The organism is Desertihabitans brevis (genome assembly GCF_003327535.1).
Taxonomy (GTDB): domain Bacteria; phylum Actinomycetota; class Actinomycetes; order Propionibacteriales; family Propionibacteriaceae; genus Desertihabitans; species Desertihabitans brevis.
Genome location: NZ_QOUI01000015.1, coordinates 1 through 57671, shown reverse-complemented (window position 1 = coordinate 57671; position 57671 = coordinate 1). Strand labels below are relative to the sequence as shown.

48 protein-coding genes, 1 tRNA gene and 2 pseudogenes (1 of these 51 running past the window's edge) are annotated in these 57671 nt (G+C 73.1%); 31 read left to right on the top strand and 20 right to left on the bottom strand.

Annotated elements, in window-relative coordinates:
* The 9 genes from DT076_RS18455 to DT076_RS18415 form a co-directional block, all read left to right on the top strand.
* Positions 1 to 961 carry the 3' portion of an ArsA family ATPase gene (locus DT076_RS18455; protein WP_114128172.1) on the top strand. 239 nt of this gene lie to the left of the window's left edge, so 961 of the gene's 1200 nt are visible here — the last part of the coding sequence; its start codon lies beyond the left edge, outside the window; the stop codon is at positions 959 to 961.
* Between the two features lie 136 nt (positions 962 to 1097).
* Positions 1098 to 3533: a transglycosylase domain-containing protein gene (locus tag DT076_RS18450; protein WP_114128171.1), complete on the top strand. Its 2436-nt coding sequence runs from the start codon at positions 1098 to 1100 to the stop codon at positions 3531 to 3533.
* Complete coding sequence (locus tag DT076_RS18445; RefSeq protein WP_114128170.1) at positions 3530 to 4453, top strand: metallophosphoesterase; 924 nt, start codon at positions 3530 to 3532, stop codon at positions 4451 to 4453. The genes DT076_RS18450 and DT076_RS18445 overlap by 4 nt, the downstream gene beginning before the upstream one ends.
* A gap of 99 nt (positions 4454 to 4552) precedes the next feature.
* Positions 4553 to 4629 (top strand) — tRNA-Pro (locus DT076_RS18440).
* Between the two features lie 524 nt (positions 4630 to 5153).
* Positions 5154 to 6479: an NAD(P)/FAD-dependent oxidoreductase gene (locus DT076_RS18435; RefSeq protein ID WP_158548201.1), complete on the top strand. Its 1326-nt coding sequence runs from the start codon at positions 5154 to 5156 to the stop codon at positions 6477 to 6479.
* A gap of 1 nt (position 6480) precedes the next feature.
* Positions 6481 to 7440 carry an RNA polymerase sigma factor SigJ gene (sigJ, locus tag DT076_RS18430; protein ID WP_233494070.1) on the top strand — a complete coding sequence of 320 codons (960 nt, stop codon included), beginning with the start codon at positions 6481 to 6483 and terminating at the stop codon, positions 7438 to 7440.
* On the top strand, positions 7437 to 8171 hold the full coding sequence (locus tag DT076_RS18425) for an SDR family oxidoreductase (RefSeq protein WP_114128168.1): 735 nt from the start codon (positions 7437 to 7439) through the stop codon (positions 8169 to 8171). The genes sigJ and DT076_RS18425 overlap by 4 nt, the downstream gene beginning before the upstream one ends.
* Before the next feature lie 129 nt (positions 8172 to 8300).
* Complete coding sequence (locus DT076_RS18420; RefSeq protein ID WP_114128167.1) at positions 8301 to 9134, top strand: CoA transferase subunit A; 834 nt, start codon at positions 8301 to 8303, stop codon at positions 9132 to 9134.
* Positions 9131 to 9763, top strand: a complete 633-nt coding sequence (locus DT076_RS18415; protein ID WP_114128166.1) for a CoA transferase subunit B — start codon at positions 9131 to 9133, stop codon at positions 9761 to 9763. The genes DT076_RS18420 and DT076_RS18415 overlap by 4 nt, the downstream gene beginning before the upstream one ends.
* A gap of 110 nt (positions 9764 to 9873) precedes the next feature.
* Here the strand turns inward: DT076_RS18415 and DT076_RS18410 are convergent, their stop codons facing one another.
* The 3 genes from DT076_RS18410 to DT076_RS18400 form a co-directional block, all read right to left on the bottom strand.
* Positions 9874 to 10650, bottom strand: a complete 777-nt coding sequence (locus tag DT076_RS18410; protein WP_114128165.1) for an endonuclease/exonuclease/phosphatase family protein — start codon at positions 10648 to 10650, stop codon at positions 9874 to 9876.
* Positions 10651 to 10735: 85 nt separating this feature from the next.
* On the bottom strand, positions 10736 to 11152 hold the full coding sequence (locus DT076_RS18405; RefSeq protein WP_114128164.1) for a hypothetical protein: 417 nt from the start codon (positions 11150 to 11152) through the stop codon (positions 10736 to 10738).
* Positions 11153 to 11161: 9 nt separating this feature from the next.
* On the bottom strand, positions 11162 to 12433 hold the full coding sequence (locus tag DT076_RS18400; protein WP_114128186.1) for an aspartate kinase: 1272 nt from the start codon (positions 12431 to 12433) through the stop codon (positions 11162 to 11164).
* A 111-nt stretch (positions 12434 to 12544) separates the two neighbouring features.
* Between DT076_RS18400 and DT076_RS18395 the strand changes: the two genes are divergently transcribed.
* From DT076_RS18395 to DT076_RS18385, 3 genes are read left to right on the top strand one after another with little or no spacing between them, the layout of a single operon-like run.
* On the top strand, positions 12545 to 13000 hold the full coding sequence (locus tag DT076_RS18395; protein ID WP_158548200.1) for a DUF1707 SHOCT-like domain-containing protein: 456 nt from the start codon (positions 12545 to 12547) through the stop codon (positions 12998 to 13000).
* 45 nt (positions 13001 to 13045) lie between these two features.
* The gene (locus DT076_RS18390) at positions 13046 to 14068 is read left to right on the top strand and encodes a helix-turn-helix transcriptional regulator (RefSeq protein WP_114128162.1); all 1023 of its coding nucleotides are present in this window, start codon (positions 13046 to 13048) and stop codon (positions 14066 to 14068) included.
* A gap of 9 nt (positions 14069 to 14077) precedes the next feature.
* The gene (locus DT076_RS18385; RefSeq protein ID WP_114128161.1) at positions 14078 to 15070 is read left to right on the top strand and encodes a Gfo/Idh/MocA family protein; all 993 of its coding nucleotides are present in this window, start codon (positions 14078 to 14080) and stop codon (positions 15068 to 15070) included.
* On the opposite strand, the gene DT076_RS18380 is transcribed toward DT076_RS18385, so the two are convergent.
* The 5 genes from DT076_RS18380 to DT076_RS18360 all read right to left on the bottom strand — a co-directional run bounded on the left by DT076_RS18380 (position 15006) and on the right by DT076_RS18360 (position 19951).
* Positions 15006 to 15788 carry an alpha/beta fold hydrolase gene (locus DT076_RS18380; RefSeq protein WP_114128160.1) on the bottom strand — a complete coding sequence of 261 codons (783 nt, stop codon included), beginning with the start codon at positions 15786 to 15788 and terminating at the stop codon, positions 15006 to 15008. The genes DT076_RS18385 and DT076_RS18380 overlap by 65 nt on opposite strands.
* Positions 15785 to 16678: a nitrilase-related carbon-nitrogen hydrolase gene (locus tag DT076_RS18375; RefSeq protein WP_114128159.1), complete on the bottom strand. Its 894-nt coding sequence runs from the start codon at positions 16676 to 16678 to the stop codon at positions 15785 to 15787. The genes DT076_RS18380 and DT076_RS18375 overlap by 4 nt, the downstream gene beginning before the upstream one ends.
* 5 nt (positions 16679 to 16683) lie before the next feature.
* Entirely contained in the window at positions 16684 to 17853 is a 1170-nt protein-coding gene (locus DT076_RS18370) for a cupin domain-containing protein (RefSeq protein WP_114128158.1), read from the bottom strand.
* A 24-nt stretch (positions 17854 to 17877) separates the two neighbouring features.
* On the bottom strand, positions 17878 to 18858 hold the full coding sequence (locus DT076_RS18365; RefSeq protein WP_114128157.1) for a nuclear transport factor 2 family protein: 981 nt from the start codon (positions 18856 to 18858) through the stop codon (positions 17878 to 17880).
* Between the two features lie 91 nt (positions 18859 to 18949).
* Positions 18950 to 19951 carry a LacI family DNA-binding transcriptional regulator gene (locus DT076_RS18360; RefSeq protein ID WP_114128156.1) on the bottom strand — a complete coding sequence of 334 codons (1002 nt, stop codon included), beginning with the start codon at positions 19949 to 19951 and terminating at the stop codon, positions 18950 to 18952.
* A gap of 113 nt (positions 19952 to 20064) precedes the next feature.
* On the opposite strand from DT076_RS18360, the gene hisD (DT076_RS18355) reads away from it, so the two are divergent.
* The 3 genes from hisD (DT076_RS18355) to DT076_RS18345 are packed head-to-tail and all read left to right on the top strand — an operon-like array spanning position 20065 to position 22900.
* On the top strand, positions 20065 to 21396 hold the full coding sequence (gene hisD, locus DT076_RS18355; RefSeq protein ID WP_233494069.1) for a histidinol dehydrogenase: 1332 nt from the start codon (positions 20065 to 20067) through the stop codon (positions 21394 to 21396).
* On the top strand, positions 21393 to 22148 hold the full coding sequence (locus DT076_RS18350) for an SDR family NAD(P)-dependent oxidoreductase (protein WP_114128155.1): 756 nt from the start codon (positions 21393 to 21395) through the stop codon (positions 22146 to 22148). Before hisD (DT076_RS18355) ends, DT076_RS18350 begins: the two co-directional genes overlap by 4 nt.
* Complete coding sequence (locus tag DT076_RS18345; protein WP_114128154.1) at positions 22148 to 22900, top strand: HpcH/HpaI aldolase family protein; 753 nt, start codon at positions 22148 to 22150, stop codon at positions 22898 to 22900. Before DT076_RS18350 ends, DT076_RS18345 begins: the two co-directional genes overlap by 1 nt.
* Positions 22901 to 22938: 38 nt before the next feature.
* On the opposite strand, the gene DT076_RS18340 is transcribed toward DT076_RS18345, so the two are convergent.
* From DT076_RS18340 to DT076_RS18310, 7 genes are all read right to left on the bottom strand, one after another.
* Entirely contained in the window at positions 22939 to 23847 is a 909-nt protein-coding gene (locus DT076_RS18340; RefSeq protein WP_114128153.1) for a carbohydrate ABC transporter permease, read from the bottom strand.
* Positions 23844 to 24713: a carbohydrate ABC transporter permease gene (locus DT076_RS18335; protein ID WP_114128152.1), complete on the bottom strand. Its 870-nt coding sequence runs from the start codon at positions 24711 to 24713 to the stop codon at positions 23844 to 23846. The genes DT076_RS18340 and DT076_RS18335 overlap by 4 nt, the downstream gene beginning before the upstream one ends.
* A gap of 81 nt (positions 24714 to 24794) precedes the next feature.
* Positions 24795 to 26108 (bottom strand): ABC transporter substrate-binding protein, encoded by a 1314-nt coding sequence (locus DT076_RS18330; RefSeq protein ID WP_158548199.1) that lies wholly within the window; start codon positions 26106 to 26108, stop codon positions 24795 to 24797.
* A gap of 69 nt (positions 26109 to 26177) precedes the next feature.
* A complete protein-coding gene (gene hisD / locus DT076_RS18325) occupies positions 26178 to 27497 on the bottom strand; it encodes a histidinol dehydrogenase (RefSeq protein ID WP_114128150.1) in 1320 nt (439 codons plus the stop codon).
* A 116-nt stretch (positions 27498 to 27613) separates the two neighbouring features.
* Complete coding sequence (locus DT076_RS18320; protein WP_114128149.1) at positions 27614 to 28537, bottom strand: AEC family transporter; 924 nt, start codon at positions 28535 to 28537, stop codon at positions 27614 to 27616.
* 61 nt (positions 28538 to 28598) lie between these two features.
* A complete protein-coding gene (gene ileS, locus DT076_RS18315) occupies positions 28599 to 31781 on the bottom strand; it encodes an isoleucine--tRNA ligase (protein ID WP_114128148.1) in 3183 nt (1060 codons plus the stop codon).
* A 334-nt stretch (positions 31782 to 32115) separates the two neighbouring features.
* The gene (locus DT076_RS18310; RefSeq protein WP_233494068.1) at positions 32116 to 32703 is read right to left on the bottom strand and encodes an LURP-one-related/scramblase family protein; all 588 of its coding nucleotides are present in this window, start codon (positions 32701 to 32703) and stop codon (positions 32116 to 32118) included.
* Between the two features lie 49 nt (positions 32704 to 32752).
* Here DT076_RS18310 and DT076_RS18305 point away from each other — a divergent pair, with 49 nt between their 5' ends.
* The gene (locus tag DT076_RS18305) at positions 32753 to 34018 is read left to right on the top strand and encodes an MFS transporter (RefSeq protein ID WP_199539289.1); all 1266 of its coding nucleotides are present in this window, start codon (positions 32753 to 32755) and stop codon (positions 34016 to 34018) included.
* A 10-nt stretch (positions 34019 to 34028) separates the two neighbouring features.
* Here DT076_RS18305 and DT076_RS18300 read toward each other — a convergent pair whose 3' ends face one another.
* Positions 34029 to 34709 (bottom strand): NADPH-dependent F420 reductase, encoded by a 681-nt coding sequence (locus DT076_RS18300; RefSeq protein WP_114128147.1) that lies wholly within the window; start codon positions 34707 to 34709, stop codon positions 34029 to 34031.
* A 108-nt stretch (positions 34710 to 34817) separates the two neighbouring features.
* Between DT076_RS18300 and DT076_RS18295 the strand changes: the two genes are divergently transcribed.
* From DT076_RS18295 to DT076_RS20165, 14 genes are all read left to right on the top strand, one after another.
* Entirely contained in the window at positions 34818 to 35918 is a 1101-nt protein-coding gene (locus DT076_RS18295) for a Gfo/Idh/MocA family protein (RefSeq protein ID WP_114128146.1), read from the top strand.
* A 124-nt stretch (positions 35919 to 36042) separates the two neighbouring features.
* Positions 36043 to 37068, top strand: a complete 1026-nt coding sequence (locus DT076_RS18290; RefSeq protein ID WP_114128145.1) for a 3-oxoacyl-ACP synthase III — start codon at positions 36043 to 36045, stop codon at positions 37066 to 37068.
* Positions 37065 to 39764 carry an alpha/beta fold hydrolase gene (locus DT076_RS18285; RefSeq protein ID WP_233494067.1) on the top strand — a complete coding sequence of 900 codons (2700 nt, stop codon included), beginning with the start codon at positions 37065 to 37067 and terminating at the stop codon, positions 39762 to 39764. The genes DT076_RS18290 and DT076_RS18285 overlap by 4 nt, the downstream gene beginning before the upstream one ends.
* Positions 39761 to 40744: an NAD-dependent epimerase/dehydratase family protein gene (locus tag DT076_RS18280; protein WP_114128182.1), complete on the top strand. Its 984-nt coding sequence runs from the start codon at positions 39761 to 39763 to the stop codon at positions 40742 to 40744. Before DT076_RS18285 ends, DT076_RS18280 begins: the two co-directional genes overlap by 4 nt.
* Before the next feature lie 255 nt (positions 40745 to 40999).
* A complete protein-coding gene (locus DT076_RS18275) occupies positions 41000 to 42559 on the top strand; it encodes an amidase family protein (RefSeq protein WP_114128143.1) in 1560 nt (519 codons plus the stop codon).
* 38 nt (positions 42560 to 42597) lie between these two features.
* Entirely contained in the window at positions 42598 to 43860 is a 1263-nt protein-coding gene (locus DT076_RS18270) for an MFS transporter (RefSeq protein ID WP_114128142.1), read from the top strand.
* Positions 43861 to 44190: 330 nt separating this feature from the next.
* A complete protein-coding gene (locus tag DT076_RS18265) occupies positions 44191 to 45267 on the top strand; it encodes an ABC transporter ATP-binding protein (protein ID WP_114128141.1) in 1077 nt (358 codons plus the stop codon).
* A 34-nt stretch (positions 45268 to 45301) separates the two neighbouring features.
* On the top strand, positions 45302 to 46939 hold the full coding sequence (locus DT076_RS18260) for an ABC transporter substrate-binding protein (RefSeq protein ID WP_114128140.1): 1638 nt from the start codon (positions 45302 to 45304) through the stop codon (positions 46937 to 46939).
* Entirely contained in the window at positions 46936 to 47877 is a 942-nt protein-coding gene (locus DT076_RS18255) for an ABC transporter permease (protein WP_114128139.1), read from the top strand. Before DT076_RS18260 ends, DT076_RS18255 begins: the two co-directional genes overlap by 4 nt.
* Positions 47874 to 48836 (top strand): ABC transporter permease, encoded by a 963-nt coding sequence (locus tag DT076_RS18250; RefSeq protein ID WP_114128138.1) that lies wholly within the window; start codon positions 47874 to 47876, stop codon positions 48834 to 48836. Before DT076_RS18255 ends, DT076_RS18250 begins: the two co-directional genes overlap by 4 nt.
* A gap of 28 nt (positions 48837 to 48864) precedes the next feature.
* The gene (locus DT076_RS18245) at positions 48865 to 50010 is read left to right on the top strand and encodes an ABC transporter ATP-binding protein (RefSeq protein ID WP_114128137.1); all 1146 of its coding nucleotides are present in this window, start codon (positions 48865 to 48867) and stop codon (positions 50008 to 50010) included.
* A 162-nt stretch (positions 50011 to 50172) separates the two neighbouring features.
* Positions 50173 to 50391: a hypothetical protein gene (locus DT076_RS18240; protein ID WP_114128136.1), complete on the top strand. Its 219-nt coding sequence runs from the start codon at positions 50173 to 50175 to the stop codon at positions 50389 to 50391.
* Positions 50392 to 50402: 11 nt separating this feature from the next.
* Positions 50403 to 51821, top strand: coding sequence for an amidase (locus DT076_RS18235; RefSeq protein WP_114128135.1), 1419 nt, complete (start codon positions 50403 to 50405; stop codon positions 51819 to 51821).
* Between the two features lie 195 nt (positions 51822 to 52016).
* Positions 52017 to 53309 carry an MFS transporter gene (locus DT076_RS20165; protein WP_158548197.1) on the top strand — a complete coding sequence of 431 codons (1293 nt, stop codon included), beginning with the start codon at positions 52017 to 52019 and terminating at the stop codon, positions 53307 to 53309.
* A 51-nt stretch (positions 53310 to 53360) separates the two neighbouring features.
* On the opposite strand, the pseudogene DT076_RS18225 reads toward DT076_RS20165, so the two are convergent.
* Positions 53361 to 54200, bottom strand: a pseudogene (locus DT076_RS18225) (GntR family transcriptional regulator); the annotation flags it as partial.
* Between the two features lie 74 nt (positions 54201 to 54274).
* Between DT076_RS18225 and DT076_RS18220 the strand changes: the two are divergent.
* Positions 54275 to 55522, top strand: a complete 1248-nt coding sequence (locus tag DT076_RS18220) for a competence/damage-inducible protein A (protein WP_114128132.1) — start codon at positions 54275 to 54277, stop codon at positions 55520 to 55522.
* A gap of 62 nt (positions 55523 to 55584) precedes the next feature.
* On the opposite strand, the gene recR is transcribed toward DT076_RS18220, so the two are convergent.
* The 3 genes and pseudogenes from recR to DT076_RS18205 form a co-directional block, all read right to left on the bottom strand.
* Positions 55585 to 56184 (bottom strand): recombination mediator RecR, encoded by a 600-nt coding sequence (gene recR, locus DT076_RS18215; protein ID WP_114128131.1) that lies wholly within the window; start codon positions 56182 to 56184, stop codon positions 55585 to 55587.
* 1 nt (position 56185) lies between these two features.
* A complete protein-coding gene (locus tag DT076_RS18210) occupies positions 56186 to 56497 on the bottom strand; it encodes a YbaB/EbfC family nucleoid-associated protein (protein ID WP_114128130.1) in 312 nt (103 codons plus the stop codon).
* A 112-nt stretch (positions 56498 to 56609) separates the two neighbouring features.
* Positions 56610 to 57671 (bottom strand): annotated as a pseudogene (locus tag DT076_RS18205) (hypothetical protein); the annotation flags it as partial.

Genomic DNA, 57671 nt, shown 5'->3' with positions numbered 1-57671 from the left:
GTCCCTCGGCATCGAGCAGCTGGACAACACCCCGCGGCCGGTGGCCGGGATCGACACCTCGGCCGGCGGGTCGCTCGAGGCGATGATGCTCGACATGAAGCGGACCTTCGACGACGTGGTGCTCGCCCACGCCAGCCCGGAGAAGGCCGAGCAGATCCTCGGCAACCCCTTCTACCAGGCGCTCTCCACCTCCTTCTCCGGCACGCAGGAGTACATGGCGATGGAGAAGCTGGGCCAGCTCAGCGCCGAGCTGGGCCTGGACCGCGGCGCGGGCCGGCGGGCGCGCTGGGACCTCATCGTCGTCGACACCCCGCCCTCGCGTTCGGCGCTGGACTTCCTCGACGCCCCCGAGCACCTGAGCTCGCTGCTGGACGGCCGGCTGCTGCGGCTGCTGCTCAACCCCTCCCGCGGGCCGCTGCGGTTCATGAGCGCCGGACTGGCGGTGGTGACCTCGGCGATGAGCCGCGTGCTCGGGGCCCAGGTGCTCAGCGACGTCCAGACCTTCGTCGCCGCGTTCGAGACCCTGTTCGGCGGGTTCCGGCAGCGGGCCGAGGCGACGCTGGCCAACCTCGCCTCGCCGCACACCACCTTCCTGGTGGTGGCCACCCCCGAGCGGGACGCGCTGCGGGAGGCGACCTTCTTCGTCGAGCGGCTGGCCGACGAGGGGCTACCGCTGGCCGGGGTGGTGGTCAACCGGCTGCACGGCTCGGCGGTCGCGCTGTCGGCGGAGCGGGCCTGGGCGATGGCCGAGGACCTGCCCGAGGACGGGCTGGAGGCGCTGGCGCTGCGGGCCCACGCCACCCGGATGCACCTGGTGGAACGCAACCAGGAGGCCGTCCGGCGCTTCTGCGCCACCGTGCCCGGGCTGGCGCTGACCACCGTCCCGGCCCTGCCCGGCGACGTCACCGCGCTGGACGACCTGCGCACCGTCGGGGAGCTGCTGGCGGCGCGGGACGGCTGAGCGACGCGCCGTGGATGAGGGCGATTTGTGCGGATGCTGAGAACTCGGTAGAACTTGGGCACGCCGTGCCCTTGAGCCGGTGTGTCCTGTCGCGCCGATTTCTGCTGCGTACCCCCGGCCACGTACTGTGTGCGCCATGTCGACCAAGCGCCTGGGCAGCCTGGCCTACTCCACCATCATGTTCGTCGTCGTCAGCGTCCTCATGGGACTGCTCGCGGCGGGTCTGGTGGTGCCGTTCGCCGCGGTGGCCGGCACCGGCAGCCGGGCGACGGCCAACAGCCTCGAGCTGTTGCCCGCCGACCTGGAGACCCCGCCGCAGCCGGAGCGCTCCCAGGTGCTGATGGCCGACGGATCGGTGCTGGCCGACTTCTTCGAGGAGAACCGGGTCTACGTCGCCCTGGAGGACATCGCCCCGGTGATGCAGCAGGCCCAGATCGCCATCGAGGACCACCGCTTCTACGAGCACGGCGCGATCGACCTGGTCGGCACCCTGCGCGCGTTCGCCCAGAACACCGCGGGCGGCTCGACCCAGGGCGGTTCCAGCATCACCCAGCAGTACGTGAAGATGGTGCAGATCGAGAAGGCCAAGGCCGCCGGCGACGAGGCCGGCATCCTGGCCGCGCAGGAGCAGTCCTACTCCCGCAAGATCCAGGAGATGCGCTACGCCATCGCGATGGAGAAGCGCTTCTCCAAGGACGAGATCCTCGAGCGCTACCTCAACATCGCCTACTACGGCGACGGCGCCTACGGTGTGAACCAGGCCGCCTGGCACTACTTCGGCAAGACCGCGAAGGACCTGGAGCTGGCCGAGGCCGCCATGCTGGCCGGTCTCGTGCAGAACCCGACCGCCACCGACCCGGTGCGCTTCCCCGAGCGGGCCATCGAGCGCCGCGACGTCGTCATCAACCGGATGGCCCAGCTCGGCCTGGTCACCCCGGAGGCGGCCGAGGAGGCCGCCGCCACCGAGTGGGACCCGGGCCAGGTCAAGTCCTTCACCAACGGCTGCGTCGGCACCGAGTTCCCGTTCCTGTGCGACTACGTCCGCCAGACCCTGCTCACCAACGAGGCCCTCGGTTCGACCGTGGCCGAGCGGGAGTCCCAGCTCAAGCGGGGCGGGCTGCGGATCGAGACCCAGATCGACCGCAAGACCCAGCAGGCCGCCGAGAAGGCGATCTCGGAGCTGATCGCGCCGACCGACCCGGTGATCTCGACCATGACGATGGTCCAGCCGGGCACCGGGCTGATCATGGCGATGGCGCAGTCGCGCCCGGAGATGGGCACCGACAAGGGCCAGACCTACTACAACTACGCGGTGCCGGCCAGCCTGGGTGGCGCGGAGGGGTTCCAGGCCGGGTCGACCTTCAAGACCTTCGTCGCCGCGGCCGCCCTGGAGAAGGGCATCCCGATGACGAAGCGGTACAACGCGCCGCAGCAGAAGGACTTCAGCGACACCCGGTTCCAGGCCTGCGAGGGCACCGTCAAGGTGCCGAAGGGCTACAAGCCGAAGAACTCCACCCGCTCGGGCAACAACATGTCGATGGCGACCGCGACGGCGTGGTCGGTCAACACCTACTTCCTGCAGCTCGGCCGCGACACCGGCATGTGCAACGTCACCGAGATGCTCGACAAGACCGGCGTGGCGCTGTCCAGCGGCGACCCGTGGGCCGAGCAGTCGACGATCTTCTCGCTGCCGCTGGGTTCGGTCGACATCACCCCGCTGTCGATGGCCGAGGGCTACGCCACCTTCGCCGCCGACGGCGTGCACTGCGAGCCGGTGATCGTCGAGAAGGTCACCACCGGCACCGGTGAGGAGGTGCCGATCCCCGATGCCGGGTGCGAGCGGGTGATCGAGGCCGACGTCGCGCGCGGCGTGAACAGCCTGCTGCAGGGCGTGATGGACGCCACCGGGCGTCCGGCCGACATCGGCAAGGGCTACGCGACCGCGGGCAAGACCGGCACCACCGACAACAACCAGGCCGTCTGGTTCTGCGGCTACACCCCCGAGGTGGCCGGCTGCGCCTCCATCGCGATCGACAAGACCAACCCGTACTGGAAGGGCAAGCGGAAGTCCCTCAAGGGCCGCACCCTGCCGGTGAGCGACACCTACCTGGCCGGTTCCGGTGGTGGTGACGCCGGTCAGTTCATCTGGAAGCCGGCGATGACCGAGGCGCTCAAGGGCAAGCCGAAGACGAAGTTCAAGAAGCCGTCCGCCAACGTCCGCGAGGGCAAGACCGCCGACGTCCCGAGCGTGGTCGGGCTCACCGCGGATGAGGCGGAGGAGACGCTGAACGCCGCCGGCTTCAACGTCGTCCGCGCCAACACCTACAGCAGCGCCCCGCGCGGCACCTACCTCGGCCCCTCGGACAAGAGCCGGGCCAAGCAGGGCAGCACGATCTACCTCTACTTCTCCGCCGGTCCGCGTCCACAGCCCCGCGATGACGATGACGACGACAAGAAGAAGAGCAAGAAGAGCAGCGACAACAAGAAGAAGGACAGCGAGAAGGAGGACAGCAAGAAGGAGGACAGCAAGAAGAAGGACAGCAAGAAGGACGACGAGGACGACGACGAGTGAGTCGTCTCCGCCGGGGCGCCGCGGTCGTCGGCGCCCTGGGAGCGGCCTGCCTGGCCTGGGGCACCCTGGTCGAACCGCGCGTCTTCCGGCTGCGCCGCTTCGAGCTGCCCCTGCTGCCCGCCGGGTCGCCCCCGGTGCGGGTGCTGCACCTGTCCGACCTGCACCTGCTGCCCGGCCAGCGCGCCAAGCTGGACTGGGTCTCCCGGTTGGCCGGCCTCGAGCCCGACCTGGTGGTCGACACCGGTGACAACCTCGCCTCCGCCCGGTCCGTGGAGCCGCTGCTGCGGGCCCTCGGACGGCTGACCGAGCGCCCGGGCGCCTTCGTCCTCGGCAGCAACGACTACTTCAGCCCCCAGCTGAAGAACCCGGCCGCCTACCTCTGGTCCTCCCCCGGCGCCACCCCGGAGCGGGAGGAGGACCTGCCCTGGCAGACGCTGGTGCAGCATCTCTCCGACGCCGGCTGGCACGACCTCACCTCCCGCCGGGCGACGGTGGAGGTGCACGGCGTCCGGATCGAGCTGCGGGGCACCGACGACGCCCACCTCGACCGCGACGACTACGCCTCGGTCGCCGGCGAGGTCTCCCCCGGGCACGACGTCAGCATCGGCGTCACCCACGCGCCCTACCTGCGGGTGCTGGACGCGATGGCCGCCGACCGGGTCGACCTGGTGCTCGCCGGCCACACGCACGGCGGCCAGGTCTGCCTGCCCGGTGGACGGGCCCTGGTCACCAACTGCGACATCGAGCCGTCCCGGGTGAAGGGCCTCAGCTCCCACGAGGCCCGCACCGCCGACGGCGGCATCCACCGCTCCGCGCTGCACGTCAGCGCCGGGCTGGGCATGTCCCCCTACGCGCCCTACCGCTTCGCCTGCCCGCCCGAGGCCAGCCTGCTCACCCTCACCGCCCGCCCCGGGCTCTGAGGCCGCCCGCACCGGACGATGTGCGCCGACGGGCGGTGTCGGCTAGACTCGCCGCTGGCTCGCAGCCCTCCGGGAGCGGGCCGGTGTCCGTCAGGGCATCGGGGTGTGGCGCAGCTTGGTAGCGCGCTTCGTTCGGGACGAAGAGGTCGCAGGTTCAAATCCTGTCACCCCGACCAGCTCCGCCAGTGACCCTCGGGGTGCCGGCGGACGACGCTCAGGCCCGTGGCTGACGAGGTCGTCGTCCCGATCCTGCTCAGCCGCTCCCTCGACGACGCTGGCCTTCTCCATCGCGCTGGACACCTTCGACCCCGAGCAGTCGCGGGGCAGCGTGATCATCCAGGTGGCCGACACGGGGGTCTTCTTCGACGAGCTCGCCGCCGGTCTGCGGGCGGCCCACGGACGTCTGCCGGTCACCGGCATCCCGCGGGATCACCCGGCCGCGGCGCCACCAGGGCACCGCCGCCGGGTTCAGCGTCGTCGCCCCCGGCGGCAGCAACTGGCGACCACCCCCGCGCCCGGGCCGTGCGCGACGAACTGCGCACCCTGCCGCACGACGACGCCATCCGGACCGCGCTCACCGACCTCGACGTCGCCCCGGCCACCGACACGGACTCCCAGCGCGAGGCGTAGCCGGGACGACCTGACATCGGGGGCCGCTGCGTCGTCACCATGGTGTCGGAGCAGCGAGGAGGAGCCAGTCGTGAAGCACGTCCTGATCGTCGGCGGAGGGTACGCCGGTCTGTACACCGCCTGGGGGCTGCAGCGACGGCTGCGACGTGGCGAGGCCCGGGTGACGCTGGTCGACCCCCGCCCCTACATGACCTACCAGCCGTTCCTGCCCGAGGTGACCGCCGGGTCGGTCGAGCCGCGGCACGCGGCGGTGTCGCTGCGCGACCACCTGCGACGCACCCGGGTGGTGGCCGGGCAGGTGACCCGGATCGACCACGCCAGCCGCACCGCCGACATCACCACGGTGGACGGCTCGCACTGGCAGGAGCACTACGACGAGCTGGTGGTGACCGCGGGCGCGGTCACCCGGGTCTTCCCCGTGCCCGGCATCGCCGAGCACGCCATCGGGCTGAAGCGGGTGGAGGAGGCCGTCGCGGTCCGCGACCGGATCCTCACCAGCTTCGACCGGGCCGCGACCCTGCCGCCCGGCCCGCTGCGGCGCCGGCTGATCACCGTCACCGTGGTCGGCGGCGGGTTCACCGGCGTCGAGGTGTTCGGGGAGACGCTGTCCCTGGCGACCGCGCTGCTGCGGCGCTACCCCGAGATCGCCCGCGAGGAGCTGTCCTTCCACCTGGTCGAGGCCACCGGCCGGGTGCTGCCCGAGGTCACCGCCGGTCCCGGACGCTGGGTGGTGCGCCACCTGCGCGGCCGCGGCGCGTCGGTGCACCTCGACACCCAGGTGCGCTCGGCCGTCGACGGCCACGTGGTGCTGTCCGACGGCACCGAGTACGACTCCGGCCTGATCGTCTGGGCCGCCGGCAACGCGGCGAACCCGGTCGTCGCCACCCACACCGACCTGCCGCTGGACGCCCGGGGCTTCGTCACCGTCCGCGCCGACCTGCGGGTGGAGCGTGACGGCCAGGTGGTGCCGCACGCCTGGGCCGCCGGCGACAACGCCGCCGTGCCCGACCTCGCCGTCGGCTCCGGCCGCCGGACGGTGCCCAACGCCCAGCACGCGGTCCGCCAGGGGACGCTGCTCGCGGCCAACCTCGTCGCGACGCTGCGCGGCCACGAGCCGCGGGAGTACGTGCACCACAGCCTCGGCGTGGTCGCCACCCTGGGCCTCGGCCACGGGATCTTCCAGTGGCGCGGCATCGCCGTCCGCGGGCTGCTCGCCTGGCTGATGCACCGCGGCTACCACGTGCTGGCCGTGCCGTCGGTGGAGCGCAAGATCCGCGTGCTGCTCGGCTGGCTGGCCGCCGGCGCGGGTGGACGCGACATCGTCTCCCTCGCCGACACCGACACCGTGACGAGGACCGCGGCCCGCGTGCCCGCCGCCGGCGACGTGGCGGCCTGAGGTGGACGCCACCACGACCGACATCCCGGAGGTGCAGCAGGAGCGGCGCCGGCTGCTCTCCCTGGCCTACCGGATGCTCGGCACGCTGGCCGAGGCCGAGGACGCGGTGCAGGAGACCTACCTGCGCTGGTACCGGATGACCGAGGCCGAGCGCGCGGCCGTCGGCAACGTGCAGGGGTGGCTCACCCGCGTGGCCAGCCGGGTCTGCCTCGACGTGCTCGCCTCGGCGCGGCACCGCCGCGAGCGCTACGTCGGGGAGTGGCTGCCCGAACCGGTCCCGGCCGACCTCTTCCTCGCAACCACGCCGACCGCGCCGCCGGACCCGGCCGACCGGATCACCCTCGACGAGTCGGTCAGCACCGCCCTGCTGGTGGTGATGGAGGCGATGACGCCGGCCGAACGGGTCGCCTTCGTGCTGCACGACGTGTTCGGCCTGCCGTTCGCCGAGATCGCCGCCGTGGTCGGCCGCACCCCGGCCGCGACCCGGCAGCTGGCCTCCTCGGCCCGGCGCCGGGTGCGCGGGCACGACGCGCTCGGCGCGGACCGGCGCGAGCACGACGCCGTCACCCGCGCCTTCGCCCGGGCCGCCGGCACCGGCGACGTCGACGCGCTGGTCGCCCTGCTCGACCCCTCGGTCACCCTGCGCTCCGACGGCGGCGGCGTGGTCAGCGCTGCCCGGCGCCCGGTGCTCGGCGTCGGCAACGTCGCCCGGTTCCTGCTGGGCGTGGTCCGCAAGCACCCGGGGCTGCGGCTGGTCGAGGAGCGGACCGGCGACGGGGTCGTCCACCGTGTGGTGGCCGCCGACCCCACGGCCGGCGACCAGCTGGTCGGTCTGCTCACCCTGCGGGTCCGGCGTGGGCTCGTCACCGACGTCTGGCTGCAGGTCAACCCGCACAAGCTCCGCACCTGGACGGCCGGCCGGCCGATCCCGGCTCCAGCCACCCCGGAAGGAACCCCATGAGGATCATCGTCGTCGGCGGCCACGGACAGGTCGGCCGCCCGCTCGTGACGCTGCTGCGCAGCCAGGGCCACGACGCGCTCGCCGTCTCCCGACGCACCGGCGTCGAGGTGCTCACCGGAGAGGGTCTCGGGCCGGCGCTGGAGGGCGCCGACGTGGTCGTCGACGTCCTCAACACCACCGAGCAGGACCCCGAGGCGGCGACCGCCTACTTCCGCGGCACCACCGAGCGGCTGCTCGCCGCCGAGCAGAGCACCGGGGTCGGCCACCACGTGCTGCTCTCGGTGGTGGGGGCCGACCGGGCGCTGGGCAACGGCTACTACGTCGGCAAGGTCGCCCAGGAGGACGCGGTGCGCGAGGCTGACGTGCCCTTCTCGGTGGTCCGCGCCACCCAGTTCCACGAGTTCGTGCCGACCATCGCCGACTGGCTGACCGTGGACGGCGTCGTGCACGCGGCGCCGACGCTGCTGCAGCCAGTGGCGCTGACCGACGTCGTCGAGCTGCTCGCCGAGGTGGCGGTCGGCGCCCCGACCGGCGCCACCACCGACGTGGCCGGTCCCGCGGCCTTCCCGCTCGACGCGCTGCTGCGTGCCACCCTCGCCGCCACCGGCGACCGGCGCGAGGTGCGCACCCTCGAGGGGCAGGCCCTGGGGGCGGACACCACGGACGCGCTGGTGCCGCTGGGCGAGCACCGCACCGGGCCGACGCCGTACCCGCACCGGCCGACCACCTGAAGCGCACCGGGAGATCTCCCCGCGCCCCGACCGTCCGGCAGCGAACCTCGTCGCGACGCCGGTGCACGTCGGAAGATCCTCGCCCCGGCGCTAGGCTCGGCCCCGGGCACTCGACGGGGAGGAGCACGGATGGACAAGGTGGTCGCCACCGCGGCCGAGGCGGTCGCCGACATCGGCGACGGGGCGAGCCTGGCGGTCGGCGGGTTCGGCCTGTGCGGGATCCCCGAGGTGCTCATCACCGCGCTGCTGGAGCAGGGCGCCACCGACCTCGCCGTCGCCTCCAACAACTGCGGGGTGGACGGCTGGGGGCTGGGCCAGCTGCTGGCCGAGCACCGGATCCGGCGGGTCACCGCCTCCTACGTCGGGGAGAACAAGGAGTTCGCACGGCAGTACCTCAGCGGTGAGCTGGAGGTGGAGCTGGCCCCGCAGGGCACGCTGGCCGAGCGGCTGCGGGCCGGCGGCGTCGGCGTCCCCGCCTTCTACACCGCCACCGGGGTCGGCACCCAGGTCGCCGAGGGCGGGATCCCCTGGCGCTACGACAGCGAGGGCGGCGTGCTGGTGTCCTCACCGGCCAAGGAGACCCGCACCTTCCCCACCGCCGAGGGCGAGCGGGAGTTCGTGCTGGAACGGGCCATCGTCTGCGACTTCGGCCTGGTCCGTGCCTGGAAGGGCGACCGGCACGGCAACCTCGTCTACCACCGCGCCGCCCGCAACTTCAACCCGGTCTGCGCGATGGCCGGGCGGATCGCCGTGGCCGAGGTCGAGCACCTGGTGGAGCCGGGCGAGATCGACCCCGACGAGGTGCACACCCCCGGCGTCTTCGTGCGCCGGGTGGTGGCGCTGACACCGGAGCAGGCGGCGGCCAAGCGGATCGAGAAGGTCACCACCCGGCCCCGACCCGGCACCGCGCCCACCGGCACCAGCGGCACCGTGACCGCGGCCGGGACGGCGGCCGGACGATGAGCTGGACCCGCGACCAGATGGCCGCCCGTGCAGCCCGGGAGCTGCACGACGGCTCCTACGTCAACCTCGGGATCGGGATGCCGACCCTGGTGCCCAACCACGTCCCCGACGACGTCGAGCTGGTGCTGCACTCGGAGAACGGGCTGCTCGGCGTCGGCGCCTACCCCTACCCCGGCGAGGAGGACCCCGACCTCATCAACGCCGGCAAGGAGACCGTCACCCTGCGCCGCGGTGCGGCGACCTTCCACTCCGCCGACTCGTTCGGGATGATCCGCGGCGGCAAGATCGACGTCGCCGTCCTCGGGGCGATGCAGGTGAGCGAACGCGGCGACATCGCCAACTGGATGATCCCGGGGAAGATGGTCAAGGGCATGGGCGGGGCGATGGACCTCGTCGCCGGCGCGAAGCGGGTGGTGGTGCTGATGGAGCACGTCGCCCGTGACGGCACCCCGAAGCTGGTCCGGGAGTGCTCCCTGCCCTACACCGGCCGCGGGGTGGTGCAGCGGGTGATCACCGACCTCTGCGTCCTCGACGTCACCCCCGACGGCCTGCGGCTGGTCGAGCTGGCTCCCGAGGTCACCCTCGAGCAGGTGCGCGCCGCCACCGAGCCGGTGGTGCTGGCCAGCTGAGACGGGTGCCGGCCCGCCAGGACCTGCTCATGGCGTCACCTCAGGCCCGTACCACCGCTGATGCGCCGCCATGAGCACTTCCCGGTGGCGGACGTCCGGGGTCGGTGCCGTCAGCGGGTGAGGAGCGAGCGGACCACCATGACGTCGTGGTCGGTGTAGGTCGCCGGCTCCAGCTCCAGCCGCGGGTCGGCGAGGTCGCCGTAGGCGTGCTGGATGCCGGGCAGCTGGACGGCCTCGGCGTCGGTCTCGGTCCACCAGCCGGCGGGGGCGCAGGACGCGCGGCGGTTGACGTCGCCGGCGAAGACGGTGGGCTGCTCGCGGTCCTCCAGGCGGGCGGTGAGCTCGGCGCACTGCTGGGCGTTGACGCTGCCCGGAGCCTCACCGCCGGTGGAGAGGTGGGCGGTGCAGACGTCGAAGCGGCGGGCGGTGCTCGCGCAGATGAGCCGGCGCTCCTCCACCCCGTTGAAGACGGCGAAGGCGGTGTCGTCGACGTCGGTGATCGGGGTCTTGGACAGCACCGCGTTGCCGAACACGCCGCGCCCCTCGGGGTTGCGGCAGGGCAGCGGGGCGCCGTTGTAGATGACGGTGGCGAAGGCGACGTGGTAGCCCGCGCGGCGGCCGATCTCGGCGACGTCCCCGCTGCAGGCCTCGTTGAGGGTGGCGGCGTCGGCACGGTTCTCCCGCAGCCGCTCGACGGCCTCGTCCACGACCTTGGGGTACTCGGTGCCGCCGAAGCAGCCGGCCAGGCCGCTGAGGCAGAGGTTCATCTGCAGCACCGTCACCTGCCCGGGTCGACGCTCCTCGGCCGAGGCCGGGACGGTGGTGGTCAGCGCCACCCCCAGGAGCACTCCGAGGGCGAGCAGGACGGCGGGGATCCGGGTACGCACCGTCCGATCCTCACCCGCCGGGCGCGGGAAGGGAACAGCCGGGGCCGGGAGTTCACCGAGGCTTCGCCCGGAGGTCCGTCCGGCCTCAGGCGCGCGGTGGCTCCGACGGTCCGCCCGGGTGCTGTGGCGGGCCCGGGTGGGGCGCCCACCCCGGCGCACCCGGACCTCCGGGACGTGCCCCCGTCGGCGGGTAGCGGTGCGGCAGCTCCTGCCGCGGGCCCGACCGTCCGGCGACCACCAGGGCGGCCGCCACCAGTCCGACCGCCACCCAGTGCAGGATGTTGAACAGGCTGGCCACCAGGCCGAACTGGCCGGCCGCGACGTCGAGCTCACGCGCCAGCAGCGGCAGCACCGCACCGGAGAGCACCGACTGGACGAGGAAGAGCACCCCGGCCGCCAGCCCCAGCGCCCGGACCCGTCCCCGGGTGAAGACGCCGACCACCACCAGGAAGGCGACGTAGAGCAGCAGCGGCGGCAGCAGCGCGGAGATCAGGTGCAGCACGGCCCGGCCTCAGCGTCCGGTGCCGGCGTAGACGACCGCCTCGGACTCGGCGTCGAGACCGAAGGCGGTGTGCGCGGCGGCGACGGCGGCGTCCACCCGGTCGGCGTCCACCACCACCGAGATGCGGATCTCGGAGGTGGAGATCATCTCCAGGTTGACGTCGGCCTCGGCGAGTGCGCTGAAGAACCTCGCCGTCACCCCCGGGTGGGAGCGCATCCCGACCCCGACCACCGAGACCTTGCCGATCTGGTCGTTGTAGAGCAGGTCCTGGAAGCCGACCCGGTCCTTGATCGCCTCCAGCGCCTGGATCGCCTTGCGGCCGTCGGTCTTGGGCAGGGTGAAGGAGATGTCGGTGCGCGAGGTGTCCACGTGCGAGACGTTCTGCACGATCATGTCGACGTTGATCTCGTTGTCGGCGACGGTCTGGAAGATCGCCGCCGCCTCCCCGATCTTGTCCGGGACGCCGACCACGGTGATCTTGGCCTCGCCGCGGTCGTGGGCGACGCCGGAGATCAGTGCCTGTTCCATCAGTGGTCCTTTCAGGTCGGCGAGGTCCTTGACCCAGGTGCCGGGCTTGTCGGAGAAGGACGAGCGGACGTGCACCGGGACGTCCTCGCGACGGGCGTACTCCACGCAGCGCAGGTGCAGGATCTTGGCCCCGCAGGCCGCCATCTCCAGCATCTCCTCGTACGCGATCTCGGGGATCTGCCGGGCGCTCGGGACGATCCGCGGATCGGCGGTGTAGACCCCGTCGACGTCGGTGTAGATCTCGCAGAAGTCGGCCCGCAGCGCGGCGGCCAGGGCGACCGCGGTGGTGTCGGAGGCGCCCCGGCCGAGGGTGGTGATGTCCTTGGTGTCCTGGGAGACGCCCTGGAACCCGGCCACGATGACGATGTCGCCCTCGTCCAGTGCGGACTGGATGCGCCCGGGGGTGATGTCGATGATCCGGGCGTTGCCGTGGGTGCCGGTGGTGATCACCCCGGCCTGGGAGCCGGTGAAGGAGCGGGCGGTGGCGCCCAGGTCGGCGATCGCCATCGCCAGCAGGGCCGCGCTCATCCGCTCGCCGCTGGTCAGCAGCATGTCGAGCTCGCGCGGTGCGGGCTGCGGCGAGACCTGCAGGGCCAGGTCCATCAGCTCGTCGGTGGTGTCACCCATCGCCGAGATCACCACGACGACGTCGTGGCCCTCCTGCTTGGTGCGCAGGACCCGTCGCGCGACCCGCTTGATGCTCTCGGCGTCGGCCACCGAGGACCCGCCGAACTTCTGCACGACCCGTGTCACGCCCGACACTGTGCCACGCGCCGGGGGCCCGGCAGCGGTCCACCCACCAGGTGGATGGACGCCCGCGGCGCCGCTGGGCGCCCGACCCCGACCGGACGGCACAATGGCGGGGTGGATCAGCCCGAACGGCCGGCACCGCGGATCGGTGACCAGGAGCGCGACCTGGCGGTGCGCTACCTCCAGGAGCACATGGCCGCCGGTCGGCTGGACCAGCACGAGTTCGACGAGCGGATGACCCGGGCGCTCGGCGCCCGGGTCGAGACCGACCTCGTCCCGCTCTTCACCGACCTGCCCGCGCCGCGGATCGACTCCCGGCACACCTCGACCGAGCTGGTGCGCCGCGGGGTGGCGCCGGTGCGGCGCGGCCCGTCCCGCCACGCCGTCGTCACCGGGAGGCTGCTGGCCGGACTGTCCTGGCCGGCCGCCATCATCGGCGCGTCGGTGCTCGGCTGGGGCTCGTTCTGGTGGTTCGTCTTCATCCCGATCTTCGTCACGCCCTGGCTGCTCGGCGTCTTCGGTCTGAACGAGGATGGCGAGGAGAAGAAGGAGGAGGACGCGAAGGACTGAGCCTTCCGGCCACCATCTGGCCGGAGGCCGGGCCATCCTGGACCCATGGCCACCACCAGCTCACGGACGCTGCGGCTGCTGTCGCTGCTGCAGAACCACCGGTTCTGGGCCGGGCCCGAGCTCGCCGCCCGGCTGGAGGTGAGTGAGCGGACGCTGCGCCGTGACATCGACCGGTTGCGCGAGCTGGGCTACCCGGTGCGCTCCACCCGGGGTCTGGAGGGCGGCTACCAGCTCGAGCACGGGGCGGCGATGCCGCCGCTGGTGGTGGACGCCGACGAGACCGTCGCCATCGTGGTGGCACTGCGCGACGCCACCTGGGGACCGGCCGCCGGGCTGTCGGAGGCCTCGGTGCGGGCGCTGGCCAAGGTGATGCAGGTGCTGCCGAAGGCGTTGCGCCGCCGCGCGGAGGCGCTGTCGCAGATGACCGACAGCCGGGCTCTCACCGGCTCACCGGCCGTCGCCGCAGAGACCCTGGCCACCCTGGCGCTGGCCTGCCGCGACCAGGTGCGGGTGGAGCTGGAGCACACCGGCGCCGACGGCCGGACCACCCGGCGCAAGGTGGAGCCGCTGCGGCTGGTGCCGCAGGGCCGGCGCTGGTACCTCGTCGGCTACGACCTGCTCCGTCAGGACTGGCGGACCTTCCGGGTCGACCGGATCGGGCGCTGCACGGTGCTGCGCGAGCCGTTCCGGCCCCGGGCGCTGCCCGCCGAGACCGCCGCCGACTTCGTCCAGAGCACGACCCGCGCCCTGCGCGGCGGAGAGCGGGTGGTCGCGGAGGTGGCCACCGACGCCGAGCACGCCCGCTCCTGGGTCGGCCGCTGGGCCGAGGTGGAGGCGGTCGGGCCCGGGCGCTGCCGGGTGAGCATGGTGTCGGAGGAGCCGCACTGGGCGGTGCTGGCGCTCAACAGCCTGGAGGCCGAGTACACCGTCCTCTCCCCCGGCGGGTTCCGCGACGAGCTGCGCCGCCAGGCCGGACGCATGCTGCGCGCCGCGGAGGAGCCCTCGGCCGACGGCGGAGGACCGGCGGCTGAGCCCGTGGCAGGGACGCCGGCGCGGCAGCATCGCTAGGGTCGGGGCATGACGACACGTTGGGGCATCGCCAGCACCGGTCGGATGGCCGCCAGCTTCGCGGCCGACTTCTCCTCCGCCACCGACGCCGAGCTGGTGGCCGTCGGTTCCCGCGACGCCGACCGGGCCCGCGCCTTCGCCGAGGAGCGCGGGATCCCCCGCTCCCACGGCAGCTACGCCGCCTTGCTGGCCGACCCCGAGGTCGACGTCGTCTACGTCGCCACCCCGCACCCCCAGCACCACCGGCTGGCCCTGGCCGCGATCGAGGCCGGCAAGCCGCTGCTGGTGGAGAAGGCGTTCACCGCCACCTTCGCCGGCGCCCAGGAGGTCGTCGACGCCGCCCGCGCAGCCGAGGTGTTCGTGATGGAGGCGCTGTGGACGCGCTTCCTCCCCGCCGTGGTGAAGGCCCAGGAGCTCATCGACGACGGCGCGATCGGCGAGGTCCGCGCCGTCCAGGCCGACCTCGGCTCCCAGCGCGACTTCGACCCGTCGGACCGGCTCTTCTCCCCCGCCCTCGGCGGCGGTGCCACCCTCGACCTCGGCGTCTACGTCATCAACCTGGCCCAGCAGTTCCTCGGCATCCCGACGACGGTGCACGCCGCCGGCTCGACCTATCCCAACGGCGTCGACGCCACCGTCAGCTACCTGCTCGGCTTCGAGGACGGCCGCTCGGCCGCGCTGAGCTGCTCGCTGGAGTCGCAGACGCCCAGCCGGGCGATCATCATGGGCACCGGCGGGCACATCGAGCTCGAGCCCCGGTTCCACCACCCCAGCAGCCTAGTGCTGCGCCCGAACGCCGGCGAGCCGCAGAGCTTCTCGCTGCCGCCGCGCGGGGTGGGCTACGGCCACCAGATCGACGAAGTCGGGCAGTGCCTCTCCCTCGGCCTGACCGAGAGCCCCACCATGCCGCTGGCCGACACCCTGGCCGTCCAGGCCGTCATGCAGGCCTCGCTCGACCAGCTCGGCGTCGAGGTGCGCGAGGACGACTCCGTCCAGATCTGAGCCGTCCGGCCCGGGACGGCTCGGTCGCGCGCGGGCCGACGGCCCCATCGGCGAGCAGCGGCGCGACCGCCTCCGGCGCCTCCAGCGGGACGAGGTGGCCGGCGCCCGGCACCACGACCAGCTCCGCCGACGGCAGCGCGGCGGCGATCTCCTCGTGCATCGGCAGCGAGCAGAGCGCGTCCAGCTCCCCGGCCACCACCGTCGCCGGCCCGGGGAACCGGGCGAGCCCGGGACGCACGTCCTCCCGGCTGCGCTGGATCCCCAGCTGGTGACGGAAGGAGTGCACCCCCACCGCGACCGCCATCGCCTCGGCCAGCGCGGCCAGCCCCGCGTCGTCCCGGCGGGACGGGGCGACCAGGGACGGCCAGAGCACCTCCGGGGTGATCCGCTCGAACCCGCCCGCCAGCGCCCGCTCCTCCAGGGCGTCCCAGCCGGCGTGCTGGGCGGAGGTGGGCGCCCGGCCGTTGCAGCTGAGCAGCACCAGCCGGCGCACCCTGCCGGGGGCGCGGGCCACCAGTGCCATCGCCACCACCGCGCCCAGCGACAGCCCGGCCAGGTCGAACCGCGGCGGCGCGACGGCCAGCACCGCCCCGACCGCGTCCTCCAGCGACGCCCCCACGAGCGGCAGGTCGACGACGTCCGCACCGGCGCCGACCCGCGACCACAGCCGCTCGTCCAGCAGCATCCCGGGCAGCCGCAGCAGGGGCAGGGGGTTCACCACGACGACCCGGACCCGTCCGACAGGTCGGGGTAGAGGTCGGTCCGCCGGTCGGCGAAGAGGTCGTTGTGGTGCCCGCGGCGCTTGTCGCGGGCGCGCCGCACGTCGACCTCGGCCAGCAGCACCCCCGCGCGCCCCAGCGCCGGCTCGGTCAGCCGGCGCCCGGCCGGGTCGGCCACCACGCTGCCGCCCACCCAGTCCACGCCCCGCTCGGGGCCCACCCGGTCGGCGACGGCGAGGTAGACGCCGGAGCTGGCGGCCGCGGCCCGGGCCTGGACGACCTCGGTCACCTCGTCGGGGAGCAGCGGCGTCTGGCACGGCCAGTTGCTGGGCGCGGCGACGAGGTCGGCGCCGCGCAGGGCGAGGTCGCGGACCCACTCGGGGAACTCGATCTCGTAGCAGATGGCCATCCCGATGCGGCCCACCGGCGTGTCGACCACCGGGCTACGACGGGTGCCCGGCGTGAAGACCGCCTTCTCGACACCACCCCACAGGTGCGTCTTGCGGTGCACCGCCCGCACCCGGCCGTCCTGGACCAGCAGGGCGCTGTTGGCCACCGCACCGTCGGAGGTGCGTTCGCAGAAGCCGGCCACGACGAGGGCCCGCGACCCGGCGACGCGCCGGACCAGCCGGGAGGTCGGGCCGTCCTCGGCGGACTCGGCCCGGCGCCTCGCCTCGGCCGGGTCGGCGAACACGTAGCCGCTCAGCAGCAGCTCCGGCAGCACCACCAGGGCCGCACCGCGCCGGCACGCCTCCTCCAGTGCCGCGGCAGCCGCCTGCTCGGTGCCGGCCGGGTCGTCGATGTCGACCGGCACCTGGCAGACCGCCAGCGTCCAGGACGGGACGTCCCGCGGCGCAGGCCCCTCCTCCTCGCTGTGCGGCTCGACCACCGGGGTCAGTCGTCCTCGGTGGCGGTGCGTATCACCGCGGCCGGCGCCAGGTAGCCGTTGGGGTCCAGCACCCAGCCCGAGCGCTCGGCGGCCTCGACCACCTCCGGCGCCCACTCCAGCAGCACCCGGTCGTCACCGCCGTTGATCACCAGCAGCTCACCGGTGCCGGCCTCGGCGGGCGAGCCGGCCTCCGACAGCAGGGTGAAGCTGCGCCAGCTGCCCTGCGGCACCGAGAGCATGTCGTCGGGGTCGAGCTCGACGGTCTGGTCCTCCAGGTGCACCTGCCAGCGCCCGGACTTGGCGACCAGCACCTGGGTGCGCTCGTGGCGGTGGCTCAGCACGCCCTCCCCGGGCGTCGCGGTCAGCCAGGCGACGTTGAAGGTGTGCGGCTCGTGCAGCAGCGGCTGCGCGCGCCGGTCCTCGACCATGCCGTAGCCGATCACCGGGGTGATCCGGGCGCCGCCCCCGGGCAGGGTGCCGCAGAGCAGACCGTGCTCGACGGGGCGGCGGTCGCCCGGGGTCATCACCCGGGCCCGCATCTCCTCCACCGACCAGTGGCGCAGGGCGTCGATCTGCTCCTGCGGCATCGGCTTGATCAGGGCGACGTCGTCGGGCACCACGTCGCCGGCCACGGTGTCGATGAGGCGGTTGTCGGCGGTGAGGTGCAGTCCGTGGGACTCCGCGTCCCGCAGCACGGCCGGACCCCAGATGATGCCGCCGGTCACGTCGTGGCCCAGGATCGTCAGCAGGATGCCGTCGTCGGGGCCCACGTTGGTGAACCCGCGGAAGGCCCAGGTGGGCACCGAGATGATGTCGCCGTCGGTGCAGAGGTACTCACCCTCGGTGCCGTCCACGCCCCAGCGGATGAGGAACTCCCCGCCGAGGTTGATGAAGACCTCGGCGGTGAAGTGCAGGTGCAGGCTGTTGCTGACCCCGTTCGGCATCCCGGCGGCGCCGAGGTTGAACCCGTGCGGGTCGGTCAGGTTGACGAACTGGGTGGAGCTCTGGGAGACCCCGGGGCCGATGAACTGGAAGTTGGACTTGCGGTCCGAGCCGGGGGTGCGGCAGTCGATGAAGGCGGCCTGGCAGGGCACCCAGTCGCTGCGGCGGATGGTGCGCCGCTCCACCTCCGCGCGCGACAGCGTGGTCGTGGGGCGGTCGACGAGGTCGGTCATGAGGTGCTCCTCGAGGTGTGGGGGTCAGTAGATGTTGGTGGGCTCGTAGGCGGTGTCGCCGCGGGCGCCGATGATCTGGGTGCGGATGGCCAGGTCGTCGTAGACCCGGGTCTCCTTGACGAGGCGGCCGTCCTGGACGAGGAACTGCGAGATCCCCAGCACCTCCACCGGCGACCCGGTGAGCGGTCCGTAGTCGGCCATGCCGTCGTAGACGCCGAGCATCCGCCAGGTGACGGCGATCCGCAGACCGGCGTAGCGCTCGGCGTGGTGGGTCTGCACGTCGCGCCACTCGAAGCGGGCGCCCGGGAAGGCGCGCAGCAGGGTGAGCAGGGAGCGCCGGTAGCCCTCGGGCCGGATCACCGTGCGGTCGGCGACGTCGTTGAGCACGAGGTCGCGGATCCAGTAGCGGCCGACCTTCTCCAGCTCGCGCTGGTTCCACACGTTCTCGAGGAACTCCAGCACCATCTCGACCTCGGGCCGGAAGTCGTCGGGCCGGGGGCCGCTGTCGCCGTCACGGGTGATGTCGGGCTTGGGCGGCCGGGTCATCGAGCCGGTGTAGCCGGCGAACTTCCGCTGCGCGGCGATCTCGTCGGGGTCCTGACCGGTCTGCAGGGCGATGGCCAGACCGTCGCGGGTCACCCACTCCTCGACCATCCGGCCGCGGCGGTAGAGGCAGTTGGCGATGGTGCGGCTGCGGAACCCGGTGTGCGGGTCGATGCTCAGCACCAGGTGGGAGCTGAGGAAGGCGTCGTCCCCGCGCTGCTCCCAGACCACGTCCTCGGCCTGCCCGATCCGGTCCGGGGTGTCGGCGATCCGCATCAGGCTGCCCTGGATGACCTCGTCACGGCCGACCGAGGTGCCCAGCACGCCGTGGACGATGGAGTCCGGCTCGTAGTTCTCCCGGATGTAGCCGATGGCCCGGTCCACCCAGATGAGGTCGGTCACCTCGCGGATGAAGTCGTCGGGGTCGGCGTAGGGCTGGTACGCGACGGGGTCAAGGGCCATCGGGCTGCTCCTCGGGTCGGATGACGTGGCGCCAGACCGACTGTATGCGTATGCAGAAGCAGGCCGCAAGGGTGACCGACCCCGATGCGGCTCAGCGCGCGGGCGCGGCCGCCAGCGTCCGGCGGTGCACCAGCCGGGTCGGGAACACCTCGTGGCGGTAGGAGCCGGCCCGGTCCCCCGCCTCGATCCGCTCGATCAGCAGCCGGGCCGCGGCCTGCGCCATGGCGGTCAGGTCGTAGGCGACGGTGGTCAGGGCGAAGACCGGCCACCGGGCCGGCGGCAGGTCGTCGAAGCCCACCACCGACACCTGCTCCGGGATGGCCAGACCGGCCTCGTGGGCGGCGTTGACCGCTCCGATGGCGACCACGTCGTTGCTGCAGACGACCGCGGTCGGACACTGCGGCAGCGCGAGGAAGCGCCGCATCCCGGCGTGGCCGGTCTCGACGTCGAAGGGGCCGCGGTGGGTGAGCGCCCGCGGCAGCCCGATGCCGTGGTGCTCCAGCGCCTCGCGCAACGCCTCCTCGCGCTCCTCACCGGTGCTGGTGTTGCGCGGCCCGAAGATCGCAGCCACCCGCCGGTGCCCGCGGTGGGCCAGCGCCTCGGCCACCTCTCCCAGACCGGCGGCGGCATCGACCGTGGCCGAGTCCGCCTCGACCGCCGACGTCCGGTTGAAGTAGACGAACGGCACGCCACGGTCGCGCAGCCGCACCGGCAGCGCGGAGTCGCTGGTCGTGGTCGCCAGCAGGACGCCGTCGAGCCCGTGGGAGAACAGCCGCTCGGTCACGTCCTCGCCGTCGCGGTCCTCGGTGTGCAGGATCAGCTGGTGGTCAAGGGCCTCGAGCTGGCGGTGCATCGCGGCGATGACGTAGGGGTAGAACTGGTTCTCCAGGTCGGTGACCAGCAGCCCCACCCGGCGGGTCCGGCCGCTGGCCAGCGCGCGCCCGGACTCGCTGACGACGTAGCCCAGGCTGCGCGCCGCCCGACGGACGCGCTCCTTGGTCTCCGCCGAGACGTTGGGGCTGTCCCGCAACGCCCGCGACACGGTCGGCTGGGAGACCCCAGCCAGCCGCGCGACGTCGTGGCTGGTGACCATCGGCTACCTCCTGACCGCCCGCATCATGCCGCACACCCGCCCTTGACGGCCACGGAGGTCGTCGGATTCACTGGCTAAGCATACGTATGTCACCGTCGATGGAGGAGCCCCCCGTGCCGCACTACCTGAAGCAGGGTCGCAGCAAGTCGTTCGCCGACACCACGCAGGCCGGGGTCAGCCAGCGGGTCGCCGAGATCATCGCCGACGTGCGCGAGCGCGGCGACGCCGCGGTGCGGCAGTACTCCGAGACCTTCGACCGGTGGAGCCCCGCCGCGTTTCGCCTCGACGAGGAGCAGGTGCGCGAGATCGTCGCCGGGCTGCCCGAGCAGGTCGTGGCCGACATCCGCTTCGTGCAGGACCAGGTGCGCGGCTTCGCCGAGGCCCAGCGGGCGACCCTGCACGACCTCGAGGTGGAGACGCTGCCCGGGGTGTTCCTCGGTCACCGGCACGTGCCGGTCGACTCCGTGGGCGCCTACATCCCCGGCGGGAAGTACCCGCTGACCGCCTCGGCGCACATGACCATCCTCACCGCCAAGGCGGCCGGCGTGCCGCGGGTGGTGGCCTGCACCCCGCCGATCCAGGGCGAGGTGCCCGCGGCCACCGTCGCCGCGATGGCGATGGCCGGCGCCGACGAGATCTACCTGCTCGGCGGCGTCCAGGCGGTGGCCGCGATGGCCGTCGGCACCGAGACGATCTCCCCCGTCGCCACCATCGCCGGCCCGGGCAACGCCTACGTCGCCGAGGCCAAGCGTCAGCTGTACGGCGAGGTCGGGATCGACCTGTTCGCCGGGCCCACCGAGATCCTCGTGATCGCCGACGAGGAGGCCGACCCGTTCGTGTGCGCGGTCGACCTGCTCTCCCAGGCCGAGCACGGGCCCGAGTCCCCCGCGGTGCTCATCACGCCGAGCGCCCGCGTCGCCGAGGAGACGCTGCGCCACATCGAGGCCCTGCTGCCGGCGATGCCCACCCGCGACTACGCCGAGCCGGCCTGGCGCGACTTCGGCCAGGTGGTCGTCGTGGACGACCTGGACGAGGCGTTCGCCCTGGGTGACTCGCTGGCCTTCGAGCACGTGCAGGTGCTGACCCGCGAGCCGCGCCGGGCGCTGGAGCAGATGCGCAGCTACGGTGCGCTGTTCCTCGGCGAGGGCACCTGCGTCTCCTACGGGGACAAGGTCATCGGCACCAACCACGTCCTGCCCACCTTGGGCTCGGCCCGCTACACCGGCGGCCTCTGGGTCGGGAAGTACCTCAAGACGGTGACCTACCAGGAGGTCCGCTCGGAGCAGACGAGCAGCATGCTCGGCGAGGTCTGCGGCCGGGCCGCCCGGGTCGAGCGGTTCGAGGGCCACGCCCGCTCCGGCGACGTCCGGGTCTGGAAGCACACCGGGCAGACCTTCGACTGGATCGAGGCCGCCCACGCCGTGACCGCCGGGGACCGGGCGTGAGCCTGACCGGCCGGACGGCCCTGGTCACCGGCGGCGGCAACGGGCTCGGCGCCGCCATCGCGACCGCCCTGCACGGCGACGGCGCCCGGGTGGTGCTGGTGGGTCGGCGCCGCAGCACGCTGGAGGCGGTGGCCGGGCGGCTGGGCGAACGGGTGCGCTGCGCCGTCGCCGACGTCAGCGACCCCGGGCAGGTGGCCGCGCTGGCCGACGAGCTCACCGGGGAGGACGTCTCGGTGCTGGTCAACAACGCCGGGATCGCCGGCCCGGTCGCCCCGCTGACCGAGATCGCGGTCGAGGACTGGGACGAGGTCTTCGACGTCAACGTCCGCGGGGTGTTCCTGGTGTGCCGGGCTTTCCTGCCCGCGATGGTGCGTGCCGGACGAGGCGACGTCGTCAACGTCGCCTCGGTCTCGGGCAAGCGCCCGCTCGCCGGGCGGACGCCGTACTGCGCCTCGAAGATGGCCGTGCTCGGGCTGACCACCACGCTGGCCTTCGAGGTCGGGCCCGCCGGCGTGAACGTCAACAGCCTGTCCCCCGGCCCCGTCGAGGGCCCGCGGATGGAGCGCAACTTCCGCCTCGAGGCCGAGCGCTCCGGCACCACCGTGGCCGAGGCGCGCGAGGCCTTCGTCTCCCGGGCCGCGCTCGGCCGGATGGTGACCGAGGAGGAGGTCGGACGGGCCGTGCTGGCGATGCTGCAGATGCCCGGGCTGTGCGGCGCCGACGTCGACCTGTCGGCCGGGATGGTGGCCTGATGGGCGTCCCGGCCCCCGGGATGCGACGGCGCCTGGAAGCCGGCGAGCGTCTGCTCGGCGTGCTGCTCCGGCTGCCCTCGGAGGACCTGCTCGAGATGGCCGCGGTCAGCGGCTTCGACTTCGTGCTCATCGACTGCGAGCACGGTCCGGCCGACGTGGTCGAGCTGCGCCGCCACGTCACCGTGGCCCAGCTGCACGGTCTGGACGTGCTCCTCCGCACCGGAAGCGACGAACCGGCCCTGGTGCTGCGGGCGCTCGACCAGGGGGTGGCCGGAGTGGTGGCCCCGCACGTGGACGACCCGCAGACCGCCGCCCGGCTGGTCGACTCGGCCCGCTACCCACCGCTGGGGCACCGGGGGTTCGCCACCTACACCCGCGCCGGCGACTTCGGCCGGGTGCCGGCGAAGGAGCACCGCGAGCGCGCCGACGAGACGCTCGTCATCGGCATGGTCGAGTCACCCGCCGGCGTGCGGGCGGTCCACGAGATCGTCCGGGTGCCCGGGCTGGACGGCCTGATGGTCGGCGCCGCCGACCTGGCCGCCGCCCGCACCGAGACCGACCCGCCGCTGCCGGAGTGCGTCGACGCCGTGCACCGCGCGGTCGCCGAGCGGGGCACCCTGCGGATGGACATCGTCAGCACCCCCGAGCAGGCCCGGGCCTCCTTCAGCGCGGGCGCCGCCCTGGTGGTCTACAACACCGCCGACGTGCTCATGCGCCACCTCGCCCAGCTGGTCGAGGCCCGTCCGCGCTGACCCGCCCCGCACCGGCGCACCGGGCGGGGCGGACGGCGTCAGCCCTTGACGGCGCCGGAGTTGAGCCCGGCCACCAGGTACTTCTGCGCCACGAAGGCGATGCCGATCACCGGGATCGTCAGCAGCACGGTGGCCGCCGCCGCCTGCTGCAGCATCGGCAGCGTCTGGCCCAGCTGGGTGGCGATGAAGACCGGCACCGTCTTCGAGGTGGTGTCGGTGAGGATGGCGGCGGTCAGGTACTCCTGGAAGCCGAAGAGGAAGGTGAAGATCCCCGCGGTGAGGATGCCCGGGCCCATCAGCGGGATCATCACCTTGCGCAGCATCTGCAGCCGGCTGCAGCCGTCGACCATGGCGGCCTCGTCCAGCTCGCGCGGGATCTCGGCGAAGAAGTTGCGCAGCAGCCAGATGGTGAAGGGCTGGTTGATGGCGATCAGCGCCGCCGCCAGCGCGTAGGTGGTGTCGTAGACCCCGAGCGCCCGGGAGATGTCGTACATCGGCAGCACGACCGCGAACCGCGGCAGCGCCCGGAAGACCAGCGCCAGGATGAGCAGCCCCGCCGAGACGTAGCCGGGGAACCGCGACAGCGCGTAGGCGCACGGCAACCCCACCAGCAGGGCCACCACGGTGGTGATCACCGCCACCACCAGGGTGTTGATCAGGTAGAGGTAGAAGTCGGTGGTCTGCCACAGGTCGACGAAGGCCGTCACGGTCGGCTCGTAGAGGAACACCGGAGGGTTGGCGAAGGCCTCCCGGGTCGTCTTCGTCGAGGCCATGATCGTCCACAGGAACGGGGCGAACATGATGATGCAGGTGGCGGCCAGGAAGAGGCCGCCGAGCACGGCGGCGGTGGTCCGAGGGCGTCCGCGGGGCAGCCGCCGGGCGACCACCTCCGCAGCGGTGTCGAGAGGTCGGGCGGTGCCGGAGTCGGCGGCGGTCAGGGTGCTCACGCCTCCTTCGCCTCCTTCAGGATCGAGCGGATGGAGGGGTAGAGCAGGAGCAGGATGAGGAGGATGGTCAGCACGCTGATGGCGCTGCCCAGCCCGAGGTCCTCTGCGCCCTCGCGGAAGGCGACGTTGTAGACGTAGAGCATGATCGACTCGTTGCCCAGGCCCACCGCCTGCGGCGCGAGCGGGACCAGGTTGTCGAAGGTGCGCAGGACGTCCATGGTCGAGATCAGCACCGCGAAGCCGAGCACGCCGCGGATGCTCGGGATGATCACGTGCCAGTGGCGCCCGAGGGTGCCCGCCCCGTCGATCTGGGCGGCCTCCAGCGTCTCGCGCGAGACCCCCTGCAGCCCGGCCAGGATCATCAGCATGACGAAGGGCAGCATCGACCAGATGACGTTGAGGGCGATGATCAGCCGGTTGGGCCACAGGTCGGTGAACCACAGCACGTCGCCGCCGGTCAGCCGGCCGAGCAGGAAGTTGGCCACGCCGCCGAAGTTGGAGTCGAACAGCCACGAGAACGACACGGCGCCGACCACGTGCGGGATCACGTAGGAGACCAGCATGATCCCCAGCACCACCGGACGCATCCGGCCCAGGCCGTTGACCAGGGTGGCGATGAGGTAGCCGAGGCAGACGGTGACCACCGTGACCACCAGCGTCAGGCCGACGGTGAACACCACCGCCCGGCCGAACCGCGGCTCGGTGAGGGCCGCCAGGTAGTTCTGCAGGCCGACGAAGGTGCCCGCCTGGCCGTAGCTGACCCGCTCGAAGCTCCACTCCACCGTCCGGTAGAGCGGGACGAGCATGAAGCCGAACATCACCAGCACGCTGGGCAGCGTCAGGGCGACGAACTCCCGTCTGCGCATGAGTGCTCCCCCTTCCCGGGGTGTCGAGGTGGTGCGGCGGGAGGTCGTCCCGCCGCACCGTCTGGCGCGGTGCCGGGGGCGTCAGCCCTGCTCGGCCATCACCTGCTCGCCGATCTCCTGCATCTGCCGCTGGCCCTCCTCCACCGAGATGGCCCCGGTGACGACCTGGGCGACGACCTCGCTGGTGCCGCTGCTCATCTTCGCCACCCACGGGAACGGGGCGGGCTCGGGCACGTTCTGGATCGCCTCGTTCGCCGCCGCCGCGTACGGGGAGTTCTCCTCGGTCACCAGACCCTCCCGGGCCGGGTAGGCCGCGGGGATCGACGCCCGCGAGGCGTCCTCGCTCACCGAGGCCGCGATCAGCTCGAAGAGCAGGCGCTTGTCGACGTCGGTGTTGACCGGGATCGACCACCCGTCGACCGAGAGCGCCCCGTACTGACGACCGCCCTCCAGGACCGCCGGCGGCGCGGCGAAGGCGAAGTCGCCGGCGTGCTCGGTGTTGGTCTCCTTGGTCAGGTCCACCATCCGGCCGGAGAACATGATCCCCATCGCGGCGTCGCCGTTGAACAGCTGCTGCTGCACCTTGGGCTGGTCGAAGGTGGTCACCTGCGGGTCCATGTAGGGCACCAGCGACTTCATCTCCTCCAGGGCCGTCCGCGACTCCTCGGAGGTGAACAGCGGCTCCCGGGTGTCCGGGTCGACGTAGTCCACGCCCTGCGAACCCAGCGCCGCCTTGTAGGCGGTGCCGATGTCGGAGCTGGACAACCACGGCAGGGCCAGCGGATACCGGATCTCTCCGGCGTCCTGGATGGCCTGGGAGACCTCGCGCAGCTCGGCGAAGGTGGTCGGCGGCTGCAGCCCCAGCTCGTCGAAGACGTCCTTGCGGTAGGCCAGCACGAGCATCTGGGCCTGCATCGGCAGGCCGTACACCGTGCCCTCGTAGCTCAGCGAGTCGAGCATCTCCTGGTTGATGGCGTCGAGGCCGTACTTGTCGCCGAACTCCTCGAGATAGGGGTCCAGCGGCTCGAGCTTGCCCTCCGACCCGTACTGCGGGATGACGAAGGAGTAGCTCTCGATGATGTCGTAGGTGCCGCTCTCACCCGACAGGGTGGCGGTCGTCTTCTGCACCTGGCCGGCGAAGTCGATCGGGTCGTGCTCCAGGGTCACGTTGTCGTGGCTGCAGCTGGCCACCATCGTGTTGGTGAACGGGTCGACGGCCGAGGAGTTGTAGGCCAGCACGTTGACCGTGACCGGCTCGGGCGGGTTGGCGAAGTCGCAGGCGACCTCGGTGGCGGTGTTGGCCGCGGTGCGCGACCCGGCGCCGCAGCCGGTCAGCAGGAGGCTGACCGCGACGAGGCAGCCGGCAGCCGCCTTCGTCCAGAAGTGGTCGAACATCGTCGTCTCCCTCGATCGGGTGGCCGGAGCCAGTCCTTCATGCGCATGCAGACGCATGCGCTGCGGTGGTCAGCTGATCAGGTCGAGCCGGAGCTGGGCGCTGTCGCGGTGCCCCGGCATCTGCTCGAAGTCGGCGATGGTCACCACGGGCTCGGCCTGCGCCCGGGTCGCCTCCCGGGTGGCGCGCTGGTAGGTGACCTGCTTGAGGTAGCCGGTGACCGACAGCCCGGCGGCGTAGCGGGCACCACGTCCGGTCGGCAGCACGTGGTTGGTGCCCGACATCCCCTTGTCGGCGTAGGCCACCGTCGACCAGGGCCCGAGGAACAGCGAGCCGTAGCTGGTGAGCCGGCGCAGGTACCAGTCGGGGTCCTCGGTGAGGATCTCCAGGTGCTCCGGTGCCAGCAGGTCCATCACCTGGGCCGCCGCCTCGTCGTCCTCCACCACGTAGATCGAGCCCCAGTCACGCCACGCCGCACCGGCGATGTCGCGGGTCGCCAGGCCCTCCAGCTGCCGGGCGATCTCACGCTCGACGGCCCGGCCGAGCTCGAGCGAGGTGGTCACCAGGCAGGCCGGCGAGGTGGGTCCGTGCTCGGCCTGGGCCAGCAGGTCGGCGGCCACCATGACCGGCGAGGCCTGCCCGTCGGCGATCACCGCCACCTCCGACGGCCCGGCGAGGACGTCGATCCCCACCCGGCCGAAGAGCTGCCGCTTGGCCTCCGCCACGTAGGCGTTGCCGGCGCCGACCACCATGTCGGCCGGGTCGCCGTCCAGCAGCCCGAAGGCCATCGCGGCCAGCGCCTGGACGCCGCCGATGGTGTGGACGCGCTCCGCACCAGAGGCCCGGGCCGCGTACAGGACGGCGGGGTGGGCGGTGCCCTGGTGCGACGGCGGCGTGGTGGAGACGACCTGGCCGACGCCGGCCGCGCGGGCCACGCCGATCGTCATGAAGGCGCTGGCCAGCAGCGGGAAGCGTCCTGCCGGCAGGTAGGCGCCGACGGTGCCCACCGGGATGTAGCGCTGCCCGCAGACCACCCCGGGGACGACCTCGTCCTCGAAGTCGGTGAGGTGCGCGCGCTGCATCTCGGCGAACCGCCGGGTCCGCTCGGCGCCGGTGTCGAGGGCGCGCTTGAGGTCGTCGGGGAGGTGCGCGGTACGGGTCTCGATCTCGTCGGCCTCGACGGTGAAGTCCTCGCCACCGGTCCAGCCGTCGAGCTGCTCGGCGTAGCGGCGCACGGCGGCCAGGCCGTTCGCCTCGATGTCGAGCAGCATGCCGCTGACGGTCTCCCGCACCGCCGGATCGGACTGGGCGGCGACGTCGGGACGGTCGGGCGCGCGCAGGACGGTGACCCGTCCGTCGACGCGGGCGAGGTCCTTCTCGGTGAGATGCATACGTATACGTTAACGACCGGGGGCGGGGGGAAGGCAAGACTTAGTCCCGGGCGTCATGCAGACGTCACGTGCGGGCCGGGCCGCCGTCGACCGGCCGGTGCCCTCAGGCCGGCGTCTCAGCCGCGCAGCAGCCAGGCGACGAGCAGCATCACCGGCAGCGCGAGCACGGTGGTGATGAGGACGGCGTCGCGGGCCACCACCTCACCGGTGCGGTAGCGCAGGGCGTACTGGTACATGTTCTGCGCGCTGGGCAGCGCCGCGAGGATGACGACGGCGTAGACGAGGTCGTCGGGCAGCGCGAAGACGAAGCGGGCCAGCAGGTAGGCCACCACCGGCATCACCACCACCTTGAGCACCACCGCCAGCACGATCTCGCGGCGACCAGAGCCCGGCCGCAGCGGACGCTCCCCGCCGAGGGAGACGCCGAACGCCAGCAGCATCAGCGGCACCGCGGCCCCGCCGAGGATCTCCATCGGTGCCAGCACCGGGGCGGGCACCCGGATCCCGAGCACCGACACCAGCGCGCCGACCGCGGCCGCCACGACGATCGGGTTGCGGAACGGCTGGGTGAGCACGCGGCGCACGCTGAAGCGCTGGGCGGACGCCAGGTCCAGGGCGGCCAGCATCAGCGGGGACAGCACGAGCAGCTGCAGCAGCAGCACCGGACCCGCGAACTGGGCGTCCCCGATGACGTAGACCGCCACCGGGAGCCCGATGTTGTTGGCGTTGGAGTAGCCGGAGGTGAACGCCCCGACCAGCACCCGGCCGGTGTCCCTCGTCAGCAGTGCCCGCGCCAGTACGGCGTAGAGCAGCGCCACGACGACGAAGGCGCACAGCGTGACCAGCAGGAACTCCGAGAACAGCACCGACACGTCGGCCTGGGAGAGCACCGTGAACAGCAGCGCGGGCCCGGCGGCGAAGAAGGCCACCTTGTTGAGCACGAACCGCGACTCCTGCTCGACGATCCCCAGCCGTCCCAGCAGCCAGCCGACGGCGATCACGAAGCCGATGATCGAGAACCCGACCAGCACGCCGGTCACGTGCCCGCCCCCCGCCCGTCCACCGGGCCCGAGGGCCGGGGCGCCGGGGTGGTCGCCCCGGTCACACCCGGCGGACCGTGAAGGCCAGCCCCAGCTCCTCGTCGCGCCGCCAGCCGTCGGCGGGTTCGGCCTCGGCCATCTCGGTGGCCAGCACCTCCCCCGCCACCAGGGCGGCGTGCTCGCGCAACGCCTCGGCCAGCTCACCACCGGCCGACCAGTGCAGGACGATCCGGTCCGAGACGTCGAAACCGGAGTCCTTGCGGGCCTCCTGCACCAGCCGGACGACCTCGCGGGCCAGCCCGGCCCGGACCAGCTCCGGGGTCAGGTGCAGGTCGAGGGCGACGGTCTCGCCGTGCTCGTTCACCACCGACCAGCCCTCCCGGGGACGCTCGGTCAGCAGCACCTCCTCCGGACCCACCTCGACCTCGCCCAGCCCCGGCACCTCGACCTTCGCGGTACCGCCGTCGGCCAGCACCGCGGCGAGCGCGTCCGCGTCGGCCTCGGCGATGGCCTGGGCGACCGTCGGGGTCTGCTTGCCGAACCGCTTGCCCAGGGCACGGAAGTTGCCCTTGGCGCTGTGGTCGACCAGGTCGCCGGCTCGCGAGAAGCTCTCCACCCGCTCGATGTTGAGCTCGGCGGCCACCTCCGCCCGCAGCTCGTCGCTCAGCCGGGCGTCGGCCGCGCTCGGGACCAGCACCCGCGACAGCGGCTGGCGGATCTTCACCTTCGCCTCCGAGCGGGCCGCCCGGCCCAGCTCGACCACCCGCCGGGTGAGCGCCATCGACTCCGCGAGGGCGGTGTCGACCAGGGACGGGTCGGCCACCGGCCAGGACGCCCGGTGCACCGAGTCCACCTCGACGCTGCCCGAGGCCACGAACAGGTCCGACCAGACCCGCTCGGTGATGAACGGGGCCAGCGGCGCCATCAGGCAGGTCAGCGTCTGCAGGGTCTCGTGCAGCGTCCACAGCGCCGAGGGCTGGCCCTCCCAGAAGCGGCGGCGCGAACGCCGGACGTACCAGTTGGACAGCCCGTCGACGAACTCGCTGACCAGCGCGCCGGCCCGCTGGGTGTCGTAGGCCTCCAGCGCCTCGGTCACCCGGGTGACCAGCGTGTGGGTCTCGGAGACCAGCCAGCGGTCGAGCACGTGCCGCTCGGCCACCGCGGGGGCCCCGCCGGTCGGCGTCCAGTCGTTGGCGCGGGCGTAGAGCGCCTGGAAGGAGACCGAGTTCCAGTAGGTCAGCAGCACCTTGCGGACGGTCTCGCCGATGGTCTGGTGACCCACCCGGCGGGCGGCCCAGGGCGAGCCGCCGGCGGCCATGAACCAGCGCACCGCGTCCGCGCCGTGGGTGTCCATCAGCGGGATCGGCTCGAGGATGTTGCCCAGGTGCTTGCTCATCTTGCGGCCGTCCTCGGCCAGGATGTGGCCCAGGCAGACGACGTCCTTGTAGCTGTTCCGGTCGAAGACCAGCGTGCCGACCGCCATCAGGGTGTAGAACCAGCCGCGGGTCTGGTCGATCGCCTCGCAGATGAAGTCGGCGGGGTAGGCCTGCTCGAAGGCCTCCACCGAGCCGGGCAGGTGCGGGTAGCCGTGCTGGGCGAAGGGCATCGAGCCGGAGTCGAACCAGGCGTCGATGACCTCCGGGACCCGGCGGAAGGTGCCCTCGACGCCGTCCACGGTGAAGGTGACGTCGTCGATGAACGGCCGGTGCGGGTCGAGGTCGGACAGGTCGCGCCCGGCCAGCTCGGACAGCTCGGCCAGCGAGCCGACGACGCGCAGCTGGCTGGGGTCGGCGTCGTTGCGCCAGATCGGCAGCGGCGTGCCCCAGTAGCGGCTGCGCGAGAGCGCCCAGTCGATGTTGTTGTGCAGCCAGTCGCCGTAGCGGCCCCACTTGATCGACTCCGGGTGCCAGGTGGTGCGCTCGTTCTCGCGCAGCAGGGCGTCCTTGGCCTGGGTGGTGCGGATGTACCAGGACGGCAGCGCGTAGTACATCAGCGCGCTGTGGCAGCGCCAGCAGTGCGGGTAGGAGTGCTCGTAGTCGAGGTGGCGGAACAGCAGCCCGCGCGCGCCGAGGTCGTTGATCAGCGTCTCGTTGGCCTCACGGAAGTACATCCCGCCGACCAGCCCGGTCTCGGCCACGAACCGGCCGCGGGTGTCGATCGGGTTGACCAGCTCGACCCCGTTGCGGCGCACCGAGTCGAAGTCGTCGGCGCCGAACACCGTGGCCTGGTGCACCAGCCCGGTGCCGTCGTCGGTGGTGACGTAGTCCTCGGTGACGACGAAGTGCGCGTCGCCGGTCCACTCCACGACGTCGAAGGGACGGGTGTAGCGCCAGCCCACCATCTCCGCACCGGTGAAGCGGTGCTCCCCGTCGGCCTCCCAGCCCTCGCCGAGCGCGTGCTGCAGCAGCGTCTCGGCCACCACCACGGGCTTGTCGTGGCCGTGCTCGCGGGGGACGCCGGTGGGACGGGCGACGACGTAGCTGACGTCGTCCTTGACCGCGACCAGGGCGTTGGAGGGCAGCGTCCACGGCGTGGTCGTCCAGATCAGCAGGTCCGCCTCGCCGGCCAGCGGACCCGAGGTCAGCGGCAGCCGGACGTAGACCGACGGGTCGACGACGGTCTCGTAGCCCTGGGCCAGCTCGTGGTCGCTCAACCCGGTCCCGCAGCGCGGGCAGTACGGGGTGACCCGGAAGTCCTCGACCAGCAGACCCTTCTCGAAGATCTGCTTGAGCGCCCACCACACCGACTGCACGTAGGAGGCGTCCATGGTGCGGTAGGGGTGGTCGGTGTCGACCCAGTAGCCCATCCGGTCGGTGAGCTGGGTGAAGAGGTCGACGTTGCGCATGACGGCCTCGCGGCAGCGCGCGTTGAAGGCCTCGATGCCGTAGGTCTCGATGTCGGGCTTGCCGTTGAGCCCGAGCTCCTTCTCCACCGCGAGCTCGACCGGCAGGCCGTGGCAGTCCCAGCCGCCCTTCCGCTCGACGTGGAAGCCCTGCATCGTCTTGAAGCGGGGAAAGACGTCCTTGAACACCCGGGCCTCGATGTGGTGGGTGCCGGGGGTGCCGTTGGCGGTGGGCGGGCCCTCGTAGAAGGTCCAGGACGGGCGTCCGCGGGTCTGGTCGAGGGTGCGGCGGAAGGTCTGCTCGCTCTTCCAGCGCTCGAGGACCTCGTGCTCCATCGCGGGCAGGTCGATCTGCGCCGGCACCGGGCGGTAGCCGGAGGTGGTCGCGGCGGTCTCGCTCATGGCGGTGGCACTCCTGCGTCGTTCCTCGGTGCGAGGACGAGGGCCCGGCGTCGTGCCGGTGCTCGCGGTACCACCTCGCTTGCCGCCCCCGCTCCATCGGCGCAGGGGGCGACCGCTCGTGACGGCTGTGACGGGCCTACCCGTCCGGTTCTACTGGGGGCCGGCAGGCCCTGTTCTTCCGGAGGCTCGCCGCTGATGACGGCTCGGACGCCTGTGCGGCCAGCATAGTCGCTGCGCGTGCACCCTGGGAACGTGTCGGCCGCGGTCGGCCGACGGCGCGACACGCCGCGCCACGCCGGGGGTCACCGCGATGACATACACGTGCTCAGGGCGGTCAGCGCTCCAGCAGGACGTCGCAGCCGACGGCGAGGCAGGCCGCGACCCGCCAGTCCATCCGGGCGCCGTTCGGGGCGGCGGGCAGCTCGACCTGGTAGGCGTCGCGCAGGCTCCAGCGGCGCTCGATGCTCATGATCGGGACGCCCCCGGCGGCGGCGAAGTCGAAGTGGACGGGCCAGCCGAAGTCGGTGAAGCGGCGCAGCACGGCCACCAGCTGGCTGCGCTCCTGGCCCGACCCCTCCAGCCCCTGGTGCGGCACGCCGACGTGGAAGGTGGAGCGCAGCAGGCTGGCGCCGAAGTCCTTGCGGAACCAGCCGATCGGCTGGCCGGCGGCATCGGTGACGTCGTAGGTGGTGCCGAGGTCCATGATCCCGCGGGCCTTGAACCCGAACACCGGCACCCGCTGCTGCTCGTCGGCGAAGAAGGTGACCTGCTCCCGCATCGCCATCCGCTTCTGCTGCGCCATCGCCAGCACCGGCCCGTCGCCGTCGCCGGCGCGCACCTCGAAGCGGTTGGTCAGCATCGACAGCTTCTGCTTGAGGGCGAAGCGCTCGAGCGCGGGAGGCGGCACGGGAGGAGTCGTCACGGCGGAATCCTAACGACAGCGGGGCTCGCGGCCCGCGATGATGAGGCCCGTGACCGAACCGCAGCTCACCCTCCCCCGCACCGCCCCGACCCGGGTGCCGGGTGCCCGTCGCGGCGTGGCGGTGCTCGTGGTCACCCAGCTGCTGACGGGGATCGGGGTGGCGTCCGGGGTGGCGGTCGGCGGGGTGCTGGCCGAGGAGCTGGCGGGGACGGCCTCGGCGGCCGGGGTCGCCCAGACCGCCTCCATCGTCGGGGCGGGGCTGGCCTCGGTGCCGCTGGCCGAGCTGGCCGCCCGCTCCGGGCGCCGGCTCGGGCTGGCGGTCGGTGCGGGCGCGGCCACCGCGGGAGCGCTCGCGGTGCTGGGCGCGGCCGTGCTGGGCTGGCTGCCGCTGATGGTGCTGGGGATGCTGCTGTTCGGGGCGGCCACCGCGGTCGGGCTGCAGGCCCGCTACGCCGCCGCCGAGCTGGCGGTGCCCGAGCGCCGGGCGCGGACGATGTCGGTGGTCATCTGGGCCACCACGGTGGGCGCGGTGATCGGGCCGAACCTGTCCCAGCCGGGGAGCGAGGTCGGGGTGCTCCTCGGCCTGCCGGGGCTGGCCGGGCCGTTCCTGTTCTCCGTGGTGGTCTTCCTCGCCGCGACCCTCGTGCTGGCGGTCGGTCTGCCGGCCCGCCGCCCGGAGCCGGTGACCGGTGCGGAGCGGACCGCGGCCCGGGCGTCCTCGCTGCGGCTGCTGGTCGGTGCGCTGCGCCGTCCCTCGCTGCGGATCGGTGTGGTGGCGGTCGTCACCGGCCACGCGATGATGGTCTCGGTGATGGTGATGACCCCGGTGCACATGAACCACCAGGGCATGTCGCTGACCCTGGTCGGGCTGGTGATCAGCATCCACGTCCTCGGCATGTACGCCGCCAGCCCCGTCTTCGGCTGGCTGAGCGACCGCTTCGGCCCGCTGCCGGTGGTGCTGCTGGGCGCGGGGCTGTTCGTGCTGGCCTTCCTCGGCGGCGCCTTCTCCCCCGAGTCGCACTCCAGCTCCGCCCCGTGGTGGCTGGCGGTGGCGCTCTGCCTGCTCGGGCTGGGCTGGTCGGCCTGCCTGGTCGGCGGGTCGGCGATGGTGGCCGCCGAGGCCCCCGCGGCCGGCGGGGTGCGGCTGCAGGGCACCGTCGACTCCGCCATGAGCCTGGGTGCGGCCGCGCTGGCCGCGCTCGCCGGGCCCGTGCTGGCGGTGGGCGGCTACCCCTCGGTCAACCTGCTCGGCGCGGTGGCGCTGGTGGCGCTGCTCGTCGTCGTCCTCACCGCCCGCACGGCCCCGGCCCGCTGAGCCGGAGGCGTCAGCCGCGCTCCGCCCGGTCCAGCGCCTCGCGGAGCGTGTCGGCCGCCACCGGCTGGGCGCCTCCTGCCCAGTCCTGCGGGTCGCGGGCGTAGGGGATGCCGTAGGCCGGGGTGCCGGGCTGGTAGCGCCAGCCCTCGGCCAGCGGCCCGACGTCGAGGCCGTCGTAGCCCAGGCTGTCCAGCAGCGCGATCACCGCCGCCTTCGCCTCCGGGTCGTCACCGGCCAGCGGCAGGGTGCTGCGCTCCGGGCTGCCGCTCGGGCGGGCCGAGGTGGCCAGGTGGTCGGCGAAGATGTTGTTGAACAGCTTGACGACCTTCGACTCCGGCAGGTGCGCGGCCAGCAGCTCCGAGCTGGTGGTCGAGCCGTCGTCCAGCTCGGGGATCCGGCCGTCGCGCTGGGGGTAGTAGTTGTTCGTGTCGATGACGACCTTGCCGCGCAGCGGCTCCACCGGCACCTGCCGGTAGCTCTTCAGCGGGATGGTGACGACGACGAGGTCACCGGCCGCCGCGGCCTCCGCCGCCGTCGCCGCCCGGGCGCGGGGGCCGAGCTCGTCGACGACGTCGGCCAGCGTCTCCGGTCCCCGGCTGTTGCTGAGGACGACGTCGTGGCCGGCGTCCACCGCCAGCTTCGCGACGGTGCTGCCGATGTGTCCGCTGCCGATCAGTCCGAGAGTGCTCATGGCGGGACAACCGGAGGGGCGCGGCACCCATTCCGGCCCGGCTGCCCTACCGTCGGGGCAGCCCACACCGACGTCCGGGACGATCCCGGCAGCCGAGCCGGAGGACCGATGGCCGACAGCACCGCACCACTCCCCGTCGTCGCCGTCGGGGCCGGGTCGATGGGCCGCGCCTGGCTGCGCGTGCTGACCGGCTCCCCCGACGTGACGCTCACCGGGATCGTCGACCTCGACCTGGACGCCGCCCGCGCGGCGGCGGCCGAGCTGGGCGTCCCCGACCTGCCGGTGGGCACCGACACCGTCACCCTCGCCGACGCGACCGGGGCCCGCGCGGTGGTGGACGTCACCGTGCCCGCGGCCCACCACCCGGTCACCACCGACGCCCTCTTCGCCGGGCTGCCGGTGCTGGGTGAGAAGCCGGTGGCCGCGACGCTGGCCGAGGCGCTGTCGCTGGTGGCGGCGGCCGAGGTGACCGGCACGCTGTTCATGGTCAGCCAGTCCCGGCGGTGGAACCCCCAGCTGGCCCGCTTCCGCCACCACCTGGGCCGGCTCGGGCCGGTCGGCACGCTGTCGGTCGACTTCTTCAAGGCGCCGCGGTTCGGCGGGTTCCGCGAGCAGATGGCCCACCCGCTGCTGGTCGACATGGCGATCCACCAGTTCGACATGGCCCGCTACCTGCTCGACGACGAACCGGTGTCGGTCTACTGCGAGGCCTGGAACCCGCCGTGGAGCTGGTACGCCGGTGACGCCTCGGCGATCGCGGTGTTCGACTTCGCCGGTGGCTCCCGGTTCGTCTTCGACGGCTCCTGGTGCTCCCCTGGCCGGGAGACGTCGTGGAACGGCGCCTGGCACGCGAGCACCGAGCACGGCACCACGACCTGGAGCGGTGACGACGACCCGGTCCCGCCCGACACCGCGGCCGAGGACGTCGAGGTGCCCGACCACGACGGCATCGCCGGCTCCCTGGCGATCTTCTGCGACGCGCTGCGCCGCGGCGCGGTCCCCAGCGGCGAGGTGCATGAGAACGTGGTCAGCCTGGCCATGGTGGAGGCCGCCGTGGAGTCGGCCGGCACCGGGCAGCGGGTGCTGCTGGACGACGCCCTCGACCGCAGCCGCGAGCAGGCGGTGCGCGAGGAGCGCCGCGAGGACGTCCGCGCCGTGCTGCAGGGCTGGACGTCGGTGCGGGAGGCGCTGCTGCGCGGCGGCCGGTGAGACGCCGCACCCCACCCGGCGCGACAGATTTGGTCGGCGTGAAAAACTGTGGGGACGTCTGGAGGTGGCTCGCGCTCCATCGGGTATCACAGACGCAGCGCAGGCACGACCGGAAAGAGTCTGGATGAAGACCGACGCCACCTACCAGCTGAACAACACCGCGATCTGCTCCGCGGTCGCCGTCGAGGCGCCCGACCGGGTCACGTCGGCCTGGATCGACGAGCAGCTCGCCGAGACCTACCAGCGGCTGGGCATGACGCCCGGCAAGTTCGAGCAGCTGGCCGGGGTGGCCGCGCGCCGCTGGTGGCCCGAGGGCGCCAGCTTCGTCGACGGTGCGGTCGACGCCGGGGCCAAGGCGCTCGCCGAGGCGGGGGTCGAGCCCGGCCAGGTCGGGCTGATCATCAACACCTCGGTCACCCGCGAGCACCTCGAGCCGTCGGTGGCGGTGCAGGTGCACCACGCCATCGGGCTGCGTCCGGCCTGCCTCAACTTCGACCTCAGCAACGCCTGCCTCGGCTTCATCAACGCCATGCAGCTGGCCGGCACCATGATCGACGCCGGACAGGTGGACTACGCGCTGGTGGTCGGCAGCGAGAACGTCCGCGGGCTGCAGCAGCAGGCGATCGCGAGGCTGCAGCGCCCGGAGACCACGGTGGCCGAGGTGCGCGAGCAGTTCGCCACCCTGACCCTGGGCTGCGGCGCCACCGCGATGGTGCTCGGACGCGCCGACCGGGCCGGCAGCAGCGGCCACCGGCTGCTGGGCGGCACCAGCCGCTCGGCCACCGAGCACCACGACCTGTGCGTCGGCGACCTCGACTTCATGCGCACCGACACGCGCGGGCTGTTCGAGGCCGGGCTGCAGCTGGCCCTGGAGACCTTCGCGGAGTCGGAGCAGCAGTTCGGGTGGACCGACGTGGAGCACATGGTGTCCCACCAGACCTCGCTGGTGCACATCACCGCGCTGTGCCAGAAGCTCGGGCTCGACGTCGACAAGTTCCCGCTGACACTGCCCGAGTTCGGCAACATGGGCCCGGCGGCCGCCCCGTTCACCCTGGCCGCCTCCCAGGACCGCTTCTCCGCCGGTGACCGGGTGATGATGCTCGGCATCGGCTCGGGGCTGAACACGTCGTTCGCCGACATCGTCTGGTGAGCCGGCTGGCTGACGGGCCGGGGCCGCTGCCCGGGTTCGACCCGTCCTGGTCCCGTTCCGTCACCGCACCCGACGCCGAGGGCGTCCCCCGCCGCTGGCACCTGCTCGACACCGCCGCCGACCGGCCGCTGTCGGAGGTGGCCGGCCTCCCCACCCTGGTCTGCCTGCACGGCAACCCCACCTGGTCCTACCTGTGGCGCGGGCTGCTGGCCGGGGTGCGCCCGGGCTGGCGCGTCGTGGCGCCGGACCAGCTGGGGATGGGCTGGTCCGAGCCGGCGGCCGGCACCCTGGAGCGTCCCCGCCGGCTGGCCCAGCGCATCGAGGACCTGGACCGGCTGGTCGCCGCACTCGGGCTGACCGGTCCGCTGGTGGCGGTCGGCCACGACTGGGGTGGTCCGGTGGTGACCGGCTGGGCGGTGCGGCACCGCGACCGGGTGCGGGCGCTGGTGCTGGCCAACACGGCGGTGCACCAGGACCCCTCGACCACCTTCTCCGGGCTGATCCGGCTCGCCCGCCAGCCGCTGCTGGTGGGTCCGGTCTGCGTGGGCACCGACACCTTCGTGCGCGGGGCGGCGGCGCTGTCGCGTCCCCCGCTGCCGGCCGACGTCCGCGCCGCCCTCCGCTCCCCCTACCGGACGCCGGAGCGCCGCGGCCGGGTCGGCCAGTTCGTCGCCGACGTCCCGCTCGAGGAGGACCACCCCACGCGCGCCACGCTGCAGGCCGTCGCCGACAGGGTGGCCGGGTGGGACGTCCCCGCCCTGCTGCTCCGCGGCACCCGCGACCCCGTCTTCACCGAGGCCCACCTCCGCGACCTCGTCGCCCGCCTCCCGCGCGCCGACGTCCACCGCTACGAGGGCGCCTCCCACCTCGTCACCGAGGACCGCCCCGACCACGCCGCCACCGTCTGGCGCTGGCTCGACCGCCTCGCCCTCGACGAGCCCGCCGCCGACCAAGGCCCTGGGCCCGCTCCCCAACGCCCTGAGCCCACTCCCCAACGCCCTGAACCCACTCCCCAACGCCCTGAGCCTGTCGAAGGACGCTCCCCCGCCACCCGCCCGCCGTGGTGGCGCCAGACCGCCCGCGCCGACGACCCCGCGACCGCCGTCGCGGAGATGGCGACCGGGCGCACCATCGGCTTCGACGCCCTGGAGCGCGACGTGGTCGCGGTGGCCCGCGGGCTGCTGGCGGCCGGGGTGCGTCCCGGGCAGCGGGTGGCCACGCTGGTCCGGCCGGGGATCGACCTGACGGTGCTGGTCTACGCCTGCTGGCGGATCGGCGCGGTGATCGTGGTCGCCGACGCCGGGCTGGGGGTCGGCCCGCTGGGCCGCGCGCTCCGCGGCGCCGGCCCGGACGTGGTGGTCGGCTTCCCCGGCGCGCTGGCCGCGGTCGCCGCGCTGCGGGTGCCCGGACGCCGGATGCTGGCCGGCTCGCTCCCGCCCGCGGCCCGTCGTGCGCTGCGCGTCGAGCACGACCTCGACCAGCTGCGCGCGCTCGGCACCGGCTCCGACGCCGACCTCGACGCGGTCCGTGCCGGCGCCGGGGACGACCCGGACTGCGCCGTGCTGTTCACCTCCGGTGCCACCGGCCCGCCCAAGGGTGTGGTGTACCGGCTGAGCCAGATCGGCGCCCAGCTGGAGGTGCTGCGCGAGACGATGGGCTTCGGCCCGGAGGACCGCTTCGTCGCCGCCTTCGCCCCGTTCGCGCTCTACGGCCCGGCCCTCGGCGTCCCCGCCGTGGTGCCCGACATGGACGTCACCGCCCCCGCCACGCTGACCGCAGGCACGCTCGCCGCGGCGGTGGAACGGGTCGGCGCCACCGTCGTCTTCGCCTCCCCCGCCGCCCTGGCCAACGTGGTCGCCACCGCCGACGCGCTGGACGAGCGGGGACGCCGCGCGCTGGCCGGGGTGCAGCGGCTGATGTCGGCCGGGGCACCGGTGCCGGCCGCGCTGCTGCGCCGGGTGGCCGCCGTGGTGCCGTCGGCCGAGCTGCACACCCCGTACGGGATGACCGAGGCGCTGCCGGCCACCGACATCACCCTGGCGGAGATCGAGGAGGCCGGGGTCGGCGAGGGGGTCTGCGTCGGACGGCCGCGGCCCGGCGTCGAGCTGCGGATCAGCCCGCTGCCGGCGACGCCGGACGCACCCGACGGCGACCCCACCGACCAACCCGGGGTGACCGGTGAGATCTGGGTCGGCGCGGCGCACGTCAAGGACCGCTACGACCGGCTCTGGGCCACCGAGGACGCCGCCCGTCCCGCGCCCGGCTGGCACCGCACCGGCGACGTCGGCCACCTCGACGAGATCGGCCGGCTGTGGGTGGAGGGACGCCGCGTGCACGTGGTGCACACCGCCGGCGGACCGCTCACCCCGGTCGGCGTCGAGCAGCGGGTCGAGGCGCTGGACGGCGTCCGGCAGGCCTGCGTGGCCGGGGTCGGTCCGGTCGGCACGCAGCAGGTGGTGGTCGTGGTGGTGCCCGAGGACGCCGGACGCCGCCCGGCGCTGCTGGGCCCGCCCGAGCTGGCCGCCGAGGTGCGCCGGGTCGCCGGGGTCGACGTCGCGGCGGTGCTGTGCGTGGCGGCGCTGCCGGTCGACATCCGCCACCAGTCCAAGATCGACCGCACCGCGGTGTCGGTGTGGGCCGGACGGGCGCTGGCCGGCCGGCGTCCGGGCCGGCTGGTGCGGGGGCTGCGCGCATGAGGGTGCTGGTGACCGGGGCGAGCGGGATGCTCGGTCGGCTGGTGGCCACGGCGCTGGTGGCGCGCGGGGACGAGGTCACCGTGCTGCAGCGCGGACCGGCCGCGGTCGAGGGCGCACGGGAGCGCCGCGGCGACGTCCGCGACGCGGCCGCCGTCGCGGCTGCGGTGGCCGGGCAGGACGCCGTGGTGCACCTGGCGGCGAAGGTCAACGTGGTGGGCCCGTGGCCGGAGTACCTGGCGGTCAACGTCGAGGGCACCCGGCACGTCCTCGACGCCTGCCGCACGCACGGGGTCGGACGTCTGGTGCACGTCTCGTCGCCGTCGGTCGCGCACGCCGGGGCGGCGCTGGTCGGCGAGGGCGCGGGACCGGCCGACCCGGAGCGGGCCCGCGGCCCGTACGCGCGGAGCAAGGCGATGGCGGAGCGGCTGGCGCTGGCGGCCGACGAGCCCGGCGGGCTGGCGGTGTCGGTGGTGCGCCCGCACCTGGTGTGGGGACCCGGCGACACCCAGCTGGTGGCGCGGATCGTGGCCCGGGCCCGCCGCGGCCGGCTGCCGCTGCTCGGCGACGGTGCCGCGCTGGTCGACACCACCTATGTCGACAACGCCGTGGACGCGCTGGTCGCCGCGCTGGACCGCTGCGAGCAGGCGCGCGGGGTGCCGCTGGTGGTGAGCAACGGCGAGCCGCGGCCGATCGGTGAGGTGCTCGGAGCGATGGCCGCCGCCGCGGGCGCCCCGCGACCGGTCCGCCGGGTGCCGGCCGCTCTGGCGAGGGCCGCCGGCAGCCTGGTGGACGCCTCGGTCGCGCTGCTCGAGCGCGCCGGACGCGACGTCGAGACCGACCCGCCGCTCACCCGCTTCCTGGCCGAGCAGCTCTCCACCGCGCACTGGTTCGACCAGCGCCGCACCCGCGAGCTCCTCGACTGGCAGCCCCGCGTCCCCCTCGACGAGGGCTTCGCCCGCCTCGCCGCCTGGTACGCCTGACCGACGCTGCCGGCAGTGCGACGCCCGGGACGGCGTGCGAAGCCCCGGTCCGGCCGGCGGGCTGCGGGCGGTCCGGTGGACGGCGGATACCGGCGGTGAACCGGCGTTACTCATCTGCCCCTGAGGCGAAAGCCCTGGTCAGAGCCGGTTCGCTGGCCACGCAACCCGCTTAACACGGTCATCACCGACCGACATGTCTCGCGTAACCGGACCAGGCGACGGTATCCACATCCCGCCGCCGTCCGAGGAGTCGCCATGTACCGAACGCCCGATCACGAAGAGGTCCAGCAGGTCGCCGAGCAGTTCGGCATGCGTCTGACCGCCGCGGAGGCGGAGGTCTTCGCACGCCACATCGGCGAGACGTTGACCGAGATGGACGACTTCGTGCAGTCCCGGATCGAGGAGCCTGCCCCGCCCCGGTTCCCCGGTCCCCGCTCGCCCGGACACCGGCCGGGTCCCGAGGACGACCCCTACAACGCCTGGACGTGGAAGTGCGAGATCCCCGGCGCGGAGTCGGGGCTGCTGGCCGGCAAGACCGTCAGCTTCAAGGACCACACCGCCGTGGCCGGGATGCCGTTGACCTTCGGCAGCTTCGCCCTCGAGGGCCTGGTGCCCGACTACGACGCCACGGTCGTGCAGCGCTCGCTCGAGGCCGGTGCCACCGTGGTGGGCAAGAACGTGATGAACGGGCTGTCGGGAGGCTTCGGCTTCGGTGGCGGGATCGGTGACTACGGTCGCCCGACCAACCCGCACAGCCCCGACCACCTCACCGGAGGATCCTCCTCCGGCTCCGCCGCGGCCCTGGCCTCCGGCCAGGTCGACATCTCCTTCGGTGGCGACCAGGGCGGCTCCATCCGCATCCCGGCGTCGTGGACGGGAACGGTCGGGCACAAGCCGACCTTCGGGCTGGTCTCGCACTTCGGCATCGGGTTCGGCTCGGACCAGAGCATCGACTACACCGGCCCGATGACCATGACGGTGGCCGACGCGGCCGCCGCTCTCGAGGCCACCGCCGGCTACGACGGGTTCGACCCGCGCCAGGGCCGGCAGGTGCCCGACCGCTACGACGCGACGAGCCGTCTGACCGACGGGATCGACGGGCTACGGATCGGCATCCTCACCGAGGGTTTCGCCGGCGCGACCGTGGAGGTCGACTCCTCGGTGCGCGAGGCCGTCGAGATCTTCGCCAAGCTCGGCGCCACCATCAGCGAGGTGTCGGTCCCCGAGCACGCCACCATCGGCAGGGCGCAGACCGCGCTGATGGCCGAGGGTGGGCTGGCCGTCCGCAATGCCGGGTTCTTCGGTGCCTGGAGCAGGACCTGGTACCCCTCGGACACGATCGCGGCGGTCAACCGGGTCTGGGCGAGCCACCAGGAGCTGCTCGACCCGCGCGCGCTGGCGAACCAGATGGCCGGGGTGTTCAGCAAACGGTTCTGGTCCGGGCGCGTCTACGCCAAGGCCCAGAACGTCCGCTCCAGCTTCATCGCGGCCTACGACAGGGCCCTTTCCGAGGTGGACGTCCTCGTGATGCCGACCACGATCACCCAGGCGCCGCGCTACGAGCAGCCCGCCGACCGCACGGCCGCCGTCGAGCTGGCCATGAAGGGCTCGATCACCTACTCCGCGGTGGCCAACACCCGGCCGTTCAACTACACCGGTCACCCGGCCCTGGCGCTGCCGTGCGAGAAGCGCAACGGGCTCCCGGTCAGCATCCAGCTGGTCGGCCGGATGTTCGAGGACGACCTGCTGCTCCGCGCGGCCTGGAACTTCGCCGAGACCGCCCCGTTCGCCGCCTACACCGCGATCGACGCGTGAGCAGGGGCCGGGCCGCCTCGGGGCGGGCCACGGCTGGGATGTTCCGCTCTTTGCACACCCGAAACTACCGACTGTTCTTCGTCGGTGGCCTGATCAGCAACACCGGCGTGTGGATGCAACGCACGGCCCAGTCGTGGATCGTTCTCGTGCTGAGCGGGGGAAACGGACTCGCACTGGGATCCGCGACATTCCTCCAATTCGCCCCGGTGCTGCTGCTCAGCATTCCCGCCGGAATTCTGAGCGACCGCTTCTCCAAGATCAACCTCCTGGTGGTGACCCAGGCCCTGATGGGCGGGGTCAGTGCGGTGATGGCGGTGCTCGACGCCACCGGGGTGCTGGCTCTGCCCCACGTGTACCTGCTCGCCGCTGTCCTGGGGGTGATCACCGCGCTGGACGCTCCTGCCCGCCAGTCGTTCGTCTCCGAGCTGGTCGGGCTGGAGCACGTGGTGAACGCCATCGGGCTGAACTCGGCCTCGTTCAACGTGGCCCGGTTGCTCGGACCGGCGGTCGCCGGACTGGTGATCGGCCATCTCGCCACCTGGGTGCTGTTCGCGGCGCACGCGTTGAGCTCGGTCGCCATCGTCAGCTCCCTGCTGCGGCTGGACCGGACCTCGCTGTTCCAGGTACGCCGGTCGTCCACGGTCCGCGGGCAGGTGGTCGAGGGCTTCCGCTACCTCGGGCGGACCCCGGTGCTGATCCTCTTCGTGGCCTGCGCCTCGTTGCTCAGCGCCGTCGGGCTCAACAGTCTGCAGGTGGTGCTGCCCCTGGTGGCGACACAGACCTTCCAGGTCGGAGCCGTCGGCTTCGGGCTGCTCACCGCGTCCCTGGCCGTGGGCAGCCTGCTCGGCGCGCTGCTGTCCGGACGGGCGGTCGGGATACCCCGACGACGCTGGGTGTTCGGCACGGCGATCGGGTTCGGGGCCAGCCAGATGGTGGTCTCGGTGATCCCGGTCTACCCCGGCTTCGCCGTCGGGCTCGCTGTGAGCGGCTTGCTCTTCATGTCGTTCGTCGTGGCGGTGAACACCAGCGTCCAGCTCACCGCGGCGGTGGAGATGCGGTCGCGGGTGGTGGCGGCCTACATGATGTTCTTCCTCGGCGGAGGAGCCCTCGGAGCGCCGGTCCTGGGCCTGGTCGCCGACCAGCTCGGGCCGCGGACCACCATCTGCTGCGCCGGGGCGGTCGGGGTCCTGGTCGGCGGCGGCTGCGCGCTCCTGCTGTTCCTCGGCGGCCGCCGCCGCGCCCGGTCCGCCGTCGTCGTGACGGGTGTCGCCGAGGCCCCCGGCACCTCGGTGGGGCATTGACGTGGGGACCACCCGATGGATTCTCGGAAATGGCTCCCGACCTGTCTCCGGGCTGAAACAAAGTTCTCACACGAATGCAACTCCGACCCCTCCCCGAAAGGTCGCCAAGACGTTACGTTGTGCTCACCTCGCCGTTGAGCGCGAGGCTTCTCCCGCATTCGCGCACAACGCCAGGCGGGTCACGGTCCGCGAATTCCCTTGCCCAGCTCCCGCTCCGCAACGGACCGGCGTCATCGCGACACTCCCCATTCCTCGACGGCGTCGTCGAGACCCCCTACCCGTCGGCAGGGCCGATCGACGACCCACCGCCACCCAGGAAGAGAGCCCCTGATGTCGACCACCACGCAGGTCCCACCCACACACAGCTCACCCTGGCTCGAGCCGCGCGCGGCCGGCGCCACGGAACCGGCGCCGCCGGCGCTGCGCGTCACCGACCTGGTCACCGAGTTCCGCAGCCACCGGAGCTCGTTGCGGGCGGTGGACGGCGTCTCCTTCTCCGTCCCCCGGCGCCAGGTGCTCGCCGTGATCGGCGAGTCGGGCAGTGGCAAGAGCGCCATGCTGCGCTCCATCATCGGGATCAACCCCCCGAGTGCGCTGATCGAGGGCCGGGTGGAGCTCAACGGGGTCGACATCCTGTCCCTGCCGGCCCGGGAACGGCGGCGCGTCCGCGGCCGTGACATCTCGATGGTGTTCCAGGACCCGCTCACCGCCCTGGACCCGGTGTACACGATCGGGCAGCAGCTGGTGGAGACGGTGCTGAAGCACCGGCCGGGCGCCAGCCGCGCCGATGCCCGGCAGCGCTCCCTGGAGCTGCTCGAGCTGGTGCAGATCCCGTCGGCCGAGGCCCGGCTGCGGGCCTACCCCTCCCAGCTCAGCGGAGGGATGCGTCAGCGCGTGGTGATCGCGATGGCCATCGCCGGCCGGCCGCAGGTGCTGCTGGCCGACGAACCGACCACGGCACTGGACGTGACGGTGCAGGCCCGGATGATCCGGCTGTTCCGCCAGATCCAGCAGGAGGTCGACGCCGGTCTGGTGCTCGTCACCCACGACCTGGGGGTAGCCGCCGAGCTCGCCGACGAGGTGGCGGTGATGTACGCCGGCCGGTTCGTGGAGCGGGGCACCGCCCAGCAGGTGCTGACCGCGCCGCAGCACCCCTACACCGAGGGCCTGGTCGAGGCGAACGTCCGGGCCGGGCAGGACCGCCGCCCCCGGGCGATCATCGGCGCTCCGCCCAGCCTGACCCGTCTGCCGGCCGGCTGCTCCTTCGCCCCGCGCTGCAGCTACGCGGTGGCCGACTGCTGGAGCACGCCGCCCCCGGTCCGGACCATCGACGCCGCTGGGTCCGCCCCCTCCGGCTCCTCCTCCGTCCCGCACTGGAGCCGGTGCCTGCTGGTTCCCCAGCAGTGACCCGCTGCCACCCACGACCCGAGAGGCACCTCCCATGACCCGTCCCGCGCGCCGAGGGCGCCTGATCCCCTCACTCGCCACCCTGCTGCTCGCCGTCTCGCTGCTGCTGTCCGCCTGCGGCCAGTCCGACCCGAGGGCTGGGAGCAGCAGCACCACCGGGGGGACGCTGCGGATCGCCATGTCCGCGGCCAACATCCCCTTCCCCTCCACACCGCCGAACCAGGGCTACGAGGGCTACCGCTTCGTCGGCAACAACATCTACGACGCCCTCACCCGCCTGGACCTCGACCAGGCCGACACGCTGCCGACGCCGCAGCCGGCGCTGGCCGAGTCCTGGGAGATGGCCGACGACCTGATGACGTACACGTTCACCCTGCGCCAGGGCGTCACGTTCCACGACGGCACCGCCTTCGACGCCGACGCGGTGGTCTTCCAGCTCGACCGGCTGAAGAACCCGGAGTTCGAGTTCTACTCCCAGACCGATGCCGCGACCGCCGCGAGCGCCACGCGCTACATCGACAGCTGGGAGAAGATCGACGACCACACCGTGCAGATCACCACCACCCAGGAGTACACCTGGCTGCAGTGGGACCTGCTCAGCATCTACTTCCCCAGCCCCACCGTGGTCAGGGAGTTCGGCAACCAGGACTACAACCAGCACGCCACCGGCACCGGCCCGTTCAGGATGACGGAGTACGTCGACGGCGAGGTGATGGAGCTGACCCGCTACGACGAGTACTGGCGCGGGCCGGCGAAGCTCGACCAGATCATCCTCTACCCCCAGCCCGAGGCCGCGTCGCGGCTGTCGATGCTGCAGTCGGGGGAGGTCAACTGGGCCGAGGTGCCCTCACCGGACTCGATGAGCCAGCTCGAGGCGGACGGCTACCAGGTCTTCCTGGGCAAGTACCCGCACGGCATCATGCCTCGGTTCAACATGTTCCGCGAGCCCTTCCGCGACAACCTGGCGCTCCGCCAGGCACTCAACTACGCCCTCGACCGCGAGGGTGCGGCCGCCCTGATGAACGGCGCGGGCTACCCGGCCAAGCAGTGGGTCTACGAGGGTCACCCGGCCTACGCCCCGGACAACCCGGGCTACTCCTACGACCCCGAGCGTGCCAAGCAGCTGCTCGCCGAGGCGGGCTACGAGCCGGGCGAGCTGACGCTCAACTTCGGCTACACGACCGGCGGCTCGGGCAACATGTTCCCCGACGTCATGATGCAGAAGCTGCAGGCCGACTTCCGGGCGATCGGCGTCGAGGTCACCCTCACCCCGGTGGAGTGGACCGTGCTGATCTCGATCGGCCTGGACGGGCTGGACAGCGAGCAGTGGGAGGACATCGACGTGCTGTGGGCCTCCCCGGCCGCCGGCATGCTGCCCACCGGCTACAACTCGAGCTTCATGTGCAAGCGCCCCGGCGGCCAGGCCAATGCGGCCGGCATGTGCGACGAGGTGGTGGACGAGCAGCTCACCCTGGCCAGCCAGCAGGCCGAGGTGGCCGACCAGAACGCCCACCTGCAGCAGATGATGGACCAGGCCGTCAGCGAGGCCTACTTCCTGTTCTGGATGCACGACCTCAACCTGCGGGTGATGTCACCCGACGTGCAGGGCTACGTGCACCCCCAGAGCTGGTGGGTCGACTTCACCACGATCAGTGTGGGTGGTGACTCGTGATCCGGCTCGTGCTCCGCCGGGTCGGCCTGGCCATCCCGATCCTGGTCGGTGTCTCGGTGATCGTCTTCCTGCTGATGACGGTCGTCCCCGGGTCCCCCGAGGCCGGCCTGGTCCCAGAGGACGCCACCCCGGAGGAGCGGGCGGCGATCCGCGACAGCCTCGGGCTCGACGACCCGCTGCCGCTGCGGTACCTGGCGTGGGTGGGCAACGCCCTCCAGGGTGATCTCGGCTACTCCGAGCAGCGGCGCCGCGAGGTCGCCGACCTGCTCGGGCAGGCCTGGGGGAACACCTTCGTCCTCGCCCTGGTGTCGGCGGTCTTCGGCATCGCGCTCGGGCTGCTGCTGGGCTACCTGGCCGGCACCCGGCGGGGGAAGGCGGTGGACCGGCTGGTCTCGGTCCTGAGCCTCGGTGGGCTGAGCGTGCCCTCCTTCTTCCTGGCGATCATCCTGCTCGCCGTCTTCGCCGGTGGTCTGCAGCTGCTGCCGTCGGGCGGAGCCGACTTCGACGACCCCCTGTCGGCGGCCCGGAGCCTGGTGCTGCCGGTGCTCTCGGGCTCGTTGATCACCATGGCCATCACGGCACGGGTCACCCGCGCCGGCATCGTGGACGTGCTGGGAGCCGACTTCGTCGAGACGCTGCGGGCCAAGGGGCTCAGCGAGCTGGAGGTGCGCCGGCACGTCCTGCGCAACGCGATCTCCCCGGTGCTCACCACGTCGGGCGTCCAGATCGGCGCCCTGCTCGGTGGCTCGGTGCTGGTGGAGACGATCTTCCGCTGGCCGGGCATGGGGCTGCTGCTCTACAACGCCATCTCGGCCCGCGACCTGGTGGTGGTCCAGGGCGCCACCCTCGTGATCGCCCTGACCTTCGTCGTGGTCAACCTCCTCGTCGACCTGCTGCAAGCCGCCATCGACCCCCGTGTGAGAGGAACCATGTCATGAGCCAGGCCACCGTTCCGGTGCTGCTGCCGGAGGCGTTCGGAGCCGGTACCACCGACGCCGACCGCCAGGCCGCCGCGAAGCTGCGCGAGGAGTGGAACGCGCACGACCAGAGCGTCCGGGCCCAGTCGTTCTGGAAGGAGACCGGCAAGCGGTTCCTGCGCAACCGCACCGGCGTGGCCGCGGCCGGCATCGTGCTGCTGCTGGCGCTGGCCGCCACCTTCGCCCCGCTGCTGACCCCCTACGACCCGTTGCTGGGCCAGCCCCTGGACCGGCTGCAGAACATCGGTGCCCCCGGCCACCCGCTGGGCACCGACGAGCAGGGCCGGGACATGCTCGCCCGGGTCCTCTACGGTGGGCGGCTCTCCCTGGTCGCGGGCTTCGTGCCCACCGTGGCCGCGGCGCTGATCGGCACCGTCATCGGTGTCACCGCAGCCATGCTGCGAGGCGTCGTGCAGACCGTGCTGATGCGGTTCATGGACGTGCTCTACGCCTTCCCGGCCATCCTGCTGGCCATCGCGGTGGGCGCGGCCCTCGGGCCCGGCCTGACCAACACCATCATCGCGGTGACCATCGTCTACATCCCGCCCATCGCCCGGGTGGCCGAAGCCGCCACCCGCCGGGTGGTCGTGCAGGAGTTCATCGAGGCCGCGACGCTGAGCGGAGCCAGCCGCTTCCGGATCGCCCGGACCCAGGTCGTCCCCAACGTGCTCAACGACATCATCGTCTACGCCTCGGGCCTGGTCGGGGTGGCGATGATCATCGCCGCCAGCCTGAGCTTCCTGGGGTTGGGCTCGCCACCGCCGGCCCCGGAGTGGGGCTACATGCTCAACAGCCTGCGGGGGACGCTGAGCACCACCCCGCTGGTGACCATCATCCCCGGGTTCTTCATCTTCCTCACCTCGGTCGCCTTCAACCTGGCCAGCGACGCGCTGCGCGAGGCGATGGACAGCCGGCTGTGACCGCCCGACGCCCGACAGGAGCCTCCCGATGACCGACACCCTGCCCGGCCCCACGCCGGTCGACGTCCCCGCGCCCGGCACGGCCACGCTGCCGAAGCGGCCGCTGATGGAGCTGCTCGACGTCTCCAAGACCTTCTCGGTCCGCAACGGCGGCCGCCGGGCCACGCTGTCCGCGGTGGACGGGGTCTCCCTCAAGATCTGGCCCGGGCGCACGCTCGGCATCGTGGGCGAGTCCGGCTGCGGCAAGTCCACGCTGGCCCGGTTGATCACCGGCCTGCACCCGGCGACGTCGGGTGAGATGGTCTTCGAGGACAAGCAGATCCTGGCGAACCGGCGCCGACCGCGTGAGGTCGTCGAGCAGATGCAGATGGTCTTCCAGGACCCGTCCTCCGCGCTCAACCCACGCGCCACGATCGGGGAGTCCATCGCCTTCCCGCTGGAGGTCCGCCGCCGTCCGCGCGAGGAGATCCGGGCGCGGGTGAGCCAGGTGATCAGCGACGTCGGACTTCCGGCCAGCTACGCCCGGCACTACCCTCACCAGCTCAGCGGAGGCCAGCGTCAGCGGGTCAACATCGCCCGGGCCCTGGCCCTGCAGCCCCGGCTGGTGGTGCTCGACGAAGCCGTCTCCGCGCTGGACAAGTCGATCCAGGCGCAGGTGCTCAACCTGCTGACCGACCTGCAGTCGGAGTACGGGCTGACCTACGTCTTCATCAGCCACGACCTCAACGTGGTCGAGTACATCAGCGACGACGTCGCGGTGATGCACCTGGGCCAGGTGGCCGAGCGGGGGCCGGCCCGGCGGCTCTACGACCAGCCGCTGCACCCCTACACCAGGCTGCTGCTGTCCTCGATCCCCTCCCTCGACCCGGCCCTCAGCACCCGCGACCAACCCCTGGACCGGTCCAACGGGGAGATCCCCAGCCCGATCGACCCGCCGAGCGGCTGCCGGTTCCGGACCCGGTGCCCGTTCGCGATGGACGTGTGCGCCGAACGGACGCCACCTCCCGTGCTGGCCGAGCCCGACCACGTGGTGGCCTGCCACCTGTACACCGCCGACGAGAACGGCGTGGTGCCACGCGGCGTCACCGAGTCGGTGGCGCGTCGGGTGGCCGAGGGCTCCGAGGTGGACGCCGCTGCCGTCCCCGAGGAACCGCTGCCCGACCCCGCCCCCTGACGTCACCGTCCCCACCGGCCGCGGGCGTGGCCCAGCCGCCGGTGGGACGGCTGATCACCGGTCGCCCGACCGGTGCCGCCGCCGCGACCGCGGTCGACGGAGAGCGCATTGCCCACCTCGGCCCCGGCCTGCCCGGCCGGCGCCTGACCCGAAAGGAACGACATGTCCACGACGACCGCCGAGGAGAAGGCGAGCCCGGAGGAGACCGTGACCGCCATCCTCACCGCCGCCGGCCTCACCGTCTCCGCCGAGGAGAAGGCGACCATGGTGCGCGACTTCCCCCTGGTCCGCGCCGGTGCGGACCGCATGTACCTGCCCGAGCTCGAGCACCACGAGCCGGCCATCCGCTTCGACCCCACCGACTTCTACCCGACCCGCTGAGAGGCCCCACCATGTCCGACGCACCCATCCTGACCATCAAGGACGCCGCCGCGGCGCTCCGGAATGGCACCACCACCTCGACCGACCTCACCGCCGCCATGCTGGAGCGCACCGCGATGCTCAGCGACGCCCTGGGCGCCTACGTCGTCGTGACCGGGGAGGCGGCGCTGGAGCAGGCCGCTGCCGCCGACGCCGCCCTGGCCGCCGGGAACGACCTCGGCCCCCTGCAGGGCATCCCGCTGGCCATCAAGGACATCATCGCGATGAAGGGCGCGCCCACCACCGCCAACAGCCGGGTGCTCGACCCGGAGTGGGGGGCGGGGACCGACGCGCCGGTGGTGGCGCGGCTCCGCGACGCCGGTTCGGTGTTCATGGGCAAGGCCACCACCAGCGAGTTCGCCATCGGGCTGCCCGACGCCGACAAGGGGTTCCCCGTACCCCACAACCCCTGGGACGTCGAGCGCACCCCGGCCGGCTCGAGCTCGGGCACCGGGGTCGCGGTGGCGGCCGGGCTCGCCCTCGGCGGCCTGGGCACCGACACCGGCGGTTCCGTCCGTGGCCCGGCCAGCGTCAACGGCCACACCGGCCTGAAGGTCACCTTCGGACGGGTGCCCAAGAGCGGCGTGGTCCCGCTCGGCTACAGCCTGGACAGCATCGGCCCGATGGCCCGCTCGGCCTGGGACTGCGCCGCACTGCTGGAGGTGATGGCCGGGTACGACCCGTCCGACCCGAACTCCGCGCACGCCCCGGTGGAGAGGTACACCGAGGCGCTGGACGGCGACGTGGAGGGGCTGAGGATCGCGCTGCCGGTGCCCTACTTCTTCGACCACGAGGCCCTCGACCCCGAGCAGCGGGACGCGGTGCTGGCCGCCGTCTCCACGCTGACCGGGCTCGGTGCCACCTCGACGGAGACCAGCCTGCCGCACGCCGACATCGCCAAGGACGCCAACCACATCATCCTCGTCGGCGAGGCCTACGCCTACCACCGCAACAACCTGGTCGGGCGCTGGGCCGACTACGGCCGCTGGACCCGGTCGGCGCTGGCCCGCGGGGCCTTCTACACCGCTGCCGACTACGCCCAGGCCGGTCGGTTCCGGCGGATGTTCTCCGAGGCGGTCGCGGCGATGCTCACCGAGTACGACGTCATCATCACCCCGGCGGCCCCCGCGCCGGCAGAGATCGCCAGTGAGATGAACCCGAGCAAGCGGCTCTCGATGCCCAACTTCACCGGGCACTGGAACCTCACGGGCCTGCCCGCGGTAGCGGTGCCGGTGGGGCTCAGCTCGCAGGGGCTGCCGCTGTCGATGCAGGTCATCGGCAAGCCGTTCGCCGAGGGCACCGTGCTGAAGGTGGCCGACGTCCTGCAGCGGGTCACCGACCACCACCTGCTGCAGCCGCCGGTCGAGGCGCTGTTCACCCAGGCCGTCTGAGCACGACGGTCCGAGCGGGCCGGGTCGCGGCGCAGCGCGCCGCGCCCGGCCAGGCCCGACCACGAGCACGAGCACGAGGGGATGCTGCATGACCACCACCGTCGACCGACCACGGCCGGCATGACCGCCGGGGGAGGCGGAGCGCCGGGCCGCGGTCCGGTGGCACCGGCCCCGGCCACGGCGCCGGTCGACCCGGTGCCCCTCGCACCCGCCGACGACCTGCCCGCCGCGCCAGGTCCTCCCGTCGTCCCGCTGGTGAGCCGGCGACGGCTGGTCGGCTTCTACGTCGTGGTGCTGGCCGCCGGGCTGTCGCTGGGGCTGACGGCGCCGCTCACCGCGGTGTTCGCCGTCCAGCTCGGGGCGAGCCCGTTCGCCGCCAGCCTGTCGGTGGCCTCGCTGACCGGCGTGGTCCTGGTGCTGGACGTGTTCGGCACCCGGCTGCTGCCCTTCCTCGAACCCCGTCGCTCGATCACGGCAGGGATGGCCCTGTGGGCGCTGGGCTCCTTCGCCTCGGCGGTGGCCCCGAGCTTCGAGGCGATGGCCGCGGCCCGGCTGGTGCAGGGTCTGGGTCTGGCCCTGTACGCCTCGGCCGGACCCCAGCTGGCCATCAGGCTCGTCGGCATCGGCCGGGTCGGCACCGCACTGGGACGCTTCCAGGCCGCGATGACCCTCGGATCGGCGGTGGCCCCGCTCACCGGGGGCCTGCTGGCCGACATCACCCTGGCGGGGTGGGGGGCGTCCGGCGGGCTGCGGCTGGCCTTCGCCGTGTGCGGTGGCATCGCTCTCGTCTGCAGCGCGGCGGCCCTGCTGCTGCTGCCCACGGTCCGCCCGCGGGTGCGGCCACGGTTCACCCTCCCGCAGCTGCCGGGGCTGTACCGGCCGCGTCCGCTGCTCGCGCTGGGGATGGCCGCCCTGGGCCAGGGGGCACGTGGGGCGCTGGCGGGGACGGTGCTGCCCCTGGTGGTGTCTCAGGGGATGGGTCTCGGCGGCACCGTGCTGGGCACCTTCCTGACCGCGATGTACGTCGTCGAGGTGGTCACCATGGCCATCGGCGGTGCCTGGTCGGACCGGAGGGGACGTCGTCTGGTCGTGCTGCTCGGCACGGCGTCGGGGATCGTCGGGACGGCCGTGCTGTTCTTCGCCGAGCACCACGACAGCACCCTGCTGCTCTTCGCCGCGGCGCTGCCCCTGGGGCTGGCCGGCGGCAGCATGCTGAGCCTGCTGCCCACGGTGCTGGTCGACCTCGCCGGCACACCCGAGGTGGGGCTGTCAGCGACCCGGCTCTCCCGGGACCTCGGGTTCACCCTGTGCACCGTGGGGGCCGGCGTCGCGATCACGGCGGCTGAGGTCCCCGGGGCCGTCGGTCTGGTCCTGGCCCTGTTCGTGACGGTCACGCTGATCATGGTCGTCGTCGGGGAGACCAGGCGCCACCAGCGCGACGAGGCCGTCGAACCCGTGCTCGACGTGGGCGGCCGCAGGCGCCGGTGACGGGTGCGCACCCCGCCCGCGCATCACGGTGCTGAACACGATCCGGTCCGACCTCGCGTGCGACATGCTGTACTCCAGGGCCTCCCCGGAGCCGGCGCGCACCACCCGCCGGGTGTCGAGCACGGGGGCACCGACCGGTAGGTCCAGCCACTCCCCCACCACCGGGTCGGCCGCCGACGTCGAGATCTCCAGCTCGGTGTCTCCCACCGCCGACCCGATCAGCTCCTCGATCAGCTGGTACGGGGAACGGTGCAGGTTGATGGAGGTGTCGGTGACCAGCTCTCCGAAGCAGGTTGCCGGCAGGAACGACGTGCGCAGGCTCAACGGGTAGCCGTCCAGGGAGGCGAGCTGCTCGAGGATCACCACCGCAGCACCCGGCACGGTCTCGAGCTTGGTCGCGATGAAGGGCGCCGCCGGGTGCAGCTGGGCGTAGACGGTGCGCACCGCGATCCGGGTCCCGGTGGCGTTGACGTCCTGCACCAGGTCCCGGGACTCGTCGATGCCGTGCTTGAGGAGTCCGGGGGTCAGTGAGAACGTGCCGGCTCCGCGGACGCGTTCGACCACCCCCTGTTCGCGCAGGATCAGCAGCGCCTGCCGGACCACACCGCGGCTGACTCCGTACCGCCGCACGAGGTGGTCCTCCGAGGGCAGCGTGTCGTCGGCGTACACCCCGCTGATCAGCTCGGTCCGCAGCAGGTCGAGCACCCACTGCAGTGCCCGTTGGCGGCCGGGTCCGCGCGGTTGCCTCGGTGAACCGTAGTGCGGCACGCGGACGCCCCCTCCGTCGTGGGCCGGCCGGGCGACCCGGTTGGAACTGGCGACCACGTCGTCGGCTCGCCTGGACGAGCACCGCGCCGGCCTGTCGTCCGGCCTGCGAGATCCCCGGATCATACCCGCGCACGAGCCGCGGGCACCACCGTGCCCTGGCGCGCCACCCGGGCGGGCACCCTGGCTACGCTCACCGGGTGGACGTGCGAGCGGGGATCCTGGTGACCGGCACCGAGGTGCTGACGGGGCGGGTGACCGACCGGAACGGGCCGTGGTTGGCGGAGCGGTTGCGGCAGCTCGGGGTGGACGTCGGGCGGGTGGTGGTGGTCGGCGACCGGCCCGACGACCTCCGGACCGCGCTCACCCAGCTCGACGACCTCGACCTCGTCGTCACCTCCGGCGGGCTGGGTCCGACCGCGGACGACCTCACCCTCGAGATCGTCGCCGCGCACCGCGGCCGGGCGCTGCACCACGACGCCGAGCTCGAGGAGCGCATCGCCGAGCGGGTGGAGGCGATGCGGCGGCGCCGCGGGTGGGCCGTCGACGCCGACGCGCTGCGGGCGGCGAACCGCAAGCAGGCGCTGGTGCCCGCGGGCGCCTCCCTGCTGGAACCCGTCGGCACGGCCCCCGGGGTCGTCGTCCCGGGTCCGCCGCCGGTCGTGGTGCTCCCGGGTCCGCCGTCGGAGCTGCAGCAGATGTGGGCCGCGGCCGAGGCGTCCCCGCTCGTGCAGGAGGTGCTGGCCCGCGCCGGCACCCTCGAGCAGCGGACCCTGCGGCTGTGGGGTCCGCCCGAGGCGGCGCTCGCCGACGCCCTGCGCCGCGCCGGCGACCTGTCCGGCGTGGAGCTGACCACCTGCGTCCGCACCGCCGAGCTGGAGGTGGTCGGACGCTTCGCCCCGGCGGCCGCCGACGTCTGGGACGGCTTGGGCGCGCACCTGCAGGAGGAGTTCGGGCCGGCGCTGTTCTCCCCCGACGGACGAAGCGTGGACGAGGTGGTGGCCGACCTGGCCGTCGGCACCGGCGCCACCGTGGCCACCGCCGAGTCGTGCACCGGCGGGCTGCTCGGCGCCCGCCTCACCGAGCAGCCGGGGTCGTCGGGCTGGGTGGTCGGCGGCGTCGTCGCCTACGCCGACCGGGTAAAGATCGAGCAGCTCGGCGTCCCTCCGGGTCTGCTCGAACGGCACGGCGCGGTGAGCGAGCCGGTGGCCCGGGCGATGGCCGAGGGCGTGCGCGACCGGCTCCGCAGCACCGTCGGCGTCGGGATCACCGGGGTGGCCGGGCCCGGTGGCGGGACCGAGACCAAGCCGGTGGGGCTGGTCCACCTCGCGGTGGCCGGACCCGGCACCACCCTGCACCGCGAGCTGCGGGCCGGCGGAGCCCGCACCGACATCAGGACGTACGCGGTGCAGCACGCGCTGCACCTGCTGCGCGAGGCGCTCGACTGACACCGTCCGCCGCAGCCGCGCGCCGTCCCTACCCGGAGCGGGCGGCGCGCCCGCCGGGGAGATCAGGCCTCGACGTAGCGGCGGCCCTCGAAGGCGCGGCCGAGGGTGACCTCGTCGGCGTACTCCAGGTCGGAGCCGACCGGCAGTCCGCTGGCCAGCCGGGCTACCTTGAGCCCCATCGGCAGCAGCAGCCGGCTGAGGTAGGTGGCGGTGGCCTCCCCCTCGAGGTTGGGGTCGGTGGCCACGATCACCTCGGTCACGGTGCCGTCGCCCAGCCGCATCACCAGCTCGCGGATGTTGAGATCACCCGGGCCGATGCCGTCGATCGGGCTGATTGCGCCGCCGAGCACGTGGTAGGTGCCGCGGAACTCCCGGGTGCGCTCGATCGCCACCACGTCCTTGGACTCCTCGACCACGCAGATCGAGGTCGGGTCGCGGCGCGGGTCGCGGCAGATCCGGCAGCGGTCCTCGGCCGAGACGTTGTGGCAGACCTCGCAGAAGCGCACGGTCTGCTTGACCTTGACCAGCGCGGACGCCAGCCGCTCGACGTCCTCGGAGCCGGCGTAGAGCAGGTGGAAGGCGATCCGCTGCGCGCTCTTGGGACCGACGCCGGGCAGCCGCCCGAGCTCGTCGATCAGCTCCTGGATCGGTCCCTCGTACACGTCAGAGCCCCAGGCCCCCGGCCATCGGGCCGAGCTTCGCGGCGGCCAGCTCCTGGCCCTTCGCGCTGGCGTCGCGGATGGCGGCCACCACGAGGTCGGCCAGCGACTCGGTGTCGGTGGGGTCGCAGGCCTCCGGCGAGATGTCGAGGGACTGCAGCTCACCGGTGGCGGTCATCCGGGCGGTCACCAGCCCGCCGCCGGCGGTGCCCTCGACGGTGGTCGCGGCCAGCTCCTCCTGCGCCTGCATCATCTGGCTCTGCATGGCCTGGGCCTGGGCGAGCAGCCCGGACATGTCGGTGCCCTCGGGAAGCATCAGGTCGTCCTCTCCGGTGACTGCGCGGTGCAGCCGCCTCGTCCAATCTATGTGAGCGTGCCGCTGCGAGCGCCCCGTGCGGGCCACCCGGTCGTCGTGCCGCGCGCCGGGATCAGCGCTCGGCCTCCTCCTCGGCGATCAGCTCCGCCCCCAGGTGCATGGCCAGCAGCTCGTTGTGGGAGCTGACCGACTCGTCGAGGTCGGAGTCGTCGCGGTCGGGCTCCTCCTCCGGCACCGGCTCCGACGCCGTCACGCTCGACCGGGTGGGTCGGATGCTGGCGCGGGCACGGGAGCTGGCGGCGGGGGCGGCAGGCGCCGGTGTCTGGTCGCTCTGCGGGCGCGGCGCGACTGCGGAGGCGCCGTCCGGTGCGGACGACGGGCCCGGGGCCACCGCCCAGTCCGGCGGCGGGCCGTCGTCGACGGGCGGCGCAGACGGCGGGGGCCCGGACGGCTGGCCCCACGGGTCGGGCGCGGCTCCCGGGCGGGGGGCCGAGGCCGAGGAGTCGGGCGAGGGCGCGGAGGCGGGCGACGGCTCAGGGGCCTGCGCGGCCGAGGGCTGGCTAGCCGCACCGGGCCGCGACGGCGCGGGCGCTGCCGGTTCGGCCGGCGTGGTGCCGTCGTCGACCACCGGACGGACCCGCAGGTCGGTGCCCAGCACGGCGACCAGCGCCTCGCGCAGCACGTCCTCACTGCCGCCGCGGGCGAAGGAGTCCCGGGCGCCGACGTTGGCCATGCCGAGGGTGAGCACACCGTCGTCCACGCCCAGCACGTGGGCGTTCTGGCTGAGCAGGATCCAGGTGAAGCGACGCTGCCGCTTGACCTCCTCCAGCACCTCGGGCCAGAGCCGGCGCAGGTCGGCCACCGCGAGGCCGCCGGCGCCACCGCTGCCCGTCGACGGGGCGGGCTGGTCCGCGGGGGCGGCGCTGCCCGGGCGACCGGGGCGGCCGGAGCCTGGACGCACCGCAGGGGCGCTGCCGGTGGTCGGCTGGGCGGACGCATCGACCTGGGCGGGCCGCTGGGGTTCGGTGGTGTCGGCGGGGGGTCGCCCTTCGACAGGCTCAGGGCGTTGGGTCGGGTCGGTGCCCGGGCGCTGGGTGGGGTCGGTGCCCGGGCGTGGGGTGGGGTCGGTGCCCGGGCGCGAGGCGCTGGTCGCCGTGCTGGGCACCGACCTGCG

Coding starts and splice junctions, on each gene's coding strand:
- DT076_RS18450 (WP_114128171.1), top strand. CDS start 1,098: ATGTCGACCAAGCGCCTGGGCAGCCTGGCCTACTCCACCATCATGTTC.
- DT076_RS18425 (WP_114128168.1), top strand. CDS start 7,437: ATGAGGATCATCGTCGTCGGCGGCCACGGACAGGTCGGCCGCCCGCTC.
- DT076_RS18420 (WP_114128167.1), top strand. CDS start 8,301: ATGGACAAGGTGGTCGCCACCGCGGCCGAGGCGGTCGCCGACATCGGC.
- DT076_RS18415 (WP_114128166.1), top strand. CDS start 9,131: ATGAGCTGGACCCGCGACCAGATGGCCGCCCGTGCAGCCCGGGAGCTG.
- DT076_RS18390 (WP_114128162.1), top strand. CDS start 13,046: ATGGCCACCACCAGCTCACGGACGCTGCGGCTGCTGTCGCTGCTGCAG.
- DT076_RS18385 (WP_114128161.1), top strand. CDS start 14,078: ATGACGACACGTTGGGGCATCGCCAGCACCGGTCGGATGGCCGCCAGC.
- DT076_RS18370 (WP_114128158.1), bottom strand. CDS start 17,853: ATGACCGACCTCGTCGACCGCCCCACGACCACGCTGTCGCGCGCGGAG.
- DT076_RS18365 (WP_114128157.1), bottom strand. CDS start 18,858: ATGGCCCTTGACCCCGTCGCGTACCAGCCCTACGCCGACCCCGACGAC.
- DT076_RS18360 (WP_114128156.1), bottom strand. CDS start 19,951: ATGGTCACCAGCCACGACGTCGCGCGGCTGGCTGGGGTCTCCCAGCCG.
- DT076_RS18345 (WP_114128154.1), top strand. CDS start 22,148: ATGGGCGTCCCGGCCCCCGGGATGCGACGGCGCCTGGAAGCCGGCGAG.
- DT076_RS18335 (WP_114128152.1), bottom strand. CDS start 24,713: ATGCGCAGACGGGAGTTCGTCGCCCTGACGCTGCCCAGCGTGCTGGTG.
- DT076_RS18330 (WP_158548199.1), bottom strand. CDS start 26,108: ATGTTCGACCACTTCTGGACGAAGGCGGCTGCCGGCTGCCTCGTCGCG.
- hisD (WP_114128150.1), bottom strand. CDS start 27,497: ATGCATCTCACCGAGAAGGACCTCGCCCGCGTCGACGGACGGGTCACC.
- ileS (WP_114128148.1), bottom strand. CDS start 31,781: ATGAGCGAGACCGCCGCGACCACCTCCGGCTACCGCCCGGTGCCGGCG.
- DT076_RS18300 (WP_114128147.1), bottom strand. CDS start 34,709: ATGAGCACTCTCGGACTGATCGGCAGCGGACACATCGGCAGCACCGTC.
- DT076_RS18295 (WP_114128146.1), top strand. CDS start 34,818: ATGGCCGACAGCACCGCACCACTCCCCGTCGTCGCCGTCGGGGCCGGG.
- DT076_RS18290 (WP_114128145.1), top strand. CDS start 36,043: ATGAAGACCGACGCCACCTACCAGCTGAACAACACCGCGATCTGCTCC.
- DT076_RS18280 (WP_114128182.1), top strand. CDS start 39,761: ATGAGGGTGCTGGTGACCGGGGCGAGCGGGATGCTCGGTCGGCTGGTG.
- DT076_RS18275 (WP_114128143.1), top strand. CDS start 41,000: ATGTACCGAACGCCCGATCACGAAGAGGTCCAGCAGGTCGCCGAGCAG.
- DT076_RS18270 (WP_114128142.1), top strand. CDS start 42,598: ATGTTCCGCTCTTTGCACACCCGAAACTACCGACTGTTCTTCGTCGGT.
- DT076_RS18265 (WP_114128141.1), top strand. CDS start 44,191: ATGTCGACCACCACGCAGGTCCCACCCACACACAGCTCACCCTGGCTC.
- DT076_RS18260 (WP_114128140.1), top strand. CDS start 45,302: ATGACCCGTCCCGCGCGCCGAGGGCGCCTGATCCCCTCACTCGCCACC.
- DT076_RS18250 (WP_114128138.1), top strand. CDS start 47,874: ATGAGCCAGGCCACCGTTCCGGTGCTGCTGCCGGAGGCGTTCGGAGCC.
- DT076_RS18245 (WP_114128137.1), top strand. CDS start 48,865: ATGACCGACACCCTGCCCGGCCCCACGCCGGTCGACGTCCCCGCGCCC.
- DT076_RS18240 (WP_114128136.1), top strand. CDS start 50,173: ATGTCCACGACGACCGCCGAGGAGAAGGCGAGCCCGGAGGAGACCGTG.
- DT076_RS18235 (WP_114128135.1), top strand. CDS start 50,403: ATGTCCGACGCACCCATCCTGACCATCAAGGACGCCGCCGCGGCGCTC.
- DT076_RS18210 (WP_114128130.1), bottom strand. CDS start 56,497: ATGCTTCCCGAGGGCACCGACATGTCCGGGCTGCTCGCCCAGGCCCAG.